Genomic DNA, 47,518 nt, shown 5'->3' with positions numbered 1-47,518 from the left:
TCTCTGGTCTGAGCAAGTTCGACTTCGATGCTACAAGGACGTCCACTAACTGGTAGATCGTGTACCCGTCTTCTTACATAGTGATCAACTGTACATCGCCTTTCAGTTCTTGGTTCTTTAACCTTAAACCGTCCGTCTCGGCTGCATCGTACAAGAATAGAATGAGACCCTTGTTCTATAGAAAAGGACTGCACACATTGCCCTTTAAAGCTAAATAGGGCGGATGATAATGATGGCAAGGTATATCCACTTATTCACAGATAAGAAAGTGTTGTAAATGATAATGTTATTTATGATCTTTGATATGAATAGACTCACTTAAGCGGAGAAGAGCCGGGAAAGTATGGCAATCGGATATGCGGTAACGCCTCAAGCTGCGGCTGCTTTGACTTGTCACGCACACTCCTCAAATATTGATCGATACCATTCCTTGTATTCCCTTTTAGGACGATTAGTCAAAGGCTCACAATAGTTTTTTAAAGCATCAACTGAAACAACAAGAACTTCACAATATTTAAAAGAATCTTCTTTCCTTCTAATTAATCTGTGATTGCCATCAATTATGCGTCCATAGCCACCCAAATTAATATAAATCAACGGTTGTTCCCTACGCGCAGGGGGCATTGAACGAATGCATTCTCTATTAATCCGATCTGTAAGCACCAGATCCAATAAATCATCAATTGGTATGACAATTTTATCAAACTCAACAGCATTGCTATTTATAGATTCTATTAGCCTAAAAACATTTATAAGAAGATTTTTGTCCTCAATTACATAAACCTCATCGTCAATTCCAGCTTCGATCATACCTCGAACTATCCATTTTATTTTGGTAAATAGCGCCCTGTTAAATTACAACTGCATTTAGTCCTAGTTTAACAGTTGGTTAAGTTACTGCTGCACCAATTTTATATTTTCTAAAGTAGTTGGTGAACCAGTTATTACAGCCACATAACTATTTTCAAATACATTGCTAAAATTGTTATCTGCAATAGTAATTCCACCGAGTAATTGAATTGCCCACACAGACATTCCTTTATCCACCTCAGCTAGCGTACCTTTGTACTTAATAGTGTTATCACCAATAACTTCATTGATCCGGAAATCTGATGTCATGTTAAATAATCCATCAACAATTTCTAGGCCATACTCTGATGGAATAAAAGCTTTGTGAGAGAAATTAAACGGTAATAGCTTTTCCCAATGATGCCACATAAGCCCAATTGCAATATATGAACAAAGCTCTTCCAACTTTTTAAAGTCCAGTGAAATTGTAAGAGCATTTCTAGTTCCGAGTTTTGAGTCTGAGACTTGATTTTGACTATAGGACGTTTCGAGTTCTCTCTGTAGTTTTTTATTTTTAGACAGTCGCTTACTTACATCCACTGAAAGTGCTGTTTCAGCATTGTCGTGAGTTGCACCAAATGGGAGGGTGGCTGTTAAATAATGTTCAAGTTTCGATTTAGCATTATTACACACAGCACATGCAGGTACTTTTGGAAGGTTATCCCTTTCATGATTTTGAAATAGCTCTCTAGGAAATACGTGATCAGCTGTAGTCGAGTTGTTTTTACGACAATAAACACATACTTTATCGCGAAATTTTTTGCTTCCTGCCACGGCGACTCCTTAGTAACTTAGACATCATGACTCCCCACGCAACAAATAACTAAGACAGCCATTATTATTTGCAGTACTTATCCCCCCTCAATCACAACTCAAATGGCCAAAGATTTTGACTCATATCTTGCCTAAGCTCGGCAATTACAAGCTGAACATGACTTGCGAGCAAAATATCAGCCATTAAAATGAAAATCACGCAGCAAAAACGCCCAAACATCAGTCTGGTAGCGTAAAAAGGGGTGAGTAGGTTTAACGTAAACTAACTACAATCTAGCCATCGGTGACAATTGGCTGCACCTTGTCGTCGTTTACGCTCTAGATGTTCACAATACGTCGATAATTCTTGAGTATTGCCCACAGCACCTTTGAAGATTTTCGTGAATTCGGCGGTCATTTTAAGCCAGTTCTCGGCAGGTATGTTTAAGCGGTGCAACAACTGCTGTGAGGATTGGCTGATAGCACCTCGTTTATCATGGCGTTGGATTCGACCTGTATCATCAATGAGTTGTAGATAATCTTTTGCATTAAACATCAGCCCTTTAGGCATATCTTGATGCTCATTGCCTACAAAAGGGAGTAGCGATTTAGGTTGTTCGCCTTTAACTGCCGCTTTGATGCGCATTTGGATACTGGTGAAGTCTGAGGTGTCTGGAGATATCGCTATATTGGCTCGGATAGGATTGAGGTCGACATAGGCCATACAAGCCAGCACCGCCGCGTCATCAAGTAATGCTTGGGACTTAAAGCGCCCTTCCCAAAATCGACCCTTACACTTATCTTCAGCATTGGCCTTTCTGGCAATGGGTTCATTAAGCGCCCGCATAAACCAGGAGATATCCATGAGTCGAAGTCGGTACTCTTTTACCCGCTTATTGATGATGGTTTGTTGATAAGATTCAAGCGGCTGGGCTTTTACAAAGTCGTGATTCAGGCTATCGCCTTTGAACAGTTTTTGCCATTGGGAAACAACCTCGATATCTGACCAACTCTTCGCTAACTCAGCATCGACCCGCAATACAAGGTGTAGATGATTACTCATGACTGCAAAAGCACAAATATCGATTGCGAACACTTCAGCTAGCTGCAACAGCCGACTTTCGACCCAGTCACGCCTATGCTCATAGGATTGTCCCGTGTGAATATCAACCCCACACAGGAATGCCTTTCTAACACAGCGACTTATGCAGTGGTAATAAGGTGTATCTTCCAAGCTGACTAACGCTTTTCTTGGCGTTGGCATAACAAACTCCTCTCTTCAGCCTTACCTAAAGCTTAGTAGACGAGCCTATATCTAACAATTTTGGGTGTCTCGGTTATTTACTGCAGGCGATTAATAACTCTAAAGCGGCAATTGAGAACTCGCTTTCATGTAGCAACAAGCACAAATAGAAATGTAACCAGCCTTCATTCCAAGGCTGCTACTTCATGGTGACCTTGCCGCCAATCATCTTAAATGCAGGCGCACCGCGGATAAGTGTATCGCGGGCAAAGATTTGCTGGCAGCTCGGGCATTGGCAGGGCGTTTGAGTGTAGTCATCGACAATGCGCTCTTTAAAGCACTTAACCAATGCCCCTTTACCGCCTTTGCGATACTTAAACAACAGCGCTTTGCATTTAGCGCAGAAGATCTCGACTGTCTGTGTCGGGCCTTTCTTATTGGGTTTAGCCATATTCAGTTCTAATATTCAGGTCTAATATTCAGGTCTAATATTTAGAGATAGGTCGTCGCTGGTTATTTTGTCATAAATCTTTTAAAAAAAGACATTTATCAAAGCAAACATTGCCTCAAACAGCAATAAAGTCGGTGTTAATCAGGATATTAAAATCCACGTTATCGGATGAAACTAGCATGAATAGCTGTTTTTTTGTGTGCGAAGAATAAAATTCAAATGACTGTTTAACATTTTTGCAACGACGTTTATGATAGCCATAAGCAGACTTTTTATCGCACACTTTTTATCGCAGGGAGTTGCTAAATGCATAAAATAATAAAAATACCCCTTATTAGCACCACGTTAGTGGTCGTCGCTGTAGCGGGTGGTTTGTACTTGTCGCTATCGATGAGCTTACCAGAGCTTGATAAAGAGGTGACGAGTGACAGGGTTAAGCATAAGGTCACCGTTGAGCGAGACCGTTTAGGGAGTGCGATTGTAAAAGCGGCGGATAGAGAGGATGCCGCTTACGGCTTAGGGTATGCCCACGGCCAAGACCGTTTCTTTCAAATGGATCTGCTGCGTAGAAATTCAGCTGGCGAACTGGCAGAAATTTTTGGCGAAAAAGCACTGGATTTAGATAAAAGCCGCCGCTTCCATCAGCTGCGAAAGCGGGCCAATAACATCGTGGATAATCTCGACCCTGTGCATTTGGCTGTATTGACGGCTTATGCCGAAGGGGTTAACGATGCGGTTGCAGCGCAAACATTAGCATCATTTGAATATATTGTGACTGGCAGCGAACCTAAGCCATGGCAACCTGCCGACAGTTTGTTGGTGATCTACAGTATGTACCTTGATCTGCAAGGTAATACGATTAAACGCGACTTAGCATTGACTCAAATACAGGCTTTATTTGGCGAGGAAATGTTAGCTTTTCTTATCCAGCCAAGCCAATATCAAGCCGCACTCGATGCTAGCCTACTGCCATTAAATAATGCGCCTATTCCTGCGTTAACTACCGATTTACTTGCTCAAGCTAAGTCTAATGATATTGCTGAGCCTTTAGATATTGGTAGTAATAATTGGGCGGTAACCGGTAAGTTAACCGCAAACGGCAACGCCATGTTGTCCGATGATATGCATCTGTCTTTTGCCGTGCCTATTATTTGGTATCGCGCGCAGCTTAACTATCAAAAAAACAATCAAAATGTGCAAGTTACTGGGGTGACATTACCTGGTGCGCCAGCGATTGTGGTTGGTAGTAATAGCAAGGTTGCGTGGGGCTTTACCAATGCTTATATCGATACCGCAGATTGGATTGCGATTGATGCGCAAACGCCGAGCTATATCGAACATGAAATTATTGCGTTGCCTGAATCTGAAGTTAATTTTGAAATTGAAATGTCTGCTTACGGCCCCATAAAGCAGATCGGTGAGCAGCGTTACGCGCTTTCTTGGGTTGCACATCAGCCTTACGCGGTTGATATGCAGCTTATTGAGTTAGATGACATTAAAACGGTAGAGCAAGGGCTTGAACTCGCGTCAACTATGGGGATCCCGGTGCAAAATATGATGCTGGTGGATAACGCTGGCAACGCTGCGTGGAAACCTGCGGGCGCATTTCCTGCAAGGACTAACCCGAGTAATGTGGCCATTAGCACTGAGCAATATCAGCCGGTTAATTGGCAGCAAAGCAATCGACAATTGCCGCAAGTGATTGACCCTGAGCGGTATCGATTGTGGACTGGCAACTCTCGAGTGGTATCGGTAAAAGAGCACCAACAACTTGGCGACGGTGGTTATGCATTAGGCGCGAGAAGTTCGCAGATACGAGATAGATTGTTTGAATCTGATGGTTACTCAGTAGATGATTTTTACCGGTTACAGCTTGATAATAAAGCTCGATTTTTACAAGCGTGGCAGCAGTTACTTCTACAGTCGTTAAACCAGCACCCCGAACGTTTTGCAGAAGACATTGCTTATCTGAATAACTGGCAGGCCTGCGCCTGTGCTGATTCAGTGGGTTATACACTGGTCCGCCATTTTCGCACCCAGCTTATTGATAGCACATTTGCACCGCTTGAAACTGAGCTCGCTAAGTTGACCGTCAGTTTAGCGCCGATAAAACGTAATCTTGAGCCGGGGATGTGGCAGTTAATTGAGAATAAGCCACACAGTTGGCTGCCTACAGAGCATAAAACTTGGGCAGATTTTATGTTGGCGAGCTACGTTATAAGCCGCGATAAACTGCTTGCACAATACAGTGAGAATAACCACATGGCGGACTTAGCGTGGGGCAAAGTGAATCAACTTAACATTCAACACCCATTTTCTAAACAGATCCCAGCATTGAGCTCATTATTAGATATGCCAATCGTTGAAGGTTTTGGTGATAGCTTTATGCCTGCCGTACAGGGGGCATCTTTTGGCGCATCGCAGCGCTTTATAGTACAAGCAGGTGATGAAGTTAACGCGATTATGACGGTTCCTGGCGGCCAGTCTGGTCATCCGTTATCGGACTTTTATCGCGCAGGCTTTGATGAATATGTCGCTCAGCAAAGTACACCATTATTACCGGGTAACATTATTCATCAACTAACGATATCGCCGAGTGCGAAGCCTGCTAGTCACTAAGTATCCGGTCACTAAATAGTTAGTCACTAAATCGCTAGTCACTAAATCACTAATCACTAATCACTAATCGCTAATCGCTAATCGCAAAATAGGATCCACAATTTAGTTATTATTGGCCGCCATCAGTGATGTGGATGCTTGCAGTTTGTCTGCACTGATGTGACCCGCTGTTAGCTAAGAGCTAAGAGCTAAGAGCTAACAGCGAATAAGAGCACTTAGTCAGCAGCACGCCAAGGCGCAGGGGCTAAGTGCTGTTTCAGCAAGCTGACAAAACCAGAGATGCGTGCTGAACGCTCCTTCATTGGGCTGCTTAACAAGGCGACAATGTTGGCGTTAGGCAAAGTGTAATCTGGCAATAAACGCACTAATTCACCACTGTCTAGTTGTGGCTGCACGTCCCATTCTGAGCGCATAATAATACCGAGTCCGGCCATGGCCCAGTCTTTGATTACTCGTCCTTCATTACTGGCAAGACTTGGATTAACTCTGATCACCTGATGCGAGCCATCAGTAATATGGCTAAATTGCCATAAGGTTACATCTTCATTATTTTCTCTCAATGCGATGCAATGATGCTTGAGTAGCTCTTGTGGTGATAGGGGATAGCCCATCTGCGCTAGGTATTTAGGCGAGGCGCAGATGAAGCGCTGATTTACCGCTAAGGTGATCATTTTTAGTGATGAGTCATTTAGTGCGCCAATATAAATAATAATGTCCCATTTATGATGATTCGACCAATTGGGGTTATCTGACAGCTCAAGTTCAATATCCAACTGCGGATGCGTAACCTTGTATTGAGCCAGTAATGGCGCGATATAATCGTTACCAAACCCCAGTGGTGCTAATACTCTTAACTTGCCTGATACCACTGACTTACGTTGATCAATCAGCTCTTGTAGCTCATCTAAGCTGTGAAGAATACTAATGCCTTTATCGAGTAATAGCTGACCCTCTTCGGTCAAGCTCACTACCCGAGATGGTCGCTGGATAAGGCTAATAGAAAGCTTCTTTTCAATATGTTGCAGCCTTAATGTCACTGAAGGCGGGGTGATGTTTAATGTTCTTGCTGCATCAGCCAAGGTGCGATGACTGGCTATCACCACTATAAAGCGCAGATCTTCAGTGCTGATCATTTGGTTTCAACCTAATCTATATCTTGATAATAGTTAATATAAAATAAATGTCTGTTGTTAGATACTGGCGATTAAACAAGGAGTTTGAAGTAATTCAAATACTTTAAATAAATGCTTTTAAACAAATGCCTTTAAATTTATCTTACTTATTGATGAACAGGATATGATGATGCCATCAAGCCAATCTCTCAGTGCTGCACAGCAAAGCCAATATCAGGCAATTGATACGCCATTTTTATATGTAAACAAGCCTGTATTCATTAATAATCTGCAGCAGTTACGCGAAAAAATTGAGGGGTTAGGTGCGAGTTTAAGGCCGCATTTTAAAACCTTAAGATCACTCGAGGCTGCTGAGTATTTACTGCCAACTAAAAGCTCACCGATAACCGTATCAACGGTAAAAGAAGCTGAAGCGTTAGCGTCGCAAGGTTATAGCGACATTATTTATGCCGTCGGAATTGCCGATGGTAAATTGCCAAGAATTGCCAATATGCTGGCTCAAGGTATTAATGCCAGAGTGTTACTCGATAGCGTTGAGCAAGCGCAGCAACTCAACCTATTTTGTCAGCATAATCAATGCAAAATTCCAGCGTTAATTGAAATTGATTGTGACGGCCATCGCGGCGGGATCCCGCCAGAAGATGAGCGACTAATTGAGATTGCCCAGCTTCTAAGTGCGGGCGCCGCTTGTTTTCATGGCGTGCTTACTCATGCGGGGGAATCATATGCTTGCTTTGACAAGCAAGCATTAATCGATGCAGCGCAAAATGAAGTCATCGCAGCAGCAACCGCCGCGAAGCGTATTCGTCAAGCTAATATCACTTGTGACATCGTCAGTATCGGCTCTACCCCAACGGCGCAAAGCTATCAAAACCTAGATGGGATCACCGAAGTTAGAGCAGGGGTGTACACCTTCTTTGATTTGGTTATGGCAGGTCTTAATGTTTGCCAATTAAGTGATATTGCCGCGAGCGTAGTGACTAGCGTTATTGGTCACAATCATGACAAAAATTGGATATTTATCGATGCTGGCTGGATGGCGCTATCTGGAGACAGAGGCACTGCAGAGCAACCAAAAGATTGTGGTTATGGTTTAGTGCGAGACTGTAATGGTCAAGTATTGAGTGGCTTGCAGGTGATTACGGTTAACCAAGAGCACGGCATTATCCAAGCGGTTGATGGCAGTAGTATTTGCCTTGAGCAGTTCCCGGTTGGTAGCCGTCTGCACATTTTACCCAATCATGCTTGTGCCACTGCATCGATGCATAGTCAGTATCATGTTTTTAATAGTGATAGTGAAGATGATAGCTACGAGATCTGGAATAGGGTACAAGGTTGGTAATATGATTTATTTATCTGAAGCGCAAACATCCAAGCTTATTTCCCATCAATTAGCTTATAACGCTGTTAAAGAGGCTTTTGTTGCCGCAATTGGCGACAAGGCAACGTTATTTCCTGTGGTGAATGCCCAAGGGGTTAACCCTAATGAGATGTTTTCATTAAAGTCGGCATCTACCCCCAATTTAGTGGGCTGGAAAACAGGCAGCTACTGGCCGGGTAATCAAGCCAAAGGTATTCCTTGCCATGGCACGAACGTCTTTTTATTAGATCCAGCAACAGGGATGCTGCAAGCGATTATTGCTGCAACGGCAGTTAACGCCTATCGCACTGGAGCCGCTGATGCGGTCGCCGTTAACTATTTAGCCAGAGAAGATGCGTCCGTTTTAACCGTATTTGGAACGGGGCATCAAGCTGAGTATGAAGTGCTGGCCGTGAGCCAGGTCCGTGCCTTAACTAAAGTATATGTGGTTGGGCGAAGCCCTAGTAAAACCGAGAAACTGGTCACACGCTTAATCGAAAAAGGCCTAAACGCAGAAGCTAGCGATGCACAATTTGCGTGTGAGCAAGCAGATATCATTGTGACTGCAACAACGGCGCAGGCGCCATTATTTGAGGCGCTGTGGGTTAAAGCAGGCACTCATATTTCGGCTATGGGGGCTGATAAGGTCGGCAAGCAAGAGTTGCCGGTTGAGCTTTACCGCCAAGCGCGATTATTTTGTGACTTTACATCACAATCAGTTGTGATTGGCGAGTTTCAGCATGCAGCTAATGCCGAGATCGCAGAGATTGGTCAGGTGATAAACGAGCCCGCATTAGGGCGTCAAACTGCGACTGAGGTGACGATATTTGATAGCTCAGGCATTGCGATTCAAGACTTGTTTGTTGCGGCACATATTCTAGCGCTTAGCCAGAGTGATCATTAATCTCGCTCAATAATTGATATCGTATGACTTCATTATTAAAGGGCTAGAGTGTTAGCCCTTTATCATCAGTTGTACTTTTTAGGGCGTATCACTTGGATTATTGGCTTCTAATCCTTCTATTTCATCAATTGAGATTGTGACTTTTTGGTATTGATTTCGGCCACTGTCTTTTGCTTTATATAAGGCTTTATCGGCAATCAATGCCACTTGCCTACCAATAATATGTGTATCACTTTTAAATTCAAAGTCGTCTATAGCGAGCACCTTACAAACACCAAGGCTGATTGTAACAAATTCAGCGGTTTGGGCACTAGGATGAGGTAAAGCTAAGTCTTTAAAGGCCCGCAGCATAGCGTCTAGTTTTTGCTGTAATGCGTCATCGGGGATATCTCGAAACAGCATAATAAACTCTTCTCCGCCAAAGCGCGCACAGATATCTTCAGCTCGATAAAACTGCTGGGTGAGAGTTTGCGCGACTTTAACTAACGCATCATCCCCGGCTAAGTGGCCAAGGGTATCGTTATACTCCTTAAAGTGGTCGACATCGGCAATGATCATCGTAAAACCTATCTGTTGTCGTGCGAGAAGCTGGCAATAGGTGTCAAGCCTTTGCTCGAACGCGCGGCGATTGGGGATGTTGGTCAGTTTATCGATATAGACCTGTTCGTTGAGCTGCTTAGTTTGCTCTTGAATCGTGCCCATAAGTGCATTGAAGTGAGTGGCAACATTCACTAACTCTGTAATTGGATAGCGGTGTTTGAGCTTTTTAATTTCTCGGCTCTTATCCATCTCTTCAATATCATTTGCCAGTTTTTGTACCGGGCGCACTAAAAAGTAGGAATATAACAAATAGGCTAAAAGCAGCAGGGTGGTCATTTCAGCCAGTAAGATAAAGATGTCGGCCCCTAAAATGGGAGGTGAGCCAGTATTGGTGTGGTTAAGCGTTAGCTTAAAAAGTGGAGTTCCATCGATATTACGAACTAGACGCTCAGATGTGGGTGTGAGTTTACTGAGTGCTTTTGGTGAGCCCAAATTAGACATAGGAATGAGTCTGTCTTCGGCGGTCAAGGTGCTCATCTCGACTCCCGCGGATGTAAATTGAGATAGCTCGTTAATGAACTTTTTGCCTATGAGCCTGATAAAGACTAAATAGCCTAAAGCTGGGCCACTGCGGTTGGATTGTAAAATGGATGTAGAGCTAAACAGTGCGGGTCCATATCGGGTCGATATAACGCCTGTTTTTGACGGGACATCCTCGGGGGCGGTTATGGGGGCCTCTACAGGGGGAAATGCTTGTTTTGCCTGTGGTGAAAGAGCTTTATTTTGCGGATAAAGGCTGAAGTTGGTAAATTCAAACTCAAGGGGCTTATCACTTCTATGATTGAAGCCTTTGGAAAAAATCAGTTTATTGGAAGAGTTGAAAATAAAGACCCCATCCACTTCTAAGCTTTTAAAGGTGTCATCTGGATATTCATGTTGCTCATAAAATCGCTTAGCGCTGACGCTCGTTGATTTCATGTAGCTGTAGGTTCTGTCCCAGACTGCGTAATCATAATTAAGAGTATGTAGTGGCCTCACCATCTGTTTGAAGGCGAAATCTAGTGCTATGAGCTCTTGCTCTGAGGCTTTTAGTAGTGACTTTTCGATAATAGGGTTTTGCACCCAAATTCTAAAAGCAAACACCGCACTGGCAAATAATACGAAAATGGCGACAGAAATTCGTAGTTGTAGCTGATTAAAGGTTTGAGATTTTAATTTGACGACCATTAGAAACCTTTTAAAACAGAGCATTATTTCAGTAAAGCTCATTAATTGGTGAGGAGCCAATTATTTATAAGAGGTCTGCTTACTTGGTGATTAATAATATTGTGTTTAGACCGTATGCATTGGGGGGTAGCGTTTGTCGTGATATGGCAGTTGTTCTGATAAAAAAATGACAAAGAAGAAACAAAAAGCCACTAATGGGGATTAGTGGCTTTTAGTTAGTTTGTGTAACGGGCTTTATGCCATTCTTTGCGTTGGCTTCCAGCGCAGTAGTTGCGCCGGAACTTTAACCCCTTGCGCGGTTAATGAATTGACGCGATTAAGATACGCAGCGCCATACATTAAGTGCTTAGCCAAATCGACAGCGTTACGGTCTTGGTAGTTATCTAAGTAACTGCCTTTAGCCCACTGGTTAAAGGCGCCAAGTGCAGGACCTGCCCAAATTTGATAGTCCATTTCGCGGCCGACTTCACCAGAGTTTGACCAGCGGCTTGAAAGACCAAGGTACCAGCGGAAAATTAGCGCCATTTTACGCTTTGGGTTACCTGTCGCACGTTCAATCTGTTTTGGGTCGCGTTCATTAAAATGTGCTACAGTGCCGGCCCAAATTTCATCAAGGCTTGAGCGAAATACTTGTTTTTCAAGCTTTTCACGCTCATCACTTGGAATGGCCTCAATTGAGTCATAGCGAGTGTAAAGCTCGTAAAGTTTGTTAGCACGCATCGGAAATAACGTTCCACGCTTAACCACTTGTAGCTTTACGCCCATCTCAAACATATCGGCTGCTGGTGCCATCGTCACATCGGCCATTTCAGTTGTAGCAAGTAGCTTACGCGTATGCTCACTGGCGCCCGCTTCAACGCAGGCTTGGTTGATAGAGCCAGTAACAATATAAGCGGCGCCCATATTGAATGTCGCCAGCGCTGCATCAGGCGTGCCCACACCGCCGCCGCAACCAACACGGATTGGTGTTTCGTATTGCTGCTTGGCTTGAATTTCTTCTTTGAGAGCCAAAATAGTCGGCAGTAAGGTCACTAATGGGCGGTTGTCGGTATGGCCGCCAGAATCAGCTTCAGCGGTAATGTCATCCGCCATTGGTACCAGAAGCGCCAGATCCATTTGCTCGGCGGTAATCGCGCCTTCATCTACCAGCTTTTGCAGCATTTTAACGGGCGCGGGCATCATGAATTTTTCAGCCACTTCGGTGCGGCTAACTTTAGCGATAACCTTGTTGGCAATCACAATATTGCCTTGTGCATCGCGGCTTAAACCTGCGGCGCGGTAATACACAATTTGCGGCGTTAAGCCTAAGAAAGCCGATGCTTCAACAGTGCGAACCTTATGCTTTAAAAATAGCTCAACGCTGCCACGCTCTAACGCTGGCTCACTTGGGCTATGGATAAGGTTAAACATGTACGGGCCATTAGGTAGCGCCGCTTGAATGCGAGTAATTGCGGCTTCTACGCGGCTTGGAATAAGACCTGCGGCGCCAAATGAGCACAAAATACCGGCTTGACCGAGTGCAATAACCAGCTCTTCAGATGAAATGCCATTGGCCATCGCGCCAGCATAATAGGCGTACTTAACGCCATGAACGCGGCGAAAATTACTGTCACCTAGGCTTTCAGTGCCAAGAGCGGGTGTAAAGGCACTAACAGGTAAGTCAGTACTGTTGGCAGCTTGCTCGGTGACGATGTTGGCTGATTGGGCGATACCAAAGCCATGTTCGCTGTGGTTTACCACGTAACAGCCACGGCTAAAATCTTTAAGCTGTTGCTCCATCACTTGCACATCAAAGCTAATATTTGACTCACTAACAGCCCATGGCCACGGCGACAGCATTTCACTTGTTGTAGTAGGATTCATTTTTGTAGACTCTTAAATTTATTTTTGAGCTTTTAGCTCTAATTTAATATTTTCTAATTCTTAGCGCTTTTAATGGCTAAAGAGCTCGCCTCTTTGACCATTAACTTCAGCCAAAAAGCGAAGCTTTTAGGCTTCTTCGATGCAGATGGCAATATCAAACACTTCGTAAATACGCAACCCATCTTTACTTAGGCTGGCATTACCGGTGATCACCTTCTTACCATCTTCATCTTTAACTGAGGTAATGTTCACATCCATCGACATCTGCTTGTTCAGCGGGTTGATCTGACCGCGGTACTTCCACTTGATGTTCGATAAGATTTGGCCAAATTTAGGATTGCTAAAGCCAGCACCTAAATCTTTACTGATGGCATAAGTTTGCATGGTTTCAATAATCGCTTCAACACCTAAGGATCCTGGCATAACCGGATCTTGGTGGAAGTGGAATTGGAAGAACCAGTCACTTGGGTCAATGGTGCGCTCAGCATACAAGTAACCTAGGCCTTCAGTGCCGCCATTATCAACAATTTCGACACTGTCGATAAAGTTAAGTTGGCCGCCCGCTAGGCGATAATGTGGCTGGTTTGCTGGAGCGTTAAAGTGACGACCACTCTTATCAAGCAGGTTGACCTTAGTGGTTGCCGCCACGCCATTAGCCACATGCCAAGGCTGAGTGACTTTACCATTATCTAGACCAAGCTGATCTTTAAGCGCATCACCTTTGAAGTAACCAAATACAGCGTTGCCGCGATAGAAAGGCTCATTATCAACGCTTAGCTCGAAGCTAAAGCTTTGAATAATGTTGGTGCCTGCCATGACGGTCGATAACAAACGCGAGTCGTTGCGTATAGTCTTACCGCGAAGGTCAACATCGCGCAGTAACTCGCCGCTACCATCTAAGTTACGGAAGAATAGCTCAAGCCCTGGGAACCCTAGGGTTGTGCCCATATAGCCTGAAATAAAACCGTTAGGCTGCAAAGAGATTTCCATCAAAATCGAGTATGGCATGACTGCGCCATGGTTATTTTTGTCAAAATACCACGCGTCAGCGGGCACTTCATACTCTGCGATACACGATGATGGTTTTTTAAATTCGCCGCGCTTGCCGTTAACTTCAATTACACGGGTGGTCACTTGCAAGTCACCACATGGCGTGCGTGGCGGGATCATGCCGCGATAGATTGAAAACTCTGGGCCGAAGCAGTTCTCGATATTACCGGTGGCAAACTCAAACATGTGATACGGCGTAAATGGCACGGTATCTGGCACACGATTCGGGTAATCAGGGGTAATAGGCGCTTCAACGTGTGATATTGGAATAACGCCCTTGTTTGGCTCTTTGCTCAGATCAGGGATTTGCGCCATTAACGGTGCATTGACTGATGCTGGCTGGTATACCTTTTTGTTAAGAGACGCTGAAGGCTCTTTACCAAAAGACGCCGCAGGCGCTTGAGTGTTTTCAATAGCAGTGACGTTAGCAAGAGTTGGGTAACGAGTACACTCATCTTCCTCGCGGATCATCACGCCTAGGTTTTGGAAATCAACCACGGCTTTACCGTTAAGTAAAATATCAATATTGGCTTTAGCGTAAGGGCGCGGGCTGAAACCGATTTCAGTCACTTCCATACGGTAAGTTAGCACACCTGATTGTGGCAGAACTTGGCCGCGACAGCGCACTTGCTGTGAGGCGTTTTCAAGTGGCTGGAAACGGCCATTTTGAGTTTGAGTGTGCATGCCAAGGTGCAACATGTAGAACTGCAGTAACTGACCACAACCTTCAGCCATTAGTGAGCCTGCCATGACTTGGTCGCCCTTAAAGTGACACGGGAAATACCAGTGATCGGCTTCAAGTTGCTTATGACCTTCAATTAAGCCAAGACCCCAAGTACCGCCAGTGCGATCAACCTTGCTGACCTGTTCAATCATCAGGAATTTTTCAGAAGCAAAACACAGTGATGGCTGCACGTTACCTTGATGGCTAGGGCCAAAACAGCCTGCAATATCAGCGCTGAGCAACTTATGGATGTCGCCATAGCTAAATTGCGTTTTCGGGCAATCAAGTAGCGGATTGAATTGCTGCTTTTGCACAAGGCTACGCGCTTTAATCTCATCTTCAGTGCGGATAACCCCTTTGCCGTCGGCCAGCTCTTCATCGGTAAAGAAGCCAGCGCAGCCGCCATCCATTTTAAGCACCATCTTGTCGCCAACAAAACACTCGTATGAGAAGAAGAATAATAATGTTTCGCCGTTGCGGGCATAGTTATTAATCTTAATGTCATAACGCAGGGTGTCACCGCCGCGAGGCAAGTCGCCTAAGAAGGTAAGGGTGCAATCAAGTAAACGATAAACACGTTCGCCTTTGTTTTCAAAATCGATGCCGAGGTAGCTGATCAGCATTAAATCACATTGGCCCGATTCAACCGCAACCGCCCAAGGAATTTGGCCGTCGACAAGATACGGCGCATCAACAGGAATGTCGTATTCAGTGGTCATAGAGCAAGGTTTATATTGATTGATGCTCGCATCAAGCTTAGTCACGCGTGACACCAATAGATAATCGGTGGTTGGCAGACGTACGCGACGTGAATAACCGTCAATAATGGCGTAGTCATTACCAAATACGTTGGCGATATCACCTTCAGCGTATTCAACTAAATCGGCATAGTTCCAAATACACGGCTTTAATGCTGGCACTGGTGGTGTGTATGGCAGCACGTTAGCGTGATCTGGCTTGAGTTCTACGACGCTGTTTTGCACTGGCGCAGCTTGTGTTAGAACGGGTGTTAGGACTGGTGTTAGATCTTGGGCAGGTGAGCTTGCGGCAACGGCCACGCTCTCGATTGTATGACCCGTTACTTGAGCCAGTTGCTGTTTCAGCAGAGCATCAGCGACTTTCATACCCGCACTGCGGCTTTCTAGGAAGGCGAGGTGAGCTTGTTGAGCCAATTGTTGGTTCTGTTGAAAATTAGCTAGGTCGCCAGCGGCAATATCGCCAGTAACAGTATCGAGAGTCTTGTCTGTATTGTTTGTTGTATGAGTGATTGTATTTGTTGTCATTGGTGGGGTACCTAATTCACGTTTGGGTGCCAGAGCGGTTACGCCAATGTTTGCTACTGTATTTACAGTGCTGTTTGCTGCAATTGTTATTTGTGACTCTACTGAGCCAGCTGTTTCTAATGAGTTAGCCTCTACGGTGTTAGCCGCTTCTGCTGAATCAGTGGCCTTGATAGGCTTAATTGGGTTTACCACAGTCGATGCTGTCGCCTGTGCCAATTTCTGAGTAATCGTCTCAAGGTTTGCAAGCGGCGTATCGACAATATGCTGATAGATATCACGGCCACCTAAGGTGACTTGCTTCACCAGTTGGTGTTTCGCATCAGATTTAAGCTCACTGCTTAAACGCGCTGTTAACGCCTGTTGTTCGCTAGCGGTTTGGCTAATCAACAGCTGTGATAACTGGTTTTCACTAATATTGTTTATTAGCGCGCAATTAACCCCATTTGTTTGAACCGCAACTTGTTTATTTAGATTTAGTAAGCCATGTAATAGGCTTGCCATACCAGCAGCAGCAAAGCAGTGACCAATGCGCTGCGCTGCAGCTGTGTGGGTAACTTGAGTGCCCGCCATTGGCGCTAATTGAATTTGGCTCGCTGGCGCGGCCATGGTTTCAATCACTTTAATCGCATTAAAGTCGGTAGCAGTTTGGCTAAGTAGCTTGTCGGTGGCCAAAGCCGTCTCGGCGGTTTTAGCAAATCCAAGCGCATCAATTTGGCCATAAGAGCTGCCAGATGTGGTTTGATCTTTGACTAATACGACTGCGCCTGCACCTTCACCCACATTCCATGTTGTAGTCGTTGGATTGAGCTTAGGCTCAAGCGCTACCGGTGCAATAGCATTTTTGAGGATGATCTGCTCAAAGCTACCCGAAAGATCAACCGCGGCAATCACTACCGCATCTAAGTTGTCTTCCATGATGAGGTTTTGCGCCACATCGATACAGCGACTCACCGATTGCTCGGCTGCTGAAATGGTAAAGGCAGGGCCATTAAAGTCCCATAATGACGCCACTCGTGACGCCATAATATTACCAATAAAGCTGGTGTACTGATTCAGCTTGGCAGCATCAAGGACGCTATCCATGGCAATGGCTTCAAGTGCTTGATACTCGTCATCAGATAAGTTCACGCCCATTGCTGCAAGGCTTTGTTGTAGCTGGGTATGTAGGTTTACTCGGCCACGGAACTGATGCAGTTCAAGCTCGGTTTCCATCGCCACGAGTACGGCAACTTTCTGCCCCGGCTCAAGTTTGGCGTCACGAATGGCTTCGTCAGTGACTCGCATCAGCATAAGCTGCTGTGAGATCAAACGGTCATCTTCATTAGGTGGCAGCTTAAAGCGTAAAAAGTCGAGCTCGAACTTGTCGATATAAGCGCCTTTAGGCGCAGATGCTAAGCCAAACTCTGCTAAAAGTTCATTGTGCTTCTCAAGGCCTTTCCAGCGTTTTTTAGGTAGCTCGATAAAGCCATTACCGTCTTGAATCACTGCGTTGTTTAACGCATTGATACTGCTCAGCGGACCAAAGTGAGAGGCAAGGCCAACCACTTTTAGCGGCTCTGCTTGACGAGCGACTTGAGTGGCTTGCTTTGCTTGTGTAACCGCGGTGCCTTTGCCGTTGTACGACTCTAATAACAGGTGAGCATTACAACCACCAAAGCCAAACACAGATACCCCAGCGTGACGAGTTTTAACGCCATAATGATTATTCGATGGTTTATCAGGCCAGCCTTGTACCATGCTAGGCAGAGTCGCTTTGCCAAACAGTTTTCTTGGTGAGGCGATAGCATCACTAATATTAATGCTTGGTGGTAAAAAGCCTTCTTTCATGGCGAAAATCATCTTCATGATCCCCGGCATGCCTGCCGCTGTTAATAGGTGGCCTAAGTTAGACTTGGCTGAACCAATTAACGGTGCATCAGTACCTTGCAGCTTGTCTTCAAAGAAGGTTTCCATTGAGGTTAGCTCGATTTTGTCACCCAGCGGCGTGCCGGTGGCGTGACATTCGATAACTTCAATGTCTTTTGGCTCAATGTCACTGGCAGCGTAAGCACGCTCAAAAGCTTTTACCTGACCTTTTGGGTTTGGGCTTAATACAAATTGGCCTTTACCGTCATTTGATAGACCGACGCCACTAACAACTGCATAGATTTTGTCGTTATCACGCTCTGCATCTTCAAGGCGTTTAAGCACTAAAACGCCAGCGCCTTCGCCAGCAAACAAACCTTTGCTGCTGCCATCAAACGGTACTGAAATGCCGTGATCAGGATAAGCGTGGAAAATCGAGAATCCCATATTGATAAAGAAAGGATCCGCACCTGATACCGCGCCAGCAAGCATGATATCGGCTTTGCCAGTGCTTAAGTAATCACAGGCAAGTTTTAATGAGTACACTGAACTGGCACAGGCTGCATCAAGGCTTAACTGTGCGCCGCCAAGGCCTAGTGCATCGGCAACAATTTTAGAACTGTTGTGAGCAATTGCGCCGTTAGCGGCATTAAGGCTAGCTTCGTTTGACCCGCGAGCGGTATGAGCATTGGTTGGGCTGAGCTTAAATGCCTTTGCACCAAGCTTATCTTGTAGGGCCTTTTCAACTGCGCTGTGATAAATCGGCAAAAACAGATCGTTTGAGCGGGTTGTTGGGAACGACAATGCGCCCATAACAACACCTGCGCGGCTTAAATCGCAGGCATTGATATCAATACCTGCGTCAATTAGCGCGTTGCGGCTAGTGTCTAACGCCCATAAAAAACTCTGATCTAAGCCGTTTAAGCTCTGCTCTGACAGCTTGTAGCCTGCGGCGTTAAATTGAAAGTTTTCAATGTAGCCGCCTTGATTACAATAAAAGCGATCTGACTGACCTTGTACACCTTGATAGTCGCTACTGTTAGCGCCTAACTTTTCATTGCTTAAGGTGCTGCGTGAGTCACGTCTATCGAGCAGGTTTTGCCAGAACTCCTGCGGGCTTTTAGCGTCAGGATAAAGCGTGGCTAGGCCGACAATCGCAATTTTACTTTGCTTACTAGACTTGACGTCTTGAGCCGATAATTGCGTAGAAGTGTTGCCTGTTAACGACATTAGACTTCCTCTCTCAGTATAGGGTGTTCGGTAGACGCAATTGGAGTGTGCATTTTTGCCTTAACCGCAGTTAATTGGCAAAGCGTTATCTCGCGTTCGAGTCCGTCGATAAAGGGATGCAGTGACAGCGGCACCTTGTGGCTGATTAACTGTCCGAGCGCTTTTAGTAAGCTAGTGATATCCGAGCTGCCTTTGGCGTTTATCGGTACAGTGCAGCAAGGCAGGTGTTGTGCGCTGGTGCTGGCACCATCTTGTTTGGCAATTTTATCAATCAAGGTGCAATTTTGTCTGTCGGCACCGATTTCAACAAATAGCTTGGCACCTTGGTTTTGTGCGTGATGAACGAGCGCGGTAAAGTCCAAGGTTTGGCAGAAGGTGTCGGCAATAGACTGGGCAACGACTTGGCTGCTAAGTGCTTGCTGACTCACTGTTTGCTTAGTGGTTAGATCGGCGGCGCTAATAAATTGAATATCAGTCGGCAACGATTGTTTTAGCGGCTGCTGGTAAAAATCTATCACATTGTGATGTTCTTCCATTGCAGGCTCAGTATGCATTGCCGTAACGCGATTAGCGGCGATGCCACGTTTACCTAATGCCGTTAGTAGCGCGCGGCATTGCTGCTCACAGCCAGCAATCACGCAGGTATCGCCTTGAATAATCGCAAGGTAGGCGTGTGGATAATCGCCAAGTAAGGCCTGAATTGGCGCCGCTTCACTTCTAACGACAAAGCTATTCCATATAATGTCGGCATCATGGTTATTAAGCTGCCAAGCGCGTCTTACCGCGGTTAACTTGCCTGAAATAGCACTGGTGAATAATGGATCGGTTTGGGTTTTACGGATTAAATCATGAGGATTTTGCCATACCCCAAGACTGGCCCACATCGAGGCTTCACCCATTGAGTAACCTAATGCAAAATTAGGACTAATGTTAAACTCATCAGTCAGTAATTGGGTTAACAGGTAGCTTGAACCCACACCTGCAATAGCCAAGTCACCTAAGCTCATACCTGCGGCATGCTTAGGGTCGACATGGTAAATATGCTCGGCTTGTAGCATCGATTTTAAATCGCCTTCACGCTCAAGTTTGGCGTAAAGCGCTGGAAAATACTGATGCAACTCATTAAGCATATCGGCGTAAACGGTGCCAACACCTGGGTAGACAAACGCTAAGCCTGCGTGTTGGTTACCACCAAGTGGGGTCGTGCAAAAGTAACTGCCTGCCGGGGTTTTGTATTGCTTGAGTGACTCAGTATTGTTTTGCTCAAACAGCGCAGCTAAAGCATCAGTTAGTGCGTTTAACTCAAGCTTTAGATTGGCAACCGAACTGGCTTGAAGCACCGCGCGATAAGCGGGCGCGACTAGATTTGTAGCTAAATGGTTTGCAGCGAGTAGGTTCTGCTGCATCAAGGCTAATAAGGCTGGTTCATTAGCGCTGAGTGTTGTGAGTTGCTGCTGTAAATCTGCCAGTGCCAAAGCGATATCGCTTTGGCTGTTGCCGCTTAAAATAAACAGTAAACGCTGGCTATTGAGTAGCGACTTAGGCGCAATAAAACCACTGCCTTGGCTGATTAAGTAGCTGGTGGTTTCACTTTGATTACTGAAATTTATCGCCGCCACTCGGTTTTGATGAAATTCAGTAAACCAGTAATGACTTTTAGCTTGTTTAGGGCCAAGTTCAATATTGCTGTCGGCGGTTAATCGGCAATGGGTTCGGCTAGCAAGTTGCTCAACTAAGTTGCACACCTTGGCAAACTGCTGCTCACTATTGAGGTTGTGATAGCTTCGATTAGCGCTGATATCACTCAATGTACGTTTGGCCTGAGCTAATGCCAGTGCTAATGACGGTGTTAATGCCTGAGTATTTGATTGAGTCGCATCATAGGTTTGGCTACTTTGCTGCATTGCAGCTAGCTGCGCATGGGGATGAATGCGCAGCTGCGCCGCTTTAAGTGCAGGTAGCATCAGTAATGCATGGGTCGCACTTTCAAGCTTTACAATATTGCCGGCATTGATAGCGTTGGTCGCAGCATTAAGCTGCGACTCAAAGCTAGCCGACTGTTGACTGCAGTCACTGCCGCTGTCGATAACAATATTGACGATTTCAGCCGCTGCGGTTATTGCATCGAGTTGTGGCGCAGGCAGCAAAATCAGCGCGATGCGTAGCGGCATCGCACTTGCTTTAGGCGTTTGTTCCACTATTTCGCCTCACTGTCAGTTGCCAAAACGTTAGGCGAAAATGCCGCGTTTAAGCTTTTGCTTATGGTGATTTTAGCCGACTTAAACATGGCACTTAACTCGCCATTAGCATGGTATAACGCCACGTTAGCTTCAAGTGAGCGCTTGTTGTATTTAACCACTTCAAGCTCAATAACACCTGCGTCGCCAAATGCTAAAGGTTGGTAAGACACAAATTCACCAATGGCTGAAGGTAAACTCGCAGCGCCGGTTTTAAGTCTGGCCCAAACCAACATGGCTTGTAGCAGCAAATCTTCAGCAAAAGGTTGGCTACCACCCACATGAGATTGCGGCGTAAACTCGCCACAATCGCTAAGCTCAACCAATGGTAAAGCAACGCTCGCGACTAAGCCGTGGTCATCGAAACGGACAACCGATTCGATACCTTGTAGACGCGGCCCATGGAACAAGGTGCCGTTACTATAAAGCTCTTTCGCTGTGGTGATCACCTTAGCTGCACTTAAGTTAAACGGCTTGGTCACGTGCTCAGTTGTAATGTTACCTACAAGCGTTGCTTGATATTGTGGGCGGCCATTACTGCTGATCAACGCATTCAGTGTCGAATCATCGCCTGTGGGCGTTAGCTCAAGCGTTAACTCTTGAGCTGCATCAGTTTCAAATACAATGCCTTTTAGCAGTTTGTAATCTATCACTTTTACTTGAGCGCCAAGCATATCGCTCGCCGCTTCACGCATCCAGTCAATAGCACATACCGTTGGCAGGACACTGTTACCGCCTATGCGGTGATCTTCAATGAAGACCATCGCACTCGGGGTTAATGTTCGCGTTACGGTTACTGCTTGCAAAGGTGTTGTTTCTGCATCAGCACGCTGGCCCTTAGTCGCAAGACGCTGCGGGATCAGTGCAAGTTGCACCTCACCCGCATTAAGCTTTTTTACAGAAGCAGCCTCTGAAGCAGCGTCAGTGCCTTGCATAGACGTACCAATTAGCAATTGCACGCCAGTCTCTCCCAATAGCTGAGTCGCAAATAGCTCTGCACCCGCTTTTAATGGAATAACGTATACGCCGCGGTCAGTAAACATTTTCTTAAGCGCAGGGTTAACCATGCCGCCATCCCAAGGGCCCCAGTTAAAGCTCATCACTTTAGCTTGTGGGTTGCGAGCAGTGAACTGCAGCGCTGCCTTGTTGAGAATGTCGTTCGACATCGCGTAATCGCTTTGGCCTGTATTACCGTAAAAACCTGCTGCTGATGAGAACATAGCAAGTAGCTTAATCTTGCTTGGCTCAAGTGCGGCAAGTAGTGCTTTAAGGCCGTTAACCTTAGTGCCGTATACGCGAGCAAGTTCTGCTAAGGTTTTGTCTTGAATATGCTTATCAGCAAGTACACCAGCGCCATGAATTAGGCCGGTTATTTCAGATGAACGACCTTTTAGCGCGGCAGTAATCGCTGCACTATCGGTGACATCCATGCTGACATATTCAGCTGAGGCGCCGACGGTTACAAATGCTGTTAATGCAGTATTAATTTCAATGCTGCTTTGAACTGGCCAAACTAACGCATCAACCTGCTTTGGGGTTGGCTTTTGACCGCTAGCGATAATGTGAGCAATCGCTGCTGATTTTAGCTCGCTCGTTTGCTTGCCTTCAGCCCAGCTTGGCACTGCTTGCAATTCACTACGGCCCGCTAAGATAAAGTGAGACTGGCTGCGACTTGCTAGCGCTAGGGCACATTCAAAGGTTACGCCTTTTGCGCCACCGGTCACCAGTATTTTATCTGAGCTATTGAGTTCGGCTTTAGCGGTTTTATTGCTCGCTTCACCGGCAGTGAGGGTGACACGACTAATATCGCCTTGCTCGTTGGTGGCAATCCCGACTTCAGCTAGTTGACTGTTAGCATCAAATAACTCGCAAGCTATGGCATCAGCAAAGTGAGTTGCATCAACATCTGTTGCAATGTCTAACGCACGACAGAAAACTTGTGGCCATTCATGGCTCAATGTTTTAGTTAAGCCTGCTAGTGCCGCTTGGTTTAGCTCGGCGTCTTTCAGTGCATCAGTATTTAAGTAACCAAAGCCACCATCGATACGGCTTACGGTAACAAAACAGCGGCGCGCGTCTGATGCAGCAACTAGTTTTGGTTGCAACAGTTTGGCCCACAAAAATGCATTGCTTACGTGAGTAAAGCTTTGTGCATCCAAGTTTACTGCTGTTTGCTCTGCAGTGTTGGCTTCAGGCTGTAGGTGGATAAAGCCGCCAATCGTGCCAACCTGAGTTTCAATTTGTGCGATAACCGCAGCAATATTTGCTTCAAGCTCAGACTCCTTGCTTGATGCTAGTTCAAAGCTGGCAACATCACTTGAAAGCGGCGATTGTGGCTGACCTTCAGCTAGGCGTACAACGGCAATTTTTAGCCCTTGTTTGCTAAGTTTCTCGGCTAACACTCCGGCGTTGTGACCATCATCATTGATCACAACGGTAGTGTCTGCGGCGAAACAGTTTGGTAATTTGTCCGCCGCGTTAAGCTTTTTTAGCGCTACCTCGCTATGAGGAGGAAGTTCTACTCTTGGTTCTGCAGACAATGGCGCTGGCTTAGCAGAGCCTTCAGCCGCACTTGTATTAGCAGAGCCATCAGCGGCACTTGTAGATAGCTTAGAGTTCATATAGCTAACGATTTCGCCAAGGGTGCGACACTCAGCGAGATCTTCAGGATTAAGCTCAGGCAGACCCGGTAGCTCATCTTGTACTGTGCCAAGAATTTCAACGCGCTTGATTGAATCGATACCTAAATCGGCTTCCATATCCATGCTTAGCTCAAGCATTTCAGTTGGGTAACCGGTTTTATCGGCAACCACTGACATCATGGTGCTCTGTACTTTTTGCGCGCTCAAGGCTGTTTCAGCGCTCAGACCGTTTACTGCTGGTGCAGCTGCACTTGTAGAAAGCTTAGAGTTCATATAGCTAACGATTTCGCCAAGGGTGCGACACTCAGCAAGATCTTCAGGATTAAGCTCAGGCAAACCCGGTAGCTCGTCTTGTACTGTGCCAAGAATTTCAACGCGCTTGATAGAATCGATACCTAAGTCAGCTTCCATATCCATGCTTAGCTCAAGCATTTCAGTTGGGTAACCAGTCTTGTCGGCAACCACTGACATCATGGTGCTCTGTACTTTTTGCGCGCTCAGGGCTGTCTGTGCGCTCAAGGCTGTTTCAGCGCTCAGACCGTTTACTGCTGGTGCAGCTGCACTTGTATTAGCAGAGCCATCAGCTGCACTTGTAGATAGCTTAGAGTTCATATAGCTAACGATTTCACCAAGGGTGCGACACTCAGCTAAATCTTCAGGATTAAGCTCAGGCAGACCCGGTAGCTCGTCTTGTACTGTGCCAAGAATTTCAACGCGCTTGATAGAATCGATACCTAAATCGGCTTCCATATCCATGCTTAGTTCAAGCATTTCAGTTGGGTAACCAGTCTTGTCGGCAACCACTGACATCATAGTAGCCTGTACCTTGTCGGCAGAAAGGCCGTTTGCTGTGGCCACTAGCGTAACAGTCGCAGCAGTAGTAACTGGAACTGATGAAAGCTTGCTATTCATGTACGCCACGATTTCGCCAAGGGTGCGACACTCAGCAAGATCTTCAGGATTAAGCTCAGGCAAACCCGGTAGCTCGTCTTGTACTGTACCTAAAATTTCAACGCGCTTGATAGAATCGATGCCAAGATCGGCTTCCATATCCATTTCAAGCTCAAGCATTTCAGTTGGGTAACCGGTCTTGTCGGCAACCACTGACATCATAGTAGCCTGTACCTTGTCGGCAGAAAGGCCGTTTGCTGTGGCCACTAGCGTAACAGTCGCAGCAGTAGTAACTGGAACTGATGAAAGCTTGCTATTCATATAAGCCACGATTTCGCCAAGAGTACGACACTCGGCTAAATCTTCTGGGCTAAGCTCAGGCAAACCCGGTAGCTCGTCTTGTACTGTACCTAAAATTTCAACGCGCTTGATAGAATCGATGCCTAAATCGGCTTCCATATCCATTTCAAGCTCTAGCATTTCAGTTGGGTAACCGGTCTTGTCGGCAACCACTGACATCATGGTGCTCTGTACTTTTTGCGCGCTCAGGGCTGTCTGTGCGCTCAAGGCTGTTTCAGCGCTCAGACCGTATACTGCTGGTGCAGCTGCACTTGTAGAAAGCTTAGAGTTCATATAAGCCACGATTTCGCCAAGAGTACGACACTCAGCTAAATCTTCTGGGCTAAGCTCAGGCAAACCCGGTAGCTCGTCTTGTACTGTACCTAAAATTTCAACGCGCTTGATAGAATCGATGCCTAAATCGGCTTCCATATCCATTTCAAGCTCTAGCATTTCAGTTGGGTAACCGGTTTTATCGCTAACCACTTCAAGCATGGTGCTCTGCACTTTTGCAGCGCTCAAGGCTGTTTCAGCGCTAATAGCTGCTGCAGGACTTGTATTCGTTGGTACAACAGCTGCTTGAACAGGCGCAGCTTGGCGAACAACGTGTGCTGCTGGTGCATTTACCACCGGGGCAGTTTGTACTGGCGCTGCTACAGGTGTTGACTGTGCTTGTGGAGTTCGAGTTGGCTGCACTGGCGCAGTATTAACTGGCGCTGCAATTGCTGGCTGAGCAACAACTTGGCTTTGAACAGCGATTGGCGCATAAGTTGCTTGGTTGCCGTTGAGTAGGTTCAATGCTGCAATATTGCTACCCGCTTGCATTTCTAAGAATTGGGTATGGCTTTGCAGTGTTTGCGCTTGTAGCTGGTGGAACTGCTCCATAGAGCGTTGTAGGCTCTCAGGGATCGCAACACCTGAACTTGCCAGTTTAGTCTGCTCTGTCATCAAGGTTGTGAAAGTCTCGCCGTATTGCTGCGGGATCTCCAAGAACTGCTGATGCAGCTGAGCGGTTTGCTGCTGCGCGGCAAAGAAGTTACTTAATGCATCACCGCTAATGCTATGAGCTGCTGGCTTACTGTTTTTAGACACAAATTGGCTCTCTATACCGGAATCTATAACTGGATCTACAACTGAACGGGCTTGGACTGCATTGGCTTGCATTGCACCCACTGGGGCTGCAACCTCAACAATCTTTTCAACCTCAACCACTTTTTCTATAATTTTTTCGATTTCAACTAGCTTCTCAACTTCAACCACTTTCTCTTCAACCACACGTTCGATTTGTGAAGTGACGATGCCTGTCTCTAGAGACTTAGCCATCTTGGCGCGAGTCGCTTTGCTGATATGGTTTGCAGCATTGAGCGAAATACTCATTGGTGACTTTTTCGCTGGCGCTGCAATATCGGCTTGGTATGGGTCGATTTCGCTTAATACAACACCTGTAACCGCAAGCTGCATTGCGGCTTGCTTAAGTTGTACGTCGCTATCACCCTTAGGATTTGGGTTGATAGAGATGGTGCATACTTCACTGTCGGTATTAGCTAGGGTGCCTTGAACTAACTTTTGTAAGATGTTCTTTGGGCCGAACTCAACAAATACGCGTGCGCCGGCGTCATACATGGATTCAAGCTGGTTTGTAAAGCGAACTGATTGAAGCATATGTTTCTTAAACGAGGCTTTAATCTTTGCGGCAGTGCTGTCATAAAGTGCGCCAGTTGCATTTGAGTAAAGCGCACGGCTAGCTTTAGTAAACTTGGCTGCATCAATCGCTTTAGCAAACGGGGCTTGCGCGTGACCCACAAGCTCGGTGTGGAATGCACCCGATACTGGCAGATTAATTGCTTTGTAACCAAGCTCACTTAAGGCTTTTGCCGCATCAGCAGTAGTCGCTGTTGGGCCTGCAATCACAGATTGCGTTGGCGCGTTATAGTTAGCCACTTTTACGCCATCGAACTTGGCGATAGTGCTTTCTAGTGTGCTCAAGTCCTCTGCTTTATGGATAACTGCAAACATGGCGCCAGTGTCGGCTTCAACGCCATCTTTGGCTTCGGCTTTAGTTGCCATGGCATCGCCACGGGCAAAGGCGAGCTTGTAGTAATCATCTGCTGAAATAACGCCGGCAGCGCACAATGCACTTAACTCACCAAAGCTGTGACCCGCCACCATATCGGCATTAAAGCCTGCAGCAGTAAACAGATCATATTGGCCCATTGAAATCGCGCCAATCGCGCTTTGGGCATTGGCGGTATTGGTCAAAATGGCTTCTTGCGCTTTTAAATCATCTTTATTAAATACAGGCTTTGGATATAAGGTTTGCGATAACGGTGTTTTGTTATTGGCAGCAAAGACTTTATCGGCCGTTACAAATTGCTGGCGCATTTCTGGGTAATAACAAGCAAGGTCGCGGCCCATATTGAGGTACTGAGAACCTTGGCCGGCAAACAGTGCGGCAACTTTACCGTCGATTGCAGCTGCGCGGTAGCTAGTGCCACCTGGCAGTTGCCATGCGTTATCATCACTTGCAGATAGTTTTGCAACAGCTTGCTTAATTAAGCTTGTTAATTCATCAGCGGTATTGGCGACTAAACCAATACGCGGCGCCTTTTTATCAAGCTCACGTAGTGGGTAGTTTGCGGCTGCATCTTTGAGGATAAATTCCGCTTGGTTTACAGATGCTGCTAGTGCGTTTAGCTCGTTAATCAACGTCGCTTTATCGCTTGCGCTGACAAGGAAACTTTGCGCCACTTGGCGTTGACGATACTTGGCTTTTTCGCTATCAATGCGGCTGTGTTCCTGATTGTACTCTTCAAGTACAAAGTGGAAGTTAGTGCCACCAAAACCAAATGAGCTAATACCGGCACGGCGCGGCGTGCCATCTGTACGCGGTAACCACGGACGGGTTTCAGTGTTTAAGTAAAACGGCGAGTTCTCAATATCCAGCTTAGGGCTTGGTTGGCTGACGTTAATCGTTGCCGGTAATACTTTGTGGTGTAGTGCCAGTGCCGCTTTAATAAGGCCTGCAGTACCTGCCGTCGACTTAGTATGACCAATTTGTGATTTTACCGAGCCCAGCGCAATGTGTTGCTTGGTGTCATTTTCGTCACGAAACACTGAACAAAGACCGGCAAATTCTGCCGCGTCGCCTGCTGCCGTACCTGTGCCGTGCGCTTCGATAAGCCCAAGTGTATGCGGCGCAAAACCTGCGTCATCGTAAGCGCGGTTTAGTGCTTTAGCTTGGCCTTCAGGGCGAGGGGCGTAGATAGATTTAAACTTACCATCAGATGATGAGCCCACACCTTTAATGACTGAGTAAATACGGTCGCCATCACGCTCCGCATCTTCAAGGCGTTTTAGCGCCACCATGCCAATACCTTCACCAATCATCATGCCTTTTGAATCGATATCAAATGGCTGAATGGTTTCGTTAGTGGTAAAGGCTGGGGTCTTTGAAAAGCTCATGTACATAGATGGTGAGTTGTCGGTACACACGCCACCGGTGATCATCATCTCTGAACGGCCTTCAACGAGCTCGCTCAGTGCCATACGCATTGCGGCGAGTGAGCCTGCACATGCGGCATCGACCACACAGTTCATGCCGCCAAAGTCAAAGCGGTTAGCAATACGGCCTGCAATCACGTTACCTAGTGAACCAGGAAATGAGTTCTCTTCCCAGTGTACATATTGGTCTTGGAATTTTTTGATCAGCATTTCGCTGTCTGTATCGCTAATACCACTGTTAGCAAACACTTTTTTAAGTACAGGGTATTGTAGACGAGCCGTTAGGCTGTGGCTGATTTTTTGGCCGCCGCCGACGCCAAGAGTAATACCAATCTTATCTCTATCATATCCTTCAGGCAGGTTAGCATCGGCTAACACTTCTTTGGCGACGATAAGCGATAACAACTGTGATGAGTCGGTAAGCTCTAAGATATTTGGCGGTAGGCCAAACTCCATTGGGTTGAAGTCAACATCGGGTAAGAAACCGCCACGCTTACAGTAGCTTTTATCTGGCGTGCTTTTATTGGCATCATAGTATTCTTCTGGCTGCCAGTGAGTTGCTGGCAACTCGGTAATCGCATCGATTTTCTCGCTGATTAAGTCCCAAAACTTATTCAAATAACGCGAGTTGGCAAAAATGCTCGCCATGCCAACGATTGCGATTGGCATATCTTTAAGGCGTTTATTTAGGCGTGAATCAGCTTGTGAGTCTTGTGCTTGCTCTGTTGCTGAATTTGTAGGTTTAGAGGTTTGGCTCATTATGAGTCTCCACTGGGTGCCTGAAACTCAGGCGTCTTGTTGTTTGTTTTAGGCTTATCTTTTGAGGTGTGGCGATTTGGCGTCGCACCAGGAAAGCGTTGTAAAAAGCTGTGATAGTTACGAACGAGTAACTTTCGTAAATGGAATGGCCCATGTTTAAGCACATAGGTCATGTATCGGTTGGTGGCTTGGGTATTACCATCTTGATAGATGTCGAGATAGATCCAATCGCTATGAGGATCGATGCCGAGCAGAATTGAGCTAGGTTGTTGTTCGGTTAATTTCGGTGGAATGGTCAGTGATACCACCTGCACCACGTTGTCGCCGTCGTTGCTTGGCAAGGCTAAAGTTTTAGCGAGTGCTTTATAGTGCAATGTATAGGTTTGTACATCGCTGCCTTGGGTGACTGGAATTTGGTTAAAGTAACGCATCGGCACGCTAGGGCTGGTAATGTCACTGATCCGTGATACGCCATAACGCTTTAAACAGCGTGCTAACCCTGAGCGTGAAACATTAGGGTTAATAAATCTTTGGGTGGCTTTTAATAAGGTATCGAGCGGCATCTTCAGCTGATAACGCAAGCCAACCACAACGTACTCCTGCAGCGGAGTTAGCGTGGTATTTAGATGATGCGGCGTATTAGGGGTATTTTCGACAGAGTCGCGCTTGCGCCACTTACGGACGGTGGCCTCACTGATATTTAATATTTTTGAGAGTTGACTGACGCCAAGAACGGACTCTTGAATGAATCGACGCATCTCAGGGGTTGTAGTGGCATTGCCATGCCTGCTCTCTGTATCTATCTGCGTACACTTATTCGACGTATTATTCGCTTGTTCTAAGTGTTCACTGCTTATTTCTGCCATCAGTTTAGCGGGTATCCGTTAATAATCTGTTGGGACTTAATGATGATAATACTTGATGTGAACTTAGCGCTAAGCCACATTCAGTCGTCATTCAGTCGATATTTTTTAGCTAATAGCCGAGCAGACTACCTGAGCTTATTGTGCAATACAATCACCTGGGACTTAATAATTACTGATACGACCAGGTTGAGTGAACACTTGTAAGCTAAGAGCTTGTTTTGAAGCTTGCTTTTTACTGTTTCTAAAAAGAGTGATCTAGCTCAAATATTGCCTGTTTACAGGGAGCTATACTGGTTTAAATTCGTTCAGTAAAGATTGCTAATAGAAAAATGGATTGACTAAATAATGTAAAAAAGGAGGCCAATATGGCTGAGTTTACTACCGAGCAAATCCGCAACTTGGCTGTGCTCGGACACACAGGATCAGGAAAGTCTTCTTTGTTAGAGGCACTTCTGTTTCGTGCTGAAGCGATAACATTAAAAGGCAGGGTGGATAAGGGCACTAATCACGCTGATTTCACTGCCCAAGAAAAATCCCACCGTCACAGTTTAGAACCTTCATTCCTCAATATCGATTACGCCAATCACCACATCAACATCATAGACACCCCAGGATTACCTGACTTCTTCGGTCGAGCCTTATTGCCGTTACCAGGCGTTGAGTCTGTTGTTTTGGTGATCCACGCTGGCGTGGGTATCGAAGCGATAACCAAAAGAGCCTTTGAAGCAGCCCGTAGTCAAGGTAAAGCGGTACTCATCGTTATTAATCATATTGATGGCAATGAGTCGGCGTTAGCCCCTTTGCTGCAAGCGATTCAAGATCAATTTGGTCAGCGATGCTTACCGGTTAATTTGCCAAATGCTGAGGGAGATGGGGTGGTGGATTGCTACTTACATTGTGATCCCCAAGCTCAGGCCGATTTTATTGGCGCAGAAACCGCCCGCGATGAATTAGTCGATACGGTACTTGAAGAAGATGAGAAGTTAATGGAGCTCTATCTTGAGCAGGGCGAATCATTAACACCTGAGCAACTTCATGTACCATTAGAAACCGCGCTGCGCTTGGGCCACCTAGTCCCGGTATGTTTTACCAGTGCCGAGAAGGAGATCGGTATCAGTTCTCTGCTAGAGATATTAATTAAGTTGATGCCAAACCCACTTGAGGCCAATCCACCATTGTTTGTGAATGGTTTTGGCGAAAGTGCCAAACCCGTGACGGTTATTCAGAGTGCTAACGAACACGTGCTAGCCCACGTATTTAGGGTCGCCGTTGATCCATTTTTTGGTCGGATGGGTGTGTTCCGTTTATATCAAGGCACCATTAATGTGGGGATGAAGCTCTTCATTGGCCAAGGGCGTAAGCCATTTAAAGTGGCTCACCTAACTAAGTTGCAGGGGGAGAAGCATATTGATGTCGCTCAAGCCATACCGGGGGACATTTGTGCAATTACTAAGGTTGATGAGTTAGAGATTGGTGCAGTACTGCATGACAGTCACGATGAAGATGATTTTCATATGCTTGAAAATAGCCTACCGAAACCTATTTTTGGACTGGCGGTTGCCCCTAAAAGACGTGGTGATGAACAAAAACTGTCAGAGGTGTTAAACAAACTCGTGGCCGAAGACCCCAGTTTGCGAATCACTCGTGGTGAAACGCAGGGGCAAACTCTACTGCAGGGACAGGGAGATCTACATCTGCAAATCGCGCTGGAAAAAGCACAGACGGTGTTTAATGTGGATATGGAAACCGAAATTCCCGCCGTGCCTTATCGAGAGACCATTTTGGCCGAGGCTAAGTGTCGTTATCGCCATAAGAAGCAGTCAGGTGGATCTGGGCAGTTTGGTGAAGTCGAGCTGATGGTTGAGCCTTTAGCCCGTGGTCAAGGTTTTGAGTTTGTCAGTAAAGTGGTTGGTGGCTCTGTACCGAGCCAATATATTCCCGCGGTAGAGAAAGGGGTTCGTGAGGCTATGCTCGTTGGAGGCTTAGGCGGTTTCCCGATGCAAGATATTAAGGTCACAGTACTAGATGGCAAGCATCATAGCGTTGATTCGAAAGAGATAGCGTTTGTAATGGCGGGTAAGCGAGCGTTTATGGAGGCGGTCACATCGGCACAACCTGTGATCCTCGAACCTGTTGTCGATATGCAAATATGTGTTGAGCAGGGCTATGTTGGTGAGATCACCGGTGACATTAGTGCCTCTAGAGGCATGGTGTGTGGCACACAGGCGCAAACCAATGGCATGGTCGAGGTGAGTGTAGAAGCACCACTTGCAAATGTTGCAGATTACTCAACTAGGCTTAAATCGATGACAGGAGGAGACGGTCAGTTCTCAATGCGCTTTAGCCGTTACGATGTGGTTCCCGATAAGGTACAAACAGTGCTGATGAGTTAACGGTTCACTGTGGCTTATGTCACTTGTTTTAATGACGTGGTGACATTTTGCCTACTGTAGAAAAAGGGCTCGACGTTAAATGGCGAACTTCAGTCTCTAATAGAGGCTGAAGTGAGTGAGTTGATCATGGTGGCATTTGAGTTTGTTACTGTTGTTTTTAATTAAAACAGGCCACAATAGCCTTATTATCTGTGTTTATATTTGAGCTTGTCTTGTCTGAATTTACTTCCATAAAACTGTTTTTTTGTCCGTTAAGTACAGCAGATCTCGATGTTGACTCTGCGGCCTTGATTAAGTCTTGGCTGCCGCAAGATGAAGTCGATAAAGTTAATCGTTACATCAAGCAAGAAGCGAAAGATCAAGGTTTGATGGTCAGAGGGTTCCTGCGCGCACTCTTATCGCAGCAAGTATCACAACAAGTATCAAAACAGGCTAACTTAAGGCCCGATGAATGGTGTTTCGAGTACGGTGATAAAGGTAAGCCTAGGCTAACTGACGCGCAGTTTAAACAAACCGGCATCCATTTCAATTTAAGTCATAGCGGCGACTGGCTACTCGTGGGTATATGTCAGCCAAGCTCTAACACTCAATATTACAATGCGGCTGATGCTGTGGAGTTTGGGGTCGATATTGAGCGCTGCCGCAGCAGTACCAATATTCATTCAATACTCAGTCATTATTTCTCCGAGCTAGAAAAGGCGGCGTTACTCGGATTGCCACAAGAGTTGCAGCGAGCGCGTTTCTTTGATCTGTGGGCGCTTAAAGAGTCTTACATAAAAGCTAAGGGCTTAGGGCTAGCCTTGTCGCTTAAATCCTTTGCATTTGATTTTTCGAGCTTAGTTGAGACCTCTTTACAACTCGATAGGGGGCAAAGTAATGATGGAATGTATGGTACAGAGAGCATTGAAGAAGAGATAACTGGAACTCTTGCGAACCATAAGCATATACGACTAAAACAAAATATTTCATTGGCGACACAACAAGAGACGACTGAAAAGCTAGAACGTCATAAAGCTAGCGAGAACACTGGTGAGAGCAGGGAGCTAAGGCGGTGTGAGCAACAGATGCAAGCAGCTAAAGGTTGGCATTGCTGCCTTGGGCACTTAGATGATAGCTACCGTTTTGCAGTTAGTATTGGTCAGTGTCAGCAAGTAGACATTGAAGCAAACGAAGTTAGCTTAAAATCCTTGTTAGCACTTTAATGTTATAGCGTGATAGTCGAGTCTGAAAAATAAAACGGGGCGCTAAATACGCCCCGTTTTTATTTTTAGCTTTTAACCTGCTTCTTTAGTGAGAGCCATAGTTAGCTTACTTTACTGGCGTCGGCACTATCTCAAATTCTGGGTTGAACTCCACCATGCTGCTGGCTATTTTGCCAAAGGCTTCTTTGTCGCCTGTTAGTTTGGCATCGCCGCTAGCTAATAGGGCTTTGAGAGTGACTTGTCCGAGTAAAATGCGGTTGACATCTGCCTTGTTGACAATAAGGTTAGCATCCGCTGGCTGCTCTTTATCGACCTCAACATTACTCAAGTTGCCGTTACTTAGCTCAATATAGAGCATATCTTGAGTGTCAGGTGTGATGATGTTCATCTTAACTAAGCCATGCTTGGCGGCGACTTGGCTGTCAATTTTGACGGCAAGGAAGTCGAAAAGTGTCGGCATGTCCATCTCACTTATTACATCAGCAGATGCCGTTTTTGGAGTGCCAGCCTGAATGCCGACTCTTAACTCTTGCGCGCCAGTTAAGTAGATATTTCTCCAGCCCGCACCTTCTGATTGATAACCTAGCTGCTCATAGGTATCGGCAAGCAGTTGTCGTGCCTCATCATTCTTAGGGAAAGCTGTTACCACCTTATTCAACGCTGTCGCAACAAAGCGGTATTCGCCTTGAGCATAATCATCTTTTGCACGTTTAACCGCGGCATCGGCTCCGCCCATATACTCGACAAACTTAGCCGATTCAAGCTTAGTCGGTAGCGGATTTAGATTAGCTGGATTCATATCAAAGTAGCCAAGATACTTGTTATAAACCGCTTTGGCGTTATGGCTATAAGTACCGTGGTAACCATTGGTGTGCCATGTCTTATAGATAGACTCTGGAATCGTGTCTTGAATCGCATCGCCAATATCTTGAATACCTACACCATCGTTAGCCAGTCTTAGTGTTTGGTTATGGACTAAACCGTAGTTATCACGTTGTAGACGCAGGAACTGATTGATATCTTGATTGCCCCAAACAGGCGCTGAATGTGAAGCAAATAGCACTTCAACATCATCGCCGAAGGCATTAATCATCTCGTTAATGTCTTTTGACCACTTTAGTGCATCGCGAACTTTTGCACCGCGAAGGGTATAAACATTGTGCATGCCCTGATAAGTCAGCTCTCCGGTCCAGAGTGCTTTTTTTGATGGAATGTAAGTGATCATCTCAGACTCGGCTTCGGTACCTGACGCATCCATAAACACCATCTCTAGACCATCTATGGTCAGCGTTTCCCATTTGCCTTCACCGTTTAGGGTGTAATCTGGCGCGACATAGGTGATCTCACCTTTTGATAAGCCTTTACCTAATGCAGCATCGACAATGCCGTGATCATGTTTACCTAGGGTGGCCCCATATTGATAGGCCGCGCGGCGACTCATAGCGTTGCCTGCTAGGACGTTTTCATCAACAATTTCTTTGGTGATGTTATCTGAGCCGTAGACTTTGACGTCAGGGAACATCTCTTGTATGCCTCGAGCACCGCCAAAATGGTCGGCGTGACTATGGGAGTAAATCATGGCAACTACGGGTAAGTTGCCATCTTTCGGTAGGTTCTTTAAAGCAAACTCAAGTGAGGCTTTAGCTGCTTCTTTTGTTAAAAGGACATCGTAGGCAATCCAGCCATTGTCACTGCGAATCAGGGTTAAGTTCGACAAGTCAGTGCCGCGAACCTGATAGATCCCATCGCTGACCTTATATAAGCCATTAGGCACCATATTGAGCTGAGCTTGACGATAGAGTGACGGGTTAACTGAATCGGGTGTCTTGTCACTAATGAAGGCAAATTCAGCTCTTAAGATATCGGCAGTGGCTTTATCAAACTTGGCGACAAGGTTTTTGGAAGACTGCTCGAAAGCGCGTGTATCGGCAAAATTAAGGGTATCTGCTACGGCCTTGTTATGGGCAATAGTGTGTTCGGTCGCATCCTTCCCTTGGTATTGCACTGTGATGTGATCATGTTCGTGCTGGGCCGCGATAGCATTGAATGAGAAAATAGACATGATAGAGATAGCAAGTAGAGTCTGTTTCATAGGTTACCCTCAGTAAATTGATTTGGTTCAAACATTACGTCTCAATAGGAATGAACAATTAATGTTTTGAAGACGTCTTTCGATGAATGTAGCCAGTATATCGATGGTTTTATGATTAATAATTAGCGATAGCTTTACATTTAATATTTATAATATGAATATTAGGAGGGTTTAAGTAATGCTAAGGTGTGGGGAATATGTCGCAACAGAAGTCATTCGATCTCAATCTCTTTCGTATTTTTACCTCTGTGTATCGCACCAGTTCTTTTAGCCGTGCAGCAGAAGAGCTTGATTTGACGCAATCGTCGGTGAGTAACGCAATCGCTAGATTGAAAGTCACGGTAGGAGAAGAGCTATTTATTCGAGTGGGAAGGGGGGTTAAGCCCACGGCGAGTGCGATGAATCTTTATCAGCAATTAGCTATTCCTGTGTCAGAAATTGAGCAGGTTGCCTCAAGTTTCGAAATGTTTGATGCAAGTCGCAGTGAACGTACCTTCTATGTCTATGCCAGTGAATCGGCGATTCAGCTACTACAAGGCTTAGTTGAGCAAGCTCTAGAAGGGCTCTCAATCAATATTGTATTTCGTGAACCACCTTTGATAGAAGAAGAGTTGCAGATGGATCTACAGCTTGAAAAAGTCGATTTAGCACTGGATATTTGGTTGCCCGAGTCGGCATCTTTTAAGAGTCAAAAGGTGATGCAGGATAAATTGGTGTGCGTGGCTAGAAAAGACCATCCGCGCGTTGATAGTGCGATTACTCAAGAGCAGTATTTTAGTGAAAAGCATATTATTTTTAAAATGCGCCGCTATAACTTAAGTGTTGTCGATCTGCTGACTAAACATGTTCTACCGGCGAGACAGATGCACAGTGAGCAATCATCGATTTTAAGCATGATGGCAGTGGCCTCTAAAAGTGATGCCTTGGCTATTGCTTCGAAGTCTTATACCGATGAATATGCAGAGCTGTTTGGGCTACAGGTCTTTGACCTACCGTTTGCGGTAGAGCCGATAGAGTATTATATGGTTTGGAGCCATAAGCTCGAGCAAAACCCTGCCAATATTTGGCTTAGAAATACGTTGAATTTAGCCATTAAACGTCGAGAGTTAGATTGAGGGGGGAGATAGAAATGCCTGTCAGCTCAAACGAGACAGGCATTTTTATAACCGAGTTTTTTTACTGTCTGGCTAGACGATGGTTTTCTGCCGGATGTTCAAAGTCGCTGCGATATGGATTGATATCTAAACCGCCACGGCGTGTGTAACGGGCATAAACCGTCAGCTTTGCGCATTGGCAGAAACGTTTAAGATCGACGAAAATTCGTTCAACACACTGCTCATGAAACTCGTTGTGCTGTCTAAAAGAGATTAGATATCTAAGTAGCTTTTCGCGATCAATTTTTGGCCCTTGATAGCGGACCATCACCGTGCCCCAATCTGGCTGTGAAGTGATCAAGCAATTTGACTTTAACAAGTTAGAGGTCAATGTTTCGGCGACCATGATTTTGTCATCTACGCTATCGACCAAATAGTCAGGATTAAAACTATAATCATTAACTTCAATATCTAAATCATCAATGCACGTTCCTGGCATTTCAACCACCCGCTGGTGGCTAAATTGCTTAGGTTCGATAATTTTTACGCTTACCTCACCAACGGCACAGGCACTTAAATCTTGGGTTAAGCGCTCTTGTACGGCTTGAACACTATCGAAGTGGGTTTGATTATAGCTATTTAAGTAAAGCTTAAATGACTTAGATTCAATCAGATTTTTGCTATCAAAACTTAGGCTAAACTCTGCAATGGCAATCATAGGTTTTCCCTTAGCATTTAGCCAAGAAAGCTCGTAGCCAGTCCAGATATCGCATCCATGAAACGGCAGCTCTTGAGTAAGGCCAATAGCATCACGGTTTAATTTACGCGGCACGCCTTGAAGTAAAGATGCATCATACTGCTCTTGATAACCTGTCGACTTTCCTAATGTTAATTCTGAAAGTTCGGGTGCGTTACTGTAGGGATCATGATGTTGTGTCATCAATACGGTTTCCATGTCAAAATAGACCTCTATTATAACTGATTTTGGAACTGGCTTAAGTGTCTTCTTTACCCGCTTTAGATCTTTTTTTATCTAAATATCAACAAGCCTATGTCGATAAGCTTGGCGAGCAACCTCGATATTATGCTCAAGAGCAAGAGTCTGACTGCATTATGGGGGCACCCGACGCCGATGACGCGGTTTTTTGGCAAGCCGTTGTTAGAGATGAACCCGGTAAATTTGATAACGTCGAAACAGCATTGGAACTAAGCTTAACGCCTGAGATTAATGCCTTTTATGGACGTCACTTTTCGGCGCCGCTATTTTTTGATTCGCAATGGGGCATGGGAGAGCTTATTCAAGTTTGGAATCAAACAGACTTTGAGTACCTGCAGCAGAACGTCATTGGGCATCTAATGATGAAGAAAAAGCTTAAGCAGGAACAGACTTGGTTTATCGGCGTACTCGATGAAGAAGACAAGATGCTGACGGTGAACAATACTGATGGCAGTGTCTGGATTGAGATCCCTGGAGAAGTGCAGAGCGTTAAGTTAGCTGAAGGTTTAGATGAGTTTATCGAGCAGTTGACGCCGCGAGTTACTCCACCAATCAAGCAGGTGGAAGAGTCAATGCCAGAACTTGACCACCCCGGTATTTGGCAGCGTATGAAGCTAATGTGGCAAAACTTACGTGGTAAATAATAGTCAATGGACTTAAAGAAATGGCTCTTTGTTAAAGAGCCATTTTTATATCTAAAGAAACGTGATCGTTAGAAATCATTTAAAACCGACGTTAATAAATCGTTTAACACTGGCTTTATCCCTGCTCTTAACAATGAGCTTATAAGTGATCCCATGAGATATTGGAAACAATACGACATGTCTCGCAGCGGAAATGGAACATATCGAGTAACGGCTCATCGAGTAACCACTCTTTACTGCCACATTTTGGGCAAGGGCGCTGTTTTTCAACGGCAAGGCTTTCCCCACCAACTCGGTACAGATAATAATAAGTGGGGATTTTAGTTAACACCTCGACTCTGCCTCGCAGGTCCCAGCCGCGTCTAAATAGATCACTTTGGTGACTGGTCAACTCTTCTAGTGCCGCAAACTCAGCCTTGGTGGCTGCTGCCATTTGCAGTTCATCACAGGCTTGCCACTCGGTCTGCCAACGAATTAAGCGCTTATGATCGCCGTTGGCTGTTGCCGGGATCTGATATAACGGAATAGGCTGCAAGGTGTCGCCGTTTCTAAGCGGTGAGCACATATGTACGTAACTGGTATATAAAAGCTGCCAGCTTGGCGTGTCTTGACTAGAGACTTCTGAATTGATGTCTTGGCCAATATATTTCTCACGTGGGGCTAGCAATTTAGCCTCGGTGAGCTCATTAAATGCGGAGTCAACCCAAGGGCTATTGAATCGTTTCGAGAGACTGCTTTTCTCTGGTGTTAATAGCCTTGCTCTAAATTCGCCATCATTAAAGGCGACGGCGAATTCTCGGCCTAAAATTTGTCCATTGGCTCGATAGGCTTCGAGTAAGCCATTAATCGCTTTTTCTGCCGCAGTGATTGTAGTGTTATCGAAGCATTCAAATCGTAATTCAACCACGTGCATTAGTTGTCGTTCCCTTTAGTGTCATTTAGGTGTTGTTTAAACTCGTTAAACTGCAGTTTTAGTGAACTCAATTCAGTTTTCAACAGATTAAGCTCCCGCTGGAGATGAATGATTTTGTTTGCTTGCTCTGAGTGGCTTAAAGGCGCGTCGCTATTCTTATTGACGTTTTCAGTGAAAATCTGCGTCGACAGGGCATTTTTATCTTCAGCGCTCATGGATTTAAACTGTTGCAGGCCTTGGATCAATATAGGCATGGCTATGCTGTTACCGAGTTTGGTTTTAATGAGTGCCATTGTTGGCGCCTTGCCTTCATCACTGAGCCTTTTGGCCGCACCTAGTACTTGTTCTAATGGACTCATGGTTAGTCAAATTCCTTACTCGTTAGCATTTTCGTTAATCTATTGGCGACGCTAAAATCATATAGACAATAAAATTAATATAAAACAGTAACTTAACGCATGGCATGTTAATTGCTTTTTAAGTAAAACTAAAAACAATGTTAATACAGGAAGTTAAAGTGAAAAATAAATTATTAGGTTTAGCGTTTTTTGGGATTGCAAGCTTAGGGCTAACAGGCTGTGTGGTCAATGTCGGTGATGGTGAATCTGGCTGGGATAACAATGGATCGTGGGAAAAAGTTCAAGATAAAAACCGTGCTAACCTGGCAAAAATTTCCTTGGGTATGTCTAAAGATCAAGTGACAACTCTTATGGGAACGGCAGACTTTAATGAGGCATACATTCAGCAAGACAAAGAAGTGTATGTACTTTTTTATCGTACTCAACGTACTCATGGTGACGGCAAGACGACTAAGGATGAATGCACACCTGTGGTGATCAGCAATAACGCGGTAGTGGGCTGGGGTGAAATGGCCTATAGCAAAATCTAATGTCCGTTCATGGTTTTCTTAATAAGGTGTCTAAATGATCAATAACTTCAGACCATTGGGCATCTTCTGCTATAGATTCAATTAAAAAATGTTTCTGCGCCTTATTCCAAAATGGTGCTTCATGAAGTGGTATAACATTCGCTAGTGAGTGGCCACTAATAAAAGCCTCAATTGAGGCGTCGTCGCTCTCTAGCCCAAGTTGTAAAAAAAGCTGGGTGAAGTTTTGTGCTGTGGTATCCATTTTTTACTACCGTTGCGATACAGTCCCTTTAAGTATGGTTTATAAATCAAGATTAAACTTATCTTCTATTTCCAGTTCATTTGCTTAGGTCTCATATCGGCTTAACGCTTTAAATTGATTATTAATTGCACTTTTCTATAGGCTTGCTACATTGGAGTTGTGTGATCTTGATCAAGGAAAATAACAATGGAAAATCAAGCCATGGAAGAATGCCGAGCTGTTTATTTAACCGCTGAAGATTTACGCATTGCAGCCTCTATCCTATATAACGCCTATCATGACGATCCCTTTTTTTTAGAAACGATTTTTACGGGGGATCAGGCGCAGTACCAACAAAAATTGCGTGGGGCCATTAGAGAAGAACTTAACGAATTATGGCAACAAGAACAGGCATTAATCGGTATGTTCGTCGGGGAACGTTTAATCGGGCTCGCTTGCATTGTGACTCAGCAAGTTCCGTTAGGTGAGGCGCGCTATTGGCATTGGAGGTTGAAAATGTTGTTAAGTGCGGGCTGGCAGTCAACTCAAGCACTTATTAACAAAGAAAATCAAATCATCGAAAGCTTGCCAAGCAATCAATGTGGCATCTTGCAGTTCATTGCGATAGCGAATAATGAACAAGGTAAGGGCTACGGCGGACTGTTAGTTAACGCTGTATTAAGTTGGTGTGATGAACAGCCTCATTTAGATGGCGTCGGAGTATTTGCAAGTACTGCTGCCCACATAGCCCTATTTAGTCACCATGGTTTTGAACTGATTGAGCCGCTCTGTATCGGTAATGTGAATGGTGAATTGTTATTTTATCGAGGGCTGGCAAATGAGTAAGCGTTACTCTTCTTTTGCCGAGTTTTATCCTTTTTACCTATCACAGCATCAGGATAAAGCATGCCGCAGTCTGCACTATATAGGAAGTAGCTTAGTCATAACGACACTTATATACAGCGTCTTGAGCGCCAATTTGGCGCTGTTATTGTTATTGCCTGTTATAGGTTATGGCTTTGCCTGGGTAGGGCATTTTGTTTTTGAAAAGAATCGTCCAGCGACTTTTGAGTACCCTTGGTATAGTTTTTTGGCTGATTGGGTGATGCTGTATGAAGCGCTAACTCGAAGAAATCACACGTAAATCCACTTTAAGATAGTATTCCTGTAAGAGATCTCTCACATTGCTGTGGGAGATCAATTTGTAATGATACAGAGTAATCACTTGTATACTATTAAAGTCCTTTTAAAATATGACCTTACGCAAAATTGTTTATGTTACGATTAGGTTGCAATTTTGTTTGGTTGTTTTTCGCGCACTCCACAACTGAGCCTGAGTAGTAAACTTGGAACCAGAAAGTCGCTAAGGAACAAAGTTTGCAGTTTCACTGATTAAACTCTGTTTATTTGCTACTTAGTTTTATCTAACTTGGTTGTGCTCTAACAGCAAAGTGGGTGAAATGATAAATATGCAGGATGCATATATGGACAACCTCAGGATGGGGAATTTAGCCTAGGATGGGTTAATGAATGGATGCAGTACGTTTTCGTACAAGGATATAAAGGGATTTACAAGGAAGATGCAGGAAGCGCGTTAAGCAAGGATGATGCAGGGATTGCATATATATAGCGGGAAAGCTAAAAAAAGTAGTACCGGAGCGCACCAATAGGTGCGCTCTTCTATTTTCAGCTTTACGATTTCTCTGATTGGCTGATAAAGATGTAAGAGATCTCTTACAAGCTCGTGAGACATAGAAGCGACATTTAGCTGCTTTTATCACTTTAATACAACTATATGTATGCAATACAAACGCTTATGGTGGACCGGTTTGTTTTTTCTCACCAAACTGCATGTTAAATAAATGTTTACCTTGGTAACTTTTGGTCAAATTGAATTATTATTTAACTGTGCAAGGACGCATGGTTAAGCGAATTTAAGGATGAATAAGTGTCAATGGAGTGACATTTCAGCAAGACTATCATGGAAGAGGCAATCAAGGATTGATTGCTAGTAGCACCAAGGAATGGCTAAACAATCCAGGATGGAAGGTTTTGCTACCTAGGAAGGTTGCATGCTATGGATAGCAATTGAATGGATTCTCAAGGATGAAGCTGGACACGCTCAGGATCGAGCACGCTTGGTAAATGGATTATCAAGATGAATGGAAGCGTATCGTAAGATACAAGGAAGCAAGGATTCATGGATGATGCAGGAGCAAAGTTACGCATGGATGGTGCAGGGAGCACTCATATAGCAGGATGAGCTTACACAACGTTAGAAAAGGCACGACCCCTCTGGGGCCGTGCCTTTACTTCTTTATAGGTTCTAATCAAAGTCTTTAATTTTTGTATGCCGATATTAGCTGGCGCCGCTTTCAGTAGTTCTTAGGCGTTATTTACAATTACCAGAGCCGCAGTTACCTCGAGAACGCCCACCGCAACCACCGCCTACAGACCCTCTCGCTTCTGGCGCTTCTTGCCACTCAGGTTCTGGAAATATCGGCCATTGTATTTTTTGTATTTTCTTGCCATGCATCCATAAGTTGCCACGGTATTGATTAATCCCGTCAGTGCTAAACTCAAACAGATACTTCACTTTCCATGTAAGACCACTGCTACCACCAAGAGTCGGCTTTGCTGACTCTTGGGCAATAGCGAGCAGCTGAACTTTTTGTTTTTGGCATTCATTATTAGTAAAAACTCGGCTTATTTCAGCCATTTGCCGTAACTGCCAAAAAAATGCAGCAATCATAATTACCGCTGCAATGATTAAGAAATCTGTCATCATCCTTTCGTTACCTTGAACAATCCACCAATGGCTGCGGCGAGTTCCGCGCTGCGATTAGGGTTTCGCAATTGAGCTAAAAGCTGAGTGCGAATTAATGGAATAGCCACAATATCAGCAAAAATCTGGTTAAAGAAGTGCTGTTGTTGTTTTGCTAAGGCTTCTAAGTAGATAGTGAGAGTTTGCTCATCTTTTAGGGCTGACCAATTTCGTGCTGCAATGGTGATTAACATATCTGCTGTTAATTGGCTTGCGGCATCTAACTTTGCAATTGCTTGTTGTCCAAGTTGCGGTTGAGACGCTAAACCTCTTAATAAATAGGGTTTTTGTTCTACTTCAGCGCTATCAAGATTATCTAATAATTTTTGTGCAAGTAGAGTGTCTATAGTGAGATGCTCTAAACACTGACAAACAGCCACTTGAACTTCGCTTGCCCAGTTATCAAAACCGTCGACAAGTTGATCTTGATGATCGAGCTCATTGGCTCTAACACATACATCGGCAATGCCTTGAAGACCAATATTCTGCCATTGCTCGCTTGGGTGTTGTGCTGATAAATACTGGTAGGCAAACTCATATTGTGGTGATGCTTTTTGAGCGAGTTGCTTTCTTACTAACGCATTAAATACTGCAAGCTTTTCTTGGCTAGGTTTAAAGTTAAATGGATGGTTGGCCATCTGCTCTTGCTGTTGTTCGGTAAGAGCCGTTGTTGGATCTTGACCTAACGCCTCGATGATCATTTTTATAAATTGTGTACGCGGCGCAGGAGATAATAGACCACGCTCATCCAATGGCAGTTTAATAAACCAAATATAGTGCTGCTGACTGGCATCCCAAAATACTATGGCGAATTGTGCGTGTCCCTGAATAGGAGAAGGGTAGGGAGAGTGAAGTTCCTCTATCTGATGAAACGCCATCATATCGATATGTTGTACTCGACGGCCCATGTCATAAACTTGGAATTGAGTGTTAGCAGTTTTTAAAAATTGGCTGAGGGTCGTTATTTCTGTCATATCGTTATCGAGTGTAGGTAAATTAGCCCATATTATAGGGATAAGTCGGCCCAGATGGTATCATCGCGCGTTAATTTTCCTATAGCGACGATGTGCGTTATAAAAAGAAGTGGGAGGGGAGTTTGATTACTGTAAAAACCAGAGAAAAGCTAATAGCTTTAGAAGCTGAGCTGGCAAAGCAAGGGTTATTGGTGGTAAATCCTCCCAGCGAAGAAGCAATGGCGAGTACCACGCCGTTTGCTTGTGATGTCATGGCTTTCGAACAATGGTTACAATTTATTTTTATACCAAAAATGCATTATTTGTTGGAGCATAACATACCGTTACCAACGGCTATTGCTATCGCTCCTATGGCGGAACATGTTTGGGCGAGCCAGCCTGACTATCAATATTTGATCCGTATACTTGCAGAGCTAGACGCGCTATTGAGCTAGCAGGCCGCAGTAACAAGAGATAGATAAAATGAATGAAGAAAAAAGTATCGCTATAGACGATGAGCCACTGAGTGATGATGTGGTTCAGGAAGCGGAGCAGGAAGTTGCACCTGAAATTGTAGTGTTATTTGAAGATGATGACGTTGTTGTGATCCACAAACCTGCTGGCTTGCTTGTGCACCGTAGCTACCTTGCAAGGCGTGAACGCTTTTTTGCGATGCAACTGACCCGCGATAAAGTCGGCTGTCATGTCTTTCCGGTACATAGATTAGATAGACCTACATCGGGTATTTTGCTGTTTGCTAAGAGCAGTGAAATGGCTAACGCATTATGTGAACAATTTGCGGCGCATACGATAGATAAGGAATACTTGGCTATTGTTCGCGGTAATATGCATGAAGCTGCAACATTGGATTATCCACTAAAAGAAGAACTCGATGATTTAGGGGATAAGGATGTCGATCCCAATAAAGCTGCTCAAGATGCCGTGACCCGTTATCAGCCTTTATTAAATAGCGAAATTCCTTTTCCTTCGGGTCGCTACGCGACTAGCCGCTATGCCTTGGTTCAGTTGTCTCCGCATACAGGGCGGAAGCATCAACTAAGACGCCATATGGCGCATTTACGTCACCCAATCCTTGGGGATACGACTCATGGCGATGGTAAACAAAATAAGTTTTTCCGCACACACTTTGGGGTCAATCGTCTTTGGTTAATCGCTAAAAAGCTATCGTTTAATCATCCTCGAACCGGTGAACGTATGAGCGTGGAAACAGAACTTGAGCAGGAGTGGTTAGATTTATTTGCCAGTTTAGGTTGGCATGATGCTGCACTTATAAATGAAAGTGATTCAATGATTATTGCGTAGTAAATCCGCTGGAGAGACTGCGACACTCGCCAACAGAGACCATCTCTGTTGGCAGGTGATAAATTTATATTGTCACTGATAACCCTAGTGTTTTATATGCATATCAATGGCTTATTCAGTTTGTGTTTTGTGCTGCTTTGAATTTACTTTTGATTGTTTGGCTTAATTTCTTCAGCTGTATCGACATGAGGCTTGTTGATTGTAGGAGCCGTAACATGAAGATTTTGAACTGTGTGGAAGTAACATATTCTTCTTATATGGGCACAGCGTTGCAGGTGCTTGCGATGCCTTTGTCTACAAGAATGTTTCATACTAGCTTGTCCTTCTAAAGGTCACTTTATTTTTGCTACAAAGCTTGCAGCAATGTTCATCGATACAGTATGTTAAGGATATAACTAAATAGCTTTTAGGCGAAGTAAAACATGAAAAAAGTGAATCTAGTTTTTGGAACAGTTTACGGTGGTGCGCAGTTTGTTGCAGAGACTTTACAGCAAGCCTTAATCCACTTGGGCCGCGAGGCTGTGCTTTATCAGCCAGAGCAACTCGCGGGCTTTATTCCTCCAGAGGATGAACTGCTGTTAGTTATTTGCTCGACTACCGGTCAAGGGGATCTCCCTGATGATATCCAGCCTTGGTTTTATGAACTGCAGTCAAAAGCTCCTTATCTGCCCAAGCTTAAATTCGGATTAATTGGGCTTGGAGATTCCAGCTATGAAACCTTTTGTGGTGCGGGTGAACAGTTTCAACGTTTGTTTGAAGAGTTAGGGGCTAAGCGTCTAGGTCACTTCTTAAAAATTGACGCCGTAGAAACCATGGAGCCGGAAGTGGAAGCATTGGCTTGGTTACCAGAGTGGAATAAGTCTATCGATACCGAGTTAGCCGCCTAGTGACAGTATATATTTAGAATTTAGAATTTAGAATTTAGAATTTAGAATTTAGAATGGCTAAATCCAGAGTTCGTGACAGATTCACTCGATGAAGGGCCTATTATTAAACAAGACGTGATCCCCGTTGATCATAGTTTTAGCGCTGAAGATTTAGCTCGCTGTGGCCGCGACGTTGAAAAGAGTGTGTTGAGTAAAGCGCTGCACTTTCTCGTCAATGAAGATGTTATTGTTTACGGTAATAAAACGGTCGTTTTTTAATGTGTTATTTGAGTTTAGCAATAGAAAAGAGGCATAAGCCTCTTTTTTCTTATAAATACCTTCTTCAGGGGAGGGATCACTATCCAAGTGATGATAGCGATTGGTATCACTCGAAATTAACGACATAGAGCTCGCTGTCAGCAGCTGTCATTGCGATATCTCTAATCGTCACCGTGCCTTTATTGTACGGAGCAATTTTGTTCGCGGTCTTATCAGCACCCGCATTGACGGTAAAATTGTAAAAGCTTTCGCCATTGCAGACTAAGCGAGGAAACACCCTAGCCTTATTAATACGATAATCTTTCATTGTCCTGTTGAATTGGAAAACACTGTTGCTAGCTCCAGCCTTGCAAACGGCGATCAATGTGTTTTCAATTTGAGGTGAAATTGCAGCGGTAGCACTAAATGACATTGCTAGCGCGGCTCCTGCTAAAACGTATTTTTTAATCATGTCTTGCTCCTACACTTACCTTGGGGTTCATGCTTGAGTTAAGTCTAGTCATGATGGTTTTGTTGGATA

Annotated in this window: 32 protein-coding genes and 2 pseudogenes; 14 read left to right on the top strand and 20 right to left on the bottom strand. The window is 45.0% G+C overall.

All coding sequences use genetic code 11. The features are described 5' to 3' along the window. The 5 genes and pseudogenes from ACVBIL_RS08635 to ACVBIL_RS08615 all read right to left on the bottom strand — a co-directional run. Nucleotides 1-239, bottom strand: a pseudogene (locus ACVBIL_RS08635) (ISL3 family transposase); the annotation flags it as partial. A gap of 154 nt (nt 240-393) precedes the next feature. Beyond that, nucleotides 394-810, bottom strand: coding sequence for a hypothetical protein (locus tag ACVBIL_RS08630; RefSeq protein ID WP_447166571.1), 417 nt, complete (start codon nt 808-810; stop codon nt 394-396). 84 nt (nt 811-894) lie between these two features. Then, a complete protein-coding gene (locus tag ACVBIL_RS08625) occupies nt 895-1,623 on the bottom strand; it encodes an HNH endonuclease (protein WP_447166570.1) in 729 nt (242 codons plus the stop codon). Nucleotides 1,624-1,885: 262 nt separating this feature from the next. Then, nucleotides 1,886-2,866 carry a transposase gene (locus ACVBIL_RS08620; RefSeq protein ID WP_447166569.1) on the bottom strand — a complete coding sequence of 327 codons (981 nt, stop codon included), beginning with the start codon at nt 2,864-2,866 and terminating at the stop codon, nt 1,886-1,888. Nucleotides 2,867-3,044: 178 nt separating this feature from the next. Further along, entirely contained in the window at nt 3,045-3,296 is a 252-nt protein-coding gene (locus ACVBIL_RS08615; protein WP_447166568.1) for a hypothetical protein, read from the bottom strand. Between the two features lie 306 nt (nt 3,297-3,602). On the opposite strand from ACVBIL_RS08615, the gene ACVBIL_RS08610 reads away from it, so the two are divergent. Then, the gene (locus tag ACVBIL_RS08610; protein ID WP_447166567.1) at nt 3,603-5,915 is read left to right on the top strand and encodes a penicillin acylase family protein; all 2,313 of its coding nucleotides are present in this window, start codon (nt 3,603-3,605) and stop codon (nt 5,913-5,915) included. Nucleotides 5,916-6,130: 215 nt separating this feature from the next. Here ACVBIL_RS08610 and ACVBIL_RS08605 read toward each other — a convergent pair whose 3' ends face one another. After that, nucleotides 6,131-7,048, bottom strand: a complete 918-nt coding sequence (locus ACVBIL_RS08605; protein ID WP_447166566.1) for a LysR substrate-binding domain-containing protein — start codon at nt 7,046-7,048, stop codon at nt 6,131-6,133. Nucleotides 7,049-7,211: 163 nt separating this feature from the next. On the opposite strand from ACVBIL_RS08605, the gene ACVBIL_RS08600 reads away from it, so the two are divergent. Both ACVBIL_RS08600 and ACVBIL_RS08595 read left to right on the top strand, forming a co-directional pair. After that, nucleotides 7,212-8,390 (top strand): DSD1 family PLP-dependent enzyme, encoded by a 1,179-nt coding sequence (locus tag ACVBIL_RS08600; protein ID WP_447166565.1) that lies wholly within the window; start codon nt 7,212-7,214, stop codon nt 8,388-8,390. Between the two features lies 1 nt (nt 8,391). Next, nucleotides 8,392-9,312: an ornithine cyclodeaminase family protein gene (locus tag ACVBIL_RS08595; RefSeq protein WP_447166564.1), complete on the top strand. Its 921-nt coding sequence runs from the start codon at nt 8,392-8,394 to the stop codon at nt 9,310-9,312. Nucleotides 9,313-9,390: 78 nt separating this feature from the next. On the opposite strand, the gene ACVBIL_RS08590 is transcribed toward ACVBIL_RS08595, so the two are convergent. The 6 genes from ACVBIL_RS08590 to ACVBIL_RS08565 all read right to left on the bottom strand — a co-directional run bounded on the left by ACVBIL_RS08590 (nt 9,391) and on the right by ACVBIL_RS08565 (nt 30,309). Next, the gene (locus ACVBIL_RS08590) at nt 9,391-11,079 is read right to left on the bottom strand and encodes a sensor domain-containing diguanylate cyclase (protein ID WP_447166563.1); all 1,689 of its coding nucleotides are present in this window, start codon (nt 11,077-11,079) and stop codon (nt 9,391-9,393) included. Nucleotides 11,080-11,313: 234 nt separating this feature from the next. Then, nucleotides 11,314-12,942, bottom strand: coding sequence for an eicosapentaenoate synthase subunit PfaD (gene pfaD, locus ACVBIL_RS08585; RefSeq protein WP_447166562.1), 1,629 nt, complete (start codon nt 12,940-12,942; stop codon nt 11,314-11,316). 126 nt (nt 12,943-13,068) lie between these two features. Then, nucleotides 13,069-19,074, bottom strand: a complete 6,006-nt coding sequence (gene pfaC / locus ACVBIL_RS08580; protein ID WP_447166561.1) for an eicosapentaenoate synthase subunit PfaC — start codon at nt 19,072-19,074, stop codon at nt 13,069-13,071. Then, nucleotides 19,074-21,272: a PfaB family protein gene (locus ACVBIL_RS08575; protein ID WP_447166560.1), complete on the bottom strand. Its 2,199-nt coding sequence runs from the start codon at nt 21,270-21,272 to the stop codon at nt 19,074-19,076. The genes pfaC and ACVBIL_RS08575 overlap by 1 nt, the downstream gene beginning before the upstream one ends. After that, nucleotides 21,272-29,443 carry an eicosapentaenoate synthase subunit PfaA gene (gene pfaA, locus ACVBIL_RS08570; RefSeq protein WP_447166559.1) on the bottom strand — a complete coding sequence of 2,724 codons (8,172 nt, stop codon included), beginning with the start codon at nt 29,441-29,443 and terminating at the stop codon, nt 21,272-21,274. The genes ACVBIL_RS08575 and pfaA overlap by 1 nt, the downstream gene beginning before the upstream one ends. Then, nucleotides 29,443-30,309, bottom strand: coding sequence for a transcriptional regulator (locus ACVBIL_RS08565; RefSeq protein ID WP_447166558.1), 867 nt, complete (start codon nt 30,307-30,309; stop codon nt 29,443-29,445). Before ACVBIL_RS08565 ends, pfaA begins: the two co-directional genes overlap by 1 nt. A gap of 365 nt (nt 30,310-30,674) precedes the next feature. Between ACVBIL_RS08565 and fusA the strand changes: the two genes are divergently transcribed. Together fusA and ACVBIL_RS08555 are read left to right on the top strand one after the other, a co-directional pair. Next, nucleotides 30,675-32,702 (top strand): elongation factor G, encoded by a 2,028-nt coding sequence (gene fusA, locus ACVBIL_RS08560; protein ID WP_447166557.1) that lies wholly within the window; start codon nt 30,675-30,677, stop codon nt 32,700-32,702. A 212-nt stretch (nt 32,703-32,914) separates the two neighbouring features. Beyond that, nucleotides 32,915-33,904 carry a 4'-phosphopantetheinyl transferase family protein gene (locus ACVBIL_RS08555; RefSeq protein WP_447166556.1) on the top strand — a complete coding sequence of 330 codons (990 nt, stop codon included), beginning with the start codon at nt 32,915-32,917 and terminating at the stop codon, nt 33,902-33,904. 106 nt (nt 33,905-34,010) lie between these two features. Here ACVBIL_RS08555 and ACVBIL_RS08550 read toward each other — a convergent pair whose 3' ends face one another. Next, the gene (locus ACVBIL_RS08550) at nt 34,011-35,996 is read right to left on the bottom strand and encodes an alkyl/aryl-sulfatase (protein WP_447166555.1); all 1,986 of its coding nucleotides are present in this window, start codon (nt 35,994-35,996) and stop codon (nt 34,011-34,013) included. A 197-nt stretch (nt 35,997-36,193) separates the two neighbouring features. On the opposite strand from ACVBIL_RS08550, the gene ACVBIL_RS08545 reads away from it, so the two are divergent. Next, nucleotides 36,194-37,111 (top strand): LysR family transcriptional regulator, encoded by a 918-nt coding sequence (locus ACVBIL_RS08545; protein WP_447166554.1) that lies wholly within the window; start codon nt 36,194-36,196, stop codon nt 37,109-37,111. 61 nt (nt 37,112-37,172) lie between these two features. Here ACVBIL_RS08545 and queF read toward each other — a convergent pair whose 3' ends face one another. Then, complete coding sequence (gene queF, locus ACVBIL_RS08540; RefSeq protein ID WP_447166553.1) at nt 37,173-38,030, bottom strand: NADPH-dependent 7-cyano-7-deazaguanine reductase QueF; 858 nt, start codon at nt 38,028-38,030, stop codon at nt 37,173-37,175. A 59-nt stretch (nt 38,031-38,089) separates the two neighbouring features. Here queF and syd point away from each other — a divergent pair, with 59 nt between their 5' ends. Continuing rightward, entirely contained in the window at nt 38,090-38,731 is a 642-nt protein-coding gene (gene syd, locus ACVBIL_RS08535; protein ID WP_447166552.1) for a SecY-interacting protein, read from the top strand. A gap of 139 nt (nt 38,732-38,870) precedes the next feature. On the opposite strand, the gene ACVBIL_RS08530 is transcribed toward syd, so the two are convergent. Then, nucleotides 38,871-39,644: a Zn-ribbon-containing protein gene (locus ACVBIL_RS08530; RefSeq protein WP_447166551.1), complete on the bottom strand. Its 774-nt coding sequence runs from the start codon at nt 39,642-39,644 to the stop codon at nt 38,871-38,873. Further along, on the bottom strand, nt 39,644-40,003 hold the full coding sequence (locus ACVBIL_RS08525; RefSeq protein WP_447166550.1) for a hypothetical protein: 360 nt from the start codon (nt 40,001-40,003) through the stop codon (nt 39,644-39,646). Before ACVBIL_RS08525 ends, ACVBIL_RS08530 begins: the two co-directional genes overlap by 1 nt. A gap of 137 nt (nt 40,004-40,140) precedes the next feature. Here ACVBIL_RS08525 and ACVBIL_RS08520 point away from each other — a divergent pair, with 137 nt between their 5' ends. After that, nucleotides 40,141-40,533 (top strand): DUF3192 domain-containing protein, encoded by a 393-nt coding sequence (locus ACVBIL_RS08520; protein WP_447166549.1) that lies wholly within the window; start codon nt 40,141-40,143, stop codon nt 40,531-40,533. A gap of 7 nt (nt 40,534-40,540) precedes the next feature. Here ACVBIL_RS08520 and ACVBIL_RS08515 read toward each other — a convergent pair whose 3' ends face one another. Then, nucleotides 40,541-40,774 carry a DUF2789 domain-containing protein gene (locus ACVBIL_RS08515; protein ID WP_447166548.1) on the bottom strand — a complete coding sequence of 78 codons (234 nt, stop codon included), beginning with the start codon at nt 40,772-40,774 and terminating at the stop codon, nt 40,541-40,543. A gap of 186 nt (nt 40,775-40,960) precedes the next feature. Here ACVBIL_RS08515 and ACVBIL_RS08510 point away from each other — a divergent pair, with 186 nt between their 5' ends. Both ACVBIL_RS08510 and ACVBIL_RS08505 read left to right on the top strand, forming a co-directional pair. Then, nucleotides 40,961-41,599, top strand: a complete 639-nt coding sequence (locus ACVBIL_RS08510) for a GNAT family N-acetyltransferase (protein ID WP_447166547.1) — start codon at nt 40,961-40,963, stop codon at nt 41,597-41,599. Next, nucleotides 41,592-41,897 carry an Mpo1-like protein gene (locus tag ACVBIL_RS08505; RefSeq protein ID WP_447166546.1) on the top strand — a complete coding sequence of 102 codons (306 nt, stop codon included), beginning with the start codon at nt 41,592-41,594 and terminating at the stop codon, nt 41,895-41,897. Before ACVBIL_RS08510 ends, ACVBIL_RS08505 begins: the two co-directional genes overlap by 8 nt. 1,248 nt (nt 41,898-43,145) lie before the next feature. On the opposite strand, the gene ACVBIL_RS08500 is transcribed toward ACVBIL_RS08505, so the two are convergent. Together ACVBIL_RS08500 and ACVBIL_RS08495 are read right to left on the bottom strand one after the other, a co-directional pair. Continuing rightward, nucleotides 43,146-43,541 (bottom strand): DUF3301 domain-containing protein, encoded by a 396-nt coding sequence (locus tag ACVBIL_RS08500; protein WP_447166545.1) that lies wholly within the window; start codon nt 43,539-43,541, stop codon nt 43,146-43,148. Further along, nucleotides 43,538-44,551: a DUF3549 family protein gene (locus ACVBIL_RS08495; protein ID WP_447166544.1), complete on the bottom strand. Its 1,014-nt coding sequence runs from the start codon at nt 44,549-44,551 to the stop codon at nt 43,538-43,540. Before ACVBIL_RS08495 ends, ACVBIL_RS08500 begins: the two co-directional genes overlap by 4 nt. Before the next feature lie 122 nt (nt 44,552-44,673). On the opposite strand from ACVBIL_RS08495, the gene ACVBIL_RS08490 reads away from it, so the two are divergent. The 4 genes and pseudogenes from ACVBIL_RS08490 to ACVBIL_RS08475 form a co-directional block, all read left to right on the top strand. After that, nucleotides 44,674-44,985 carry a YqcC family protein gene (locus ACVBIL_RS08490; protein WP_447166543.1) on the top strand — a complete coding sequence of 104 codons (312 nt, stop codon included), beginning with the start codon at nt 44,674-44,676 and terminating at the stop codon, nt 44,983-44,985. 28 nt (nt 44,986-45,013) lie between these two features. Beyond that, nucleotides 45,014-45,853: a tRNA pseudouridine(65) synthase TruC gene (gene truC / locus ACVBIL_RS08485; RefSeq protein WP_447166542.1), complete on the top strand. Its 840-nt coding sequence runs from the start codon at nt 45,014-45,016 to the stop codon at nt 45,851-45,853. 422 nt (nt 45,854-46,275) lie between these two features. After that, nucleotides 46,276-46,740 (top strand): flavodoxin, encoded by a 465-nt coding sequence (locus ACVBIL_RS08480; protein WP_447166541.1) that lies wholly within the window; start codon nt 46,276-46,278, stop codon nt 46,738-46,740. 69 nt (nt 46,741-46,809) lie between these two features. Next, a pseudogene (locus ACVBIL_RS08475) lies at nt 46,810-46,998 on the top strand (formyltransferase family protein); the annotation flags it as partial. A 106-nt stretch (nt 46,999-47,104) separates the two neighbouring features. On the opposite strand, the gene ACVBIL_RS08470 reads toward ACVBIL_RS08475, so the two are convergent. Beyond that, nucleotides 47,105-47,449: a DUF3718 domain-containing protein gene (locus tag ACVBIL_RS08470; protein ID WP_447166540.1), complete on the bottom strand. Its 345-nt coding sequence runs from the start codon at nt 47,447-47,449 to the stop codon at nt 47,105-47,107. Nucleotides 47,450-47,518 lie beyond the last annotated feature (69 nt).

The sequence above is a fragment of the Shewanella sp. 125m-7 genome (assembly GCF_052977045.1).
Note: the sequence above shows the minus strand (reverse complement) of the source record. Positions and strands in the feature narration are given on the sequence as shown.

Coding starts and splice junctions, on each gene's coding strand:
- ACVBIL_RS08630 (WP_447166571.1), bottom strand. CDS start 810: ATGATCGAAGCTGGAATTGACGATGAGGTTTATGTAATTGAGGACAAA.
- ACVBIL_RS08620 (WP_447166569.1), bottom strand. CDS start 2,866: ATGCCAACGCCAAGAAAAGCGTTAGTCAGCTTGGAAGATACACCTTAT.
- ACVBIL_RS08615 (WP_447166568.1), bottom strand. CDS start 3,296: ATGGCTAAACCCAATAAGAAAGGCCCGACACAGACAGTCGAGATCTTC.
- ACVBIL_RS08610 (WP_447166567.1), top strand. CDS start 3,603: ATGCATAAAATAATAAAAATACCCCTTATTAGCACCACGTTAGTGGTC.
- ACVBIL_RS08605 (WP_447166566.1), bottom strand. CDS start 7,048: ATGATCAGCACTGAAGATCTGCGCTTTATAGTGGTGATAGCCAGTCAT.
- ACVBIL_RS08600 (WP_447166565.1), top strand. CDS start 7,212: ATGATGATGCCATCAAGCCAATCTCTCAGTGCTGCACAGCAAAGCCAA.
- ACVBIL_RS08595 (WP_447166564.1), top strand. CDS start 8,392: ATGATTTATTTATCTGAAGCGCAAACATCCAAGCTTATTTCCCATCAA.
- ACVBIL_RS08590 (WP_447166563.1), bottom strand. CDS start 11,079: ATGGTCGTCAAATTAAAATCTCAAACCTTTAATCAGCTACAACTACGA.
- pfaD (WP_447166562.1), bottom strand. CDS start 12,942: ATGAATCCTACTACAACAAGTGAAATGCTGTCGCCGTGGCCATGGGCT.
- pfaC (WP_447166561.1), bottom strand. CDS start 19,074: ATGTCGTTAACAGGCAACACTTCTACGCAATTATCGGCTCAAGACGTC.
- pfaA (WP_447166559.1), bottom strand. CDS start 29,443: ATGAGCCAAACCTCTAAACCTACAAATTCAGCAACAGAGCAAGCACAA.
- ACVBIL_RS08565 (WP_447166558.1), bottom strand. CDS start 30,309: ATGGCAGAAATAAGCAGTGAACACTTAGAACAAGCGAATAATACGTCG.
- fusA (WP_447166557.1), top strand. CDS start 30,675: ATGGCTGAGTTTACTACCGAGCAAATCCGCAACTTGGCTGTGCTCGGA.
- ACVBIL_RS08550 (WP_447166555.1), bottom strand. CDS start 35,996: ATGAAACAGACTCTACTTGCTATCTCTATCATGTCTATTTTCTCATTC.
- ACVBIL_RS08545 (WP_447166554.1), top strand. CDS start 36,194: ATGTCGCAACAGAAGTCATTCGATCTCAATCTCTTTCGTATTTTTACC.
- queF (WP_447166553.1), bottom strand. CDS start 38,030: ATGACACAACATCATGATCCCTACAGTAACGCACCCGAACTTTCAGAA.
- ACVBIL_RS08530 (WP_447166551.1), bottom strand. CDS start 39,644: ATGCACGTGGTTGAATTACGATTTGAATGCTTCGATAACACTACAATC.
- ACVBIL_RS08525 (WP_447166550.1), bottom strand. CDS start 40,003: ATGAGTCCATTAGAACAAGTACTAGGTGCGGCCAAAAGGCTCAGTGAT.
- ACVBIL_RS08520 (WP_447166549.1), top strand. CDS start 40,141: ATGTTAATACAGGAAGTTAAAGTGAAAAATAAATTATTAGGTTTAGCG.
- ACVBIL_RS08515 (WP_447166548.1), bottom strand. CDS start 40,774: ATGGATACCACAGCACAAAACTTCACCCAGCTTTTTTTACAACTTGGG.
- ACVBIL_RS08510 (WP_447166547.1), top strand. CDS start 40,961: ATGGAAAATCAAGCCATGGAAGAATGCCGAGCTGTTTATTTAACCGCT.
- ACVBIL_RS08505 (WP_447166546.1), top strand. CDS start 41,592: ATGAGTAAGCGTTACTCTTCTTTTGCCGAGTTTTATCCTTTTTACCTA.
- ACVBIL_RS08500 (WP_447166545.1), bottom strand. CDS start 43,541: ATGATGACAGATTTCTTAATCATTGCAGCGGTAATTATGATTGCTGCA.
- ACVBIL_RS08495 (WP_447166544.1), bottom strand. CDS start 44,551: ATGACAGAAATAACGACCCTCAGCCAATTTTTAAAAACTGCTAACACT.
- truC (WP_447166542.1), top strand. CDS start 45,014: ATGAATGAAGAAAAAAGTATCGCTATAGACGATGAGCCACTGAGTGAT.
- ACVBIL_RS08480 (WP_447166541.1), top strand. CDS start 46,276: ATGAAAAAAGTGAATCTAGTTTTTGGAACAGTTTACGGTGGTGCGCAG.
- ACVBIL_RS08470 (WP_447166540.1), bottom strand. CDS start 47,449: ATGATTAAAAAATACGTTTTAGCAGGAGCCGCGCTAGCAATGTCATTT.